At 57.2% G+C, this 57671-nt stretch carries 52 protein-coding genes and 1 tRNA gene (2 of these 53 cut by a window edge); 18 read left to right on the top strand and 35 right to left on the bottom strand.

The window, feature by feature from the left end; genetic code table 11:
* Together NOR51B_RS09825 and NOR51B_RS09820 are read right to left on the bottom strand one after the other, a co-directional pair.
* Positions 1–1134: the 5' portion of an IscS subfamily cysteine desulfurase gene (locus NOR51B_RS09825; RefSeq protein ID WP_009020362.1), read on the bottom strand. Its footprint begins 96 nt before the window's first position; 1134 of the gene's 1230 nt are visible here — the first part of the coding sequence; the start codon lies at positions 1132–1134; the stop codon falls past the left edge of the window.
* A 132-nt stretch (positions 1135–1266) separates the two neighbouring features.
* Entirely contained in the window at positions 1267–2001 is a 735-nt protein-coding gene (locus tag NOR51B_RS09820; RefSeq protein WP_009019733.1) for an RNA methyltransferase, read from the bottom strand.
* A gap of 126 nt (positions 2002–2127) precedes the next feature.
* Here NOR51B_RS09820 and NOR51B_RS09815 point away from each other — a divergent pair, with 126 nt between their 5' ends.
* The gene (locus NOR51B_RS09815; RefSeq protein ID WP_009021495.1) at positions 2128–2922 is read left to right on the top strand and encodes an inositol monophosphatase family protein; all 795 of its coding nucleotides are present in this window, start codon (positions 2128–2130) and stop codon (positions 2920–2922) included.
* 20 nt (positions 2923–2942) lie between these two features.
* Here the strand turns inward: NOR51B_RS09815 and secF are convergent, their stop codons facing one another.
* The 3 genes from secF to purL all read right to left on the bottom strand — a co-directional run bounded on the left by secF (position 2943) and on the right by purL (position 9774).
* Positions 2943–3857, bottom strand: a complete 915-nt coding sequence (secF, locus tag NOR51B_RS09810; protein ID WP_040481998.1) for a protein translocase subunit SecF — start codon at positions 3855–3857, stop codon at positions 2943–2945.
* Complete coding sequence (gene secD, locus NOR51B_RS09805) at positions 3854–5770, bottom strand: protein translocase subunit SecD (protein WP_009019719.1); 1917 nt, start codon at positions 5768–5770, stop codon at positions 3854–3856. The genes secF and secD overlap by 4 nt, the downstream gene beginning before the upstream one ends.
* Before the next feature lie 137 nt (positions 5771–5907).
* Positions 5908–9774 carry a phosphoribosylformylglycinamidine synthase gene (purL, locus tag NOR51B_RS09800; RefSeq protein ID WP_009019445.1) on the bottom strand — a complete coding sequence of 1289 codons (3867 nt, stop codon included), beginning with the start codon at positions 9772–9774 and terminating at the stop codon, positions 5908–5910.
* A gap of 107 nt (positions 9775–9881) precedes the next feature.
* Here purL and mltF point away from each other — a divergent pair, with 107 nt between their 5' ends.
* The gene (gene mltF, locus NOR51B_RS09795) at positions 9882–11306 is read left to right on the top strand and encodes a membrane-bound lytic murein transglycosylase MltF (RefSeq protein ID WP_009020281.1); all 1425 of its coding nucleotides are present in this window, start codon (positions 9882–9884) and stop codon (positions 11304–11306) included.
* Here the strand turns inward: mltF and tadA are convergent.
* Positions 11278–11778: a tRNA adenosine(34) deaminase TadA gene (gene tadA / locus NOR51B_RS09790; protein ID WP_456152264.1), complete on the bottom strand. Its 501-nt coding sequence runs from the start codon at positions 11776–11778 to the stop codon at positions 11278–11280. The genes mltF and tadA overlap by 29 nt on opposite strands.
* A complete protein-coding gene (locus tag NOR51B_RS09785; protein WP_009019989.1) occupies positions 11775–12404 on the bottom strand; it encodes a DNA-3-methyladenine glycosylase family protein in 630 nt (209 codons plus the stop codon). The genes tadA and NOR51B_RS09785 overlap by 4 nt, the downstream gene beginning before the upstream one ends.
* A gap of 165 nt (positions 12405–12569) precedes the next feature.
* On the opposite strand from NOR51B_RS09785, the gene NOR51B_RS09780 reads away from it, so the two are divergent.
* A complete protein-coding gene (locus NOR51B_RS09780; protein ID WP_009019288.1) occupies positions 12570–12818 on the top strand; it encodes a YdcH family protein in 249 nt (82 codons plus the stop codon).
* A 51-nt stretch (positions 12819–12869) separates the two neighbouring features.
* A complete protein-coding gene (locus tag NOR51B_RS09775; protein ID WP_009019186.1) occupies positions 12870–13739 on the top strand; it encodes an MBL fold metallo-hydrolase in 870 nt (289 codons plus the stop codon).
* Positions 13740–13761: 22 nt separating this feature from the next.
* Here the strand turns inward: NOR51B_RS09775 and NOR51B_RS09770 are convergent, their stop codons facing one another.
* The 3 genes from NOR51B_RS09770 to arsC form a co-directional block, all read right to left on the bottom strand.
* Positions 13762–14307 (bottom strand): NnrU family protein, encoded by a 546-nt coding sequence (locus NOR51B_RS09770; protein WP_040481997.1) that lies wholly within the window; start codon positions 14305–14307, stop codon positions 13762–13764.
* Between the two features lie 423 nt (positions 14308–14730).
* Entirely contained in the window at positions 14731–15798 is a 1068-nt protein-coding gene (locus NOR51B_RS09765; protein WP_009021275.1) for a hypothetical protein, read from the bottom strand.
* Positions 15799–15816: 18 nt separating this feature from the next.
* Complete coding sequence (gene arsC, locus NOR51B_RS09760; protein ID WP_009020196.1) at positions 15817–16167, bottom strand: arsenate reductase (glutaredoxin); 351 nt, start codon at positions 16165–16167, stop codon at positions 15817–15819.
* A 272-nt stretch (positions 16168–16439) separates the two neighbouring features.
* Between arsC and NOR51B_RS09755 the strand changes: the two genes are divergently transcribed.
* Together NOR51B_RS09755 and NOR51B_RS09750 are read left to right on the top strand one after the other, a co-directional pair.
* Positions 16440–17789, top strand: a complete 1350-nt coding sequence (locus NOR51B_RS09755; protein ID WP_009018884.1) for an alginate export family protein — start codon at positions 16440–16442, stop codon at positions 17787–17789.
* Positions 17790–17915: 126 nt separating this feature from the next.
* Positions 17916–19223, top strand: a complete 1308-nt coding sequence (locus NOR51B_RS09750) for an amidohydrolase (RefSeq protein WP_040481996.1) — start codon at positions 17916–17918, stop codon at positions 19221–19223.
* 118 nt (positions 19224–19341) lie between these two features.
* On the opposite strand, the gene NOR51B_RS15010 is transcribed toward NOR51B_RS09750, so the two are convergent.
* Both NOR51B_RS15010 and NOR51B_RS09740 read right to left on the bottom strand, forming a co-directional pair.
* Positions 19342–20619: a putative bifunctional diguanylate cyclase/phosphodiesterase gene (locus NOR51B_RS15010; RefSeq protein WP_195891489.1), complete on the bottom strand. Its 1278-nt coding sequence runs from the start codon at positions 20617–20619 to the stop codon at positions 19342–19344.
* Between the two features lie 11 nt (positions 20620–20630).
* The gene (locus NOR51B_RS09740) at positions 20631–21863 is read right to left on the bottom strand and encodes an HD-GYP domain-containing protein (protein ID WP_009021384.1); all 1233 of its coding nucleotides are present in this window, start codon (positions 21861–21863) and stop codon (positions 20631–20633) included.
* Between the two features lie 494 nt (positions 21864–22357).
* Here NOR51B_RS09740 and NOR51B_RS09735 point away from each other — a divergent pair, with 494 nt between their 5' ends.
* Together NOR51B_RS09735 and NOR51B_RS09730 are read left to right on the top strand one after the other, a co-directional pair.
* A complete protein-coding gene (locus tag NOR51B_RS09735) occupies positions 22358–23473 on the top strand; it encodes a hypothetical protein (protein WP_009020986.1) in 1116 nt (371 codons plus the stop codon).
* 2 nt (positions 23474–23475) lie between these two features.
* Entirely contained in the window at positions 23476–24030 is a 555-nt protein-coding gene (locus NOR51B_RS09730; protein WP_009020743.1) for a UGSC family (seleno)protein, read from the top strand.
* 56 nt (positions 24031–24086) lie between these two features.
* On the opposite strand, the gene guaA is transcribed toward NOR51B_RS09730, so the two are convergent.
* Positions 24087–25664 (bottom strand): glutamine-hydrolyzing GMP synthase, encoded by a 1578-nt coding sequence (gene guaA / locus NOR51B_RS09725; protein ID WP_009020592.1) that lies wholly within the window; start codon positions 25662–25664, stop codon positions 24087–24089.
* Positions 25665–25674: 10 nt separating this feature from the next.
* Positions 25675–27144, bottom strand: coding sequence for an IMP dehydrogenase (guaB, locus tag NOR51B_RS09720; protein ID WP_009020605.1), 1470 nt, complete (start codon positions 27142–27144; stop codon positions 25675–25677).
* 100 nt (positions 27145–27244) lie between these two features.
* On the opposite strand from guaB, the gene xseA reads away from it, so the two are divergent.
* Positions 27245–28594: an exodeoxyribonuclease VII large subunit gene (gene xseA, locus NOR51B_RS09715; RefSeq protein WP_009019008.1), complete on the top strand. Its 1350-nt coding sequence runs from the start codon at positions 27245–27247 to the stop codon at positions 28592–28594.
* A gap of 2 nt (positions 28595–28596) precedes the next feature.
* On the opposite strand, the gene NOR51B_RS09710 is transcribed toward xseA, so the two are convergent.
* Positions 28597–29244, bottom strand: a complete 648-nt coding sequence (locus NOR51B_RS09710; RefSeq protein WP_009020722.1) for a Crp/Fnr family transcriptional regulator — start codon at positions 29242–29244, stop codon at positions 28597–28599.
* A 144-nt stretch (positions 29245–29388) separates the two neighbouring features.
* On the opposite strand from NOR51B_RS09710, the gene NOR51B_RS09705 reads away from it, so the two are divergent.
* Genes NOR51B_RS09705 through NOR51B_RS09695 form a run of 3 tightly spaced genes read left to right on the top strand, consistent with a single transcriptional unit; the run spans position 29389 to position 32737 of the window.
* Positions 29389–30828 carry an adenylate/guanylate cyclase domain-containing protein gene (locus NOR51B_RS09705; RefSeq protein ID WP_009020889.1) on the top strand — a complete coding sequence of 480 codons (1440 nt, stop codon included), beginning with the start codon at positions 29389–29391 and terminating at the stop codon, positions 30826–30828.
* Entirely contained in the window at positions 30825–31202 is a 378-nt protein-coding gene (locus tag NOR51B_RS09700; protein ID WP_009020762.1) for a response regulator, read from the top strand. Before NOR51B_RS09705 ends, NOR51B_RS09700 begins: the two co-directional genes overlap by 4 nt.
* Positions 31199–32737, top strand: a complete 1539-nt coding sequence (locus tag NOR51B_RS09695) for a sensor histidine kinase (RefSeq protein WP_009020992.1) — start codon at positions 31199–31201, stop codon at positions 32735–32737. Before NOR51B_RS09700 ends, NOR51B_RS09695 begins: the two co-directional genes overlap by 4 nt.
* Here the strand turns inward: NOR51B_RS09695 and NOR51B_RS09690 are convergent.
* From NOR51B_RS09690 to ffh, 14 genes are all read right to left on the bottom strand, one after another.
* Positions 32694–33266 carry a hypothetical protein gene (locus NOR51B_RS09690; protein ID WP_230198444.1) on the bottom strand — a complete coding sequence of 191 codons (573 nt, stop codon included), beginning with the start codon at positions 33264–33266 and terminating at the stop codon, positions 32694–32696. The two genes, NOR51B_RS09695 and NOR51B_RS09690, sit on opposite strands and share 44 nt — an antisense overlap.
* 67 nt (positions 33267–33333) lie before the next feature.
* Positions 33334–34824 carry a lysine--tRNA ligase gene (lysS, locus tag NOR51B_RS09685; protein ID WP_009021395.1) on the bottom strand — a complete coding sequence of 497 codons (1491 nt, stop codon included), beginning with the start codon at positions 34822–34824 and terminating at the stop codon, positions 33334–33336.
* A gap of 11 nt (positions 34825–34835) precedes the next feature.
* Positions 34836–35934, bottom strand: a protein-coding gene (gene prfB, locus NOR51B_RS09680) for a peptide chain release factor 2 (RefSeq protein WP_154647654.1) whose coding sequence is annotated in 2 segments (ribosomal slippage) — positions 34836–35858 and positions 35860–35934 — 1098 coding nt in all. Because the reading frame shifts where the segments join, the coding sequence is not laid out codon by codon here.
* Positions 35935–36015: 81 nt separating this feature from the next.
* Positions 36016–37743 carry a single-stranded-DNA-specific exonuclease RecJ gene (gene recJ, locus NOR51B_RS09675; RefSeq protein ID WP_009019224.1) on the bottom strand — a complete coding sequence of 576 codons (1728 nt, stop codon included), beginning with the start codon at positions 37741–37743 and terminating at the stop codon, positions 36016–36018.
* Entirely contained in the window at positions 37743–39140 is a 1398-nt protein-coding gene (gene thrC / locus NOR51B_RS09670; protein ID WP_040482513.1) for a threonine synthase, read from the bottom strand. Before thrC ends, recJ begins: the two co-directional genes overlap by 1 nt.
* A gap of 2 nt (positions 39141–39142) precedes the next feature.
* A complete protein-coding gene (locus NOR51B_RS09665) occupies positions 39143–40465 on the bottom strand; it encodes a homoserine dehydrogenase (RefSeq protein WP_050759454.1) in 1323 nt (440 codons plus the stop codon).
* Entirely contained in the window at positions 40462–41667 is a 1206-nt protein-coding gene (gene alaC, locus NOR51B_RS09660; RefSeq protein WP_009021562.1) for an alanine transaminase, read from the bottom strand. Before alaC ends, NOR51B_RS09665 begins: the two co-directional genes overlap by 4 nt.
* Positions 41668–41716: 49 nt before the next feature.
* Positions 41717–42493 (bottom strand): thioredoxin fold domain-containing protein, encoded by a 777-nt coding sequence (locus NOR51B_RS09655; RefSeq protein WP_009019990.1) that lies wholly within the window; start codon positions 42491–42493, stop codon positions 41717–41719.
* Between the two features lie 32 nt (positions 42494–42525).
* Positions 42526–43425 carry a site-specific tyrosine recombinase XerD gene (xerD, locus tag NOR51B_RS09650; protein WP_009021477.1) on the bottom strand — a complete coding sequence of 300 codons (900 nt, stop codon included), beginning with the start codon at positions 43423–43425 and terminating at the stop codon, positions 42526–42528.
* Between the two features lie 146 nt (positions 43426–43571).
* Positions 43572–43922, bottom strand: coding sequence for a 50S ribosomal protein L19 (rplS, locus tag NOR51B_RS09645; protein ID WP_040481995.1), 351 nt, complete (start codon positions 43920–43922; stop codon positions 43572–43574).
* A gap of 123 nt (positions 43923–44045) precedes the next feature.
* Complete coding sequence (trmD, locus tag NOR51B_RS09640; RefSeq protein ID WP_009021322.1) at positions 44046–44792, bottom strand: tRNA (guanosine(37)-N1)-methyltransferase TrmD; 747 nt, start codon at positions 44790–44792, stop codon at positions 44046–44048.
* Positions 44793–44809: 17 nt separating this feature from the next.
* Entirely contained in the window at positions 44810–45361 is a 552-nt protein-coding gene (rimM, locus tag NOR51B_RS09635; protein WP_009021357.1) for a ribosome maturation factor RimM, read from the bottom strand.
* A 23-nt stretch (positions 45362–45384) separates the two neighbouring features.
* Complete coding sequence (gene rpsP / locus NOR51B_RS09630) at positions 45385–45639, bottom strand: 30S ribosomal protein S16 (protein WP_040481994.1); 255 nt, start codon at positions 45637–45639, stop codon at positions 45385–45387.
* A gap of 115 nt (positions 45640–45754) precedes the next feature.
* Positions 45755–47143: a signal recognition particle protein gene (gene ffh / locus NOR51B_RS09625; protein ID WP_009021534.1), complete on the bottom strand. Its 1389-nt coding sequence runs from the start codon at positions 47141–47143 to the stop codon at positions 45755–45757.
* A gap of 95 nt (positions 47144–47238) precedes the next feature.
* Here ffh and NOR51B_RS09620 point away from each other — a divergent pair, with 95 nt between their 5' ends.
* Positions 47239–48057: a cytochrome C assembly family protein gene (locus NOR51B_RS09620; protein WP_009019835.1), complete on the top strand. Its 819-nt coding sequence runs from the start codon at positions 47239–47241 to the stop codon at positions 48055–48057.
* A gap of 76 nt (positions 48058–48133) precedes the next feature.
* The gene (locus tag NOR51B_RS09615) at positions 48134–49423 is read left to right on the top strand and encodes an HlyC/CorC family transporter (RefSeq protein WP_009021363.1); all 1290 of its coding nucleotides are present in this window, start codon (positions 48134–48136) and stop codon (positions 49421–49423) included.
* Here NOR51B_RS09615 and NOR51B_RS09610 read toward each other — a convergent pair.
* The 5 genes from NOR51B_RS09610 to NOR51B_RS09590 all read right to left on the bottom strand — a co-directional run bounded on the left by NOR51B_RS09610 (position 49410) and on the right by NOR51B_RS09590 (position 52646).
* Complete coding sequence (locus tag NOR51B_RS09610; protein ID WP_040481993.1) at positions 49410–49598, bottom strand: DUF1289 domain-containing protein; 189 nt, start codon at positions 49596–49598, stop codon at positions 49410–49412. The genes NOR51B_RS09615 and NOR51B_RS09610 overlap by 14 nt on opposite strands.
* The gene (locus NOR51B_RS09605; RefSeq protein ID WP_009020718.1) at positions 49591–50118 is read right to left on the bottom strand and encodes a gamma carbonic anhydrase family protein; all 528 of its coding nucleotides are present in this window, start codon (positions 50116–50118) and stop codon (positions 49591–49593) included. Before NOR51B_RS09605 ends, NOR51B_RS09610 begins: the two co-directional genes overlap by 8 nt.
* Before the next feature lie 23 nt (positions 50119–50141).
* Positions 50142–51248 carry a tRNA guanosine(34) transglycosylase Tgt gene (gene tgt, locus NOR51B_RS09600; protein WP_040481992.1) on the bottom strand — a complete coding sequence of 369 codons (1107 nt, stop codon included), beginning with the start codon at positions 51246–51248 and terminating at the stop codon, positions 50142–50144.
* A complete protein-coding gene (queA, locus tag NOR51B_RS09595; protein ID WP_009020253.1) occupies positions 51238–52314 on the bottom strand; it encodes a tRNA preQ1(34) S-adenosylmethionine ribosyltransferase-isomerase QueA in 1077 nt (358 codons plus the stop codon). The genes tgt and queA overlap by 11 nt, the downstream gene beginning before the upstream one ends.
* A gap of 80 nt (positions 52315–52394) precedes the next feature.
* Positions 52395–52646 (bottom strand): hypothetical protein, encoded by a 252-nt coding sequence (locus NOR51B_RS09590; RefSeq protein WP_009021492.1) that lies wholly within the window; start codon positions 52644–52646, stop codon positions 52395–52397.
* A gap of 151 nt (positions 52647–52797) precedes the next feature.
* Between NOR51B_RS09590 and NOR51B_RS09585 the strand changes: the two genes are divergently transcribed.
* The 3 genes from NOR51B_RS09585 (at position 52798) to NOR51B_RS15005 (ending at position 57110) form a co-directional block, all read left to right on the top strand.
* Positions 52798–52884: transfer RNA gene (locus tag NOR51B_RS09585), tRNA-Leu, on the top strand.
* Positions 52885–53228: 344 nt separating this feature from the next.
* A complete protein-coding gene (locus tag NOR51B_RS09580) occupies positions 53229–54767 on the top strand; it encodes an FMN-binding glutamate synthase family protein (protein WP_009019216.1) in 1539 nt (512 codons plus the stop codon).
* Between the two features lie 48 nt (positions 54768–54815).
* Positions 54816–57110: an EAL domain-containing protein gene (locus NOR51B_RS15005; RefSeq protein ID WP_009021250.1), complete on the top strand. Its 2295-nt coding sequence runs from the start codon at positions 54816–54818 to the stop codon at positions 57108–57110.
* An 11-nt stretch (positions 57111–57121) separates the two neighbouring features.
* On the opposite strand, the gene NOR51B_RS09570 is transcribed toward NOR51B_RS15005, so the two are convergent.
* On the bottom strand, positions 57122–57406 hold the full coding sequence (locus tag NOR51B_RS09570) for a DUF3144 domain-containing protein (RefSeq protein ID WP_009020475.1): 285 nt from the start codon (positions 57404–57406) through the stop codon (positions 57122–57124).
* A gap of 114 nt (positions 57407–57520) precedes the next feature.
* Between NOR51B_RS09570 and NOR51B_RS09565 the strand changes: the two genes are divergently transcribed.
* On the top strand, positions 57521–57671 hold the 5' portion of the coding sequence (locus NOR51B_RS09565) for a surface lipoprotein assembly modifier (protein ID WP_009021054.1). It continues 770 nt past the right edge of the window; only the first 151 of its 921 coding nucleotides appear in the window; it begins with the start codon at positions 57521–57523; its stop codon lies beyond the right edge, outside the window.

Genomic DNA, 57671 nt, shown 5'->3' with positions numbered 1-57671 from the left:
AGCGACCTGCGCCACCGCGTAATCGATTTCTGCCTCAGTGGTAAAGCGGCCAACGCTGAACCGCAACGAGCTGTGTGCCAGCTCATCACTCAAGCCCAGCGCGCGCAGTACGTAGCTCGGCTCCAGGCTCGCCGACGTGCAGGCTGAGCCACTGGAGACCGCCAAATCACTGAGTGACATAATCAGCGATTCGCCTTCGACAAAGGCAAAGCTGACATTAAGCGCGGCGGGCAAGCGAGGGGCGCGGCCACCATTGACCTGCACCTCCGGGATACGTCGCAGACCCGCCCACAAACGATCTCGCAATTCGCGCAGGCGCTCTGCTTCTTGCGCCATTTGCTCCCTTGCGATTCGGGCAGCCACTCCCAGCCCTACGATTTGATGGGTGGCCAACGTGCCCGAGCGCATGCCGCGCTCGTGGCCTCCTCCATGCATTTGAGGCTCCAGTCGAACCCGTGGGTTGCGTCGCACGTAGAGCGCACCTGCTCCCTTGGGGCCATACAGCTTGTGGGCCGACAGGGACAGCAAGTCCACCTGGAGATCCTGAAGATCAATGGCGACTTTACCCACACTCTGCGCGGCATCAACATGGAGAAGAACACCGGCTTCCCGGGTGACTTCTCCGATTGATGCGATATCGTTAATGGTGCCGATTTCGTTGTTGGCATGCATGACGCTCACCAGCACCGTGTCCTCGCGTAAGGCTTCCCGAACTCCATCCGCCGACACCAGACCATCCGCATCGGGCGCCAGATAGGTGACCTCAAATCCCTCGGCTTCGAGCTGGGCACAGCTGTCGAGCACGGCTTTATGCTCAATCCGGCTGGTGACAATATGCTTACCGCGTTCTCGGTGAAAATGGGCAGCACCCTTGATCGCGAGGTTGTCAGACTCGGTAGCACCCGATGTCCATACGATTTCGCGGGGGTCCGCACCGATCAGCTCCGCCACCTCGCTGCGGGCGTCCTCGACCATCGCCTCAGCCCTCCAGCCAAAGCCGTGGGATCGTGACGCGGGATTGCCAAACACCCCGTCCTGCGTCAGACAGCCCATCATGGCGTCGGCGACCCTGGGGTCAGCCGGCGTCGTGGCGAGATAATCCAGATAAATGGGAGGTTTAGCGGTACTGTTCATGACCTGCTCCGAATCACAAAAAAACCTGCAGTGTTATCTTTCCGAGACACAAACCCGAAACAACCAAACCGTGCACAGTGACAGCCGGCCTACCTGTCTGGAACGTCCGAGGGTCACGCGAAAGGCGCACTCTCAGTGTTTACCGGCTGATTTCTGGGCTTCCGTAAGAATACCCCGAAGAATACCCATCTCCATGTCGTCGATACGGACGCGATTAAACAGGCGCGCCAACCGGGGCATCAGCTGTCGTGGCGCCGCGGGATCAAGAAAGCCAATATCGGTAAGCGTCTCTTCGAGGTGTCGATAAAAACGTGTCATTTCTTCGGTAGTCACGAAGGGCACGTCCCAATCCTCATCGGCAGCCTCTGGAAGGCGCTCCGCCAGGCCCCACATACGCAACTCATAGGCAACAATTTGCACGGCCATCGCCAAATTCAGCGAGGAGTAGTCCTCGTGGGAGGGTATGTGGCAGTGCAAATTGCAGCGCTGCAGCTCCTCGTTGGTAAGCCCGCGATCTTCACGGCCGAAGAGAATCGCAACCCGCTCAGTGCGGCTACTCACGGCGAGGCGTTCTGCACAGCGGCGTGGATCCAGCACAGGCCAGGGTATACGACGCCCCCGAGCACTGGTCCCCACGACGAATTGACTGTCCGCGATAGCCTCGTCCACCGAGTCAACAATTCGCGCTGAGTTGAGAACATCGCTAGCCGATGCCGCGCGCCAGGTTGCCTCCGGCGCTGGAAACTCCCTGGGCGCGACCAGCGTCAAGCGGGACAATCCCATATTCTTCATGGCCCGGGCCGCACCCCCAATATTGCCCGGGCTGCTGGTATGGACCAGTACGATTTCGATGTTGTCGGTGTTCATCGCTTAGGGAAAATACCGCTGACAAGTGGCGCCAGAGTTTAGCAGATGTGGCTTTCTTACACGGAAACCCCACTGCTTATGCTCGGCTCCTGTTATCATCCGCCTCCTCGCAGAAGGACCTTTTTCATGGAACCGATGACCAACATTGCACTTCGAGCGGCTCGAAAAGCCGGCGAGCTGATAGTTCGGGCCTCCGACGAGCTCGACCGCGTCGGGCACGTCGCCAAAGGTGCGGCCGATTTCGTCACCGAAGTGGATATCGCGTCGGAGAAAGAGATTCTCTATCACCTGCAGAAAGCCTATCCCGACCATCAGTTTCTCTGTGAGGAAAGCGGTCTGACCGGCAACGCCGATTCGGAATATACCTGGATCATCGACCCCCTCGACGGCACGTCCAACTTTCTCCGCGGGGTTCCGCACTTCTGCGTATCCATCGCCTGTATGCGTGACGGTAAGCTGGAGCACGGCGTCGTGCTCGACCCGATCCGGCGTGAGGAATTCACCGCATCGCGAGGTCGCGGCGCCCAACTCAATGGGCGGCGACTGCGGGTGAGTAACCGCACCGAAATGAAGTCGGCGCTTCTCGGCACCGGCATTCCCTTTCTCGGACACATGGAGCACAAGCTGCCCGGTTATACCGATGCGCTGGCGCAGCTTACCCGCCAATCGATGGGCGTAAGACGCATGGGCGCCGCCGCACTCGACCTCGCCTATGTCGCGGCTGGGCGCCTCGATGCTTTTTGGGAAGTTGGGCTCAAGCAGTGGGATATGGCCGCCGGCGTATTGCTGATTCGCGAAGCTGGCGGGTTGGTGGCTGATATCGACGGCGCCGAGCGCTACATGGACAGCGGCAACATCGTCTGCGGCACGCCAAAAATCTTCAAGACCGTGCTACAGATTGCGGGACCAGCGCTGCGTTGAGCCCCCGCAATCCGGGACGATCAAGGCAGCCTATCGTCCTGTTCCAGCCCCTCTTTAACGGGGATTGCAACGTCTTCCTTGGTCACGCCCAAGGCCAGTAGCGTGGTCGCCGATACATAAATCGACGAGTACGTACCGACGGCGACACCGACCAGCAGCGCGACGGCAAAGCCATAAATCATTTCGCCGCCAAAAAGCGCCAGCGCCGCCAGCACAAGCAGCGTGGTCAACGACGTTACCACCGTTCTCCCCAGCGTTTCTGAAAGCGAGATATCCAACACCTCTGATGGGGTCGACCGACGTACCTTGCGGAAGTTTTCGCGGATACGGTCGGCGACGACAATGGTGTCGTTTAACGAGTAGCCGACAACCGCGAGTAACGCCGCCAGTACAGTCAAATCAAATTCCAGACCTGTCAGTGAGAAGAATCCCAGCGTAAACAAGACGTCGTGGGCCAACGCCACCACCGCACCGAGGGCAAACTTGAACTGGAAACGAAACCCGACGTAAAGCATGACCAGCCCCAGCGCCAGCAACATGGCCAGCCCCCCCTGCTCGCGCAATTCCTCACCGACCTGAGGACCGACAAACCCCAGATAGGCCAATTCGATGTCCTGATCGGTCTGTGCGCGCAGCGACTGAACAAGGGTCTGGCCATCATCGTTGGTATAGCCCTCGGGCAGTCGCACCAGGACATCGCGATCCGAGCCGAAGCTCACCACTACGGCGCCGAGATAGCCGAGATCGGCGACCTCCTGACGAAGGTCGCTGAGGTTGACTGATTCCTCATACACGAGTTCAACGGAGACGCCGCCCGTAAAATCCAACCCCCAGTTCAATGACCGGGTACTGATTGAGCCGATGGCCACAGTGATGGCGACAACGGAAAATGCCGCAGCAACGAAGCGCCACTTCATGAAAGGTAGGATTCTCATGCCGGCTCTCCCCTGGCGTCGTCACTGGTCTGTCGGCTCTTGGGGAGTGGTCCTATCGACAACTTATCCACCCTGCGCCCGCCGTAAATCAGATTGATGATCGCCCGAGTCCCAAGAATGGCGGTAAACATTGATGTCAGAATACCCACCGAGAGGGTGACGGCGAATCCTTTGATGGGGCCGGTACCCACGGCATAGAGAATGACCGCCACAATCAATGTCGTGATGTTGGCATCAAGAATCGTTGCCACAGCACGCTCAAATCCCGCGTGTATGGCCATTTGTGGCGAGGCCCGATTCGCCAGCTCCTCGCGGATCCGCGCGAAGATAAGCACATTGGCGTCCACCGCCATACCTACTGTCAACACAATACCCGCAATACCCGGCAGGGTGAGCGTGGCTCCCATCAGCGACATTACGGCAACAAGCAGTACCAGGTTGACCGACAGACCGATCACCGCGGCAATTCCGAACACGCGGTAGTAAAGCAGCATGAAAATAACCACCAACGTCAGCCCCATTTGCACAGACTTAACCCCCAGCCGGATGTTTTCGGCACCGAGCGACGGGCCCACCGTACGTTCCTCAACAAAGGTAATCGGCGCGGCCAGTGCACCCGCACGCAGCATCAGCGCCAATTCCGATGCCTCAGCCGTACTGTCCAGACCCGTGATCTGAAACTGCGCGCCCAACGCCGATTGAATCACGGGCGCCGTCAGCAGCTTTTTTTCGTCATAGGGAATCTTGACGATCTTTTCGTCGCCGTTTTCGTCCATCTCGTAGCGGGTGCGGTACTTACGCTCAATGAACAGGACGCCCATGCGGCGCTTGATGTTGTCCCGGGTCGCGCGTGACATAAGCATGCCGCCCTCGCCATCAAGACTGATAGATACATTCGGCTGATTGTTCTGATCAAAACCGGCGTTGGCACCCGAAACGCGCTCCCCGGAGATGATCAGATCGCGCTCCAACCACTCATAGATGCCCGCCCGGTCGGCGCTGCGATACTCAAAACGCTGGCGCTCTGTGATCGGGGCGTTGGTCTCGGCGACCAACCTGAACTCAAGATTGGCGACCTTGCCCAGAATACGCTTGGCCTCAGCGGTGTCCTGAATACCGGGGAGCTCCACCACGATGCGATTGGCACCGCGACGCTGGACCAGCGGTTCCGATACACCGAGTTCATTAACCCGATTACGCAGGGTGGTGAGGTTCTGCGAAACGGCGTAATCGACCACTTCGCTCAGGGTTTGCTCGGTTACCGACGCCGTGAGATTCCAGCTATCCCCCTCCTCGGTGCGATCCAGAAACAACTCGGGGTACAAATCGGCCGTCGCGGCTCGCGCCGCTTCGCGGTCCGCCTCTGACCGAAATTTCATTTCGAGGTCAGTGCCATCGAGGGTAACCAGGCCGCGAATACGCTCCTCGCGCAGCTGACGTTTGACGCCGCTTTCATACATCGCGAGCCGGCGCTCGGTAGCGGCATCGACGTCGACCTCAAGCTGGAAGTGCACACCTCCGCTCAAATCAAGTCCCAGCTTCATGGGCTCGGCACCACCACTCATTAACCATTCGGGAGTGGTGGGTGCCAGGTTGAGTGCCACCACAAAGAAATCACCGAGGGCGCGGCTGAGAATGGCCTGAGCGCGCAGTTGCTGTTCGGCGCTGGCGAGTCGAATCAGCGCTGACTTGCCAGAATTCTGAAGCTCCTCGCCGAAATAGTTGATGCCTGCTTCGTCGAGGGCGTTCTCCGCCTTTGACAGCAGCGCGGCGTCCAATTGCACGGAGCTGCTGCTGGGGGCGATTTGTAACGCCGGATCGGGGGTGTAGAGATTGGGGGCGGCGTAGTAGAAACCCGTCACGACCACCGTGAGAATCAGCAGGTATTTCCAGAGGGAATATTTATTGAGCATGATGGACTCTTGCTATCGCAAACGGCGCAGTGTAATCGCTACCGGCCCGTCGCGTGGATGTATTGGGTATTATCTGTGTGAAATGGTGCCAATCGACGTCAGTTTCAACCCCTCATCGGGCAGTCGTAACCCAGACGTCAGCCAATCCATGTCCTCGCATTGCGGAACACCCGCATCCAGCCCGAATCGTCACCCCAGGTATCGGGGGCCCAGGACAGCTGCGAACTGCGGAAAACCCGCTCAGGATGGGGCATCATAATCGTCACTCGACCGTCGCGGCTGGTCAGGCCGGTAATACCGGCGGGAGAACCATTGGGGTTTGCCGGATAGCGCTCGGTCACCGCCAGCTGGTTGTCGAGGTAGCGCATCGCGATCAGGCCTCCACTTTCGGCTTCGCGCTGGCCATCACCCGCAAATTGCGCGCGCCCCTCACCGTGGGCAACCACAATGGGCAGGTGCGATCCCGCCATTCCGTCGAACAGTACCGAGGGCGACTTCTCCACACGGACCAATGCCAAACGAGCCTCGTATTGCTCGGACGTGTTTCTCGCAAAGCGCGGCCAGTGGTCCGACCCCGGGATAATGGAATGCAACGCTGCAAGCATCTGGCAACCGTTACACACCCCCAGACTAAAGGTGTCGCCGCGCTCAAAATAGCGCTCGAATTCATCGCGCACGCGGGCGTTGAACAAAACACCCTTGGCCCAGCCCTCCCCGGCGCCCAGAACATCGCCGTAAGAGAACCCCCCGCAGGCAGCCAGCCCCTGGAATCCCTGCAGTGAGACTTGGCCACTCACCAAATCGCTCATGTGCACGTCTATCGCCGCGAAACCCGCGCGGTCAAACGCCGCCGCCATCTCGCTCTGACCGTTAACGCCCTGCTCGCGCAGTATCGCGATCTGCGGCCTTACCCCGGTAGCGATAAACGGCGCGGCCACGTCCTGCTCGGGATCAAAGGTCAGCCCGGCGGACAGACCGGGATCGCTTTCTGAAATTTGCGCGAATTCCTCGTCCGCACATTGTGGGTTATCCCTCAATCGCTGAATGGCGTGGCTGGTACTGCTCCACAGGGTCTGAAGGGCCGCGCGATTGCTGTCAATCAGTTCGAACCGCGCGGTGTTGACCACGATTCTTTCATCTCGCCGCGGGTGCCCAACCGGCTGCACGCATTCCGCCAGATCCAGCTCACTGGCCAGGGCACTGACGATTGCAAGATCCCGTTGGTGTACCTGAATGACGACACCGATTTCTTCGCTAAAAAGTACAGGGACCGCCTCTTCAGCACCGCAGCTCAGTTCAATGTCGAGTCCACAGCGGGAAGCGAAGGCCATTTCCAGCAAGGTCACCAGCAGCCCACCGTCGGATCGGTCGTGATAAGCCAATATCACACCTTCACTTTTCAGCGCACTGATAAGCGCAAACAGCTGCTTCAGGTCTTCGGCATTTACATCGGGTACGTCGCTACCTACCTCGCCGAATACCTGAGCCAGGCACGAGCCACCGACACGATTTTTTCCACGTCCCAGGTCAATCAGGACCAGCACCGTCGCCTCGTCCACCCGCAACTCGGGTGTGAGCGTCTCGCGCACATCACCGACGGGCGCAAACGCCGAGACAATCAGGGACACCGGAGAAGTCACCGCCTTCGCCTCGCCCTCGTCAGACCATGCCGTTCGCATCGACATTGAGTCCTTGCCGACGGGAATGGTGATGCCCAGTGCCGGGCAAAACTCCATACCCACGGCTTTCACCGTGTCGTAAAGCACGGCATCGTCCCCCCCGTGACCGGCCGCACACATCCAGTTCGCGGATAAACGGATATCCCGGAGCTTCGCCACCGGCGCCGCAAGCACGTTGGTAATGGCCTCGGCCACCGCCAGCCGACCCGATGCGGGACCGTCCAGCAAGGCAGCCGGCGTGCGCTCGCCCATGCTCATTGCCTCACCCAGGTGCGACGAGAGGCTCACGGTCGTCACCGCACAATCGGCAACCGGCACCTGCCAGGGACCGACCATCTGATCGCGGGCCACCATACCGGTGACCGAACGATCGCCAATGGTGATCAAAAAACCTTTGCCCGCCACGGCGGGAAAGGTCAGCACCCGCTGAAGCGCGTCGGCAATGGGCACATCCCCGGTAAAGCTGTCCGCGGGTGCGGGATGGTGATTGGCGATTCGGTGCATTTTGGGCGGCTTGCCAAACAGCAGCGACATCGTGAGATCCACGGGCATGTTGTCAAACAGGGCATCGGCAACCGATAGATGCGCAGCCTCCGTGGCGTCACCGACCACCGCATAGGGACAGCGCTCACGCCGGCATAGGGCTTCAAAGCGACCGAGATTCTCCGGCTCCACCGCCAGGACATAACGCTCCTGGGACTCATTGCACCAAATTTCCAGCGGCGACATACCGGGCTCGTCATTGGGAATATCGCGCAAGGCGAAGGCCCCTCCCCGACCGCCATCCTTGACCAGTTCCGGGAGCGCATTGCTCAAGCCACCTGCACCCACATCGTGGATGAAAGCGATGGGATTGTCCTCGCCCATGGCCCAGCAACGATCAATCACTTCCTGGCAGCGGCGCTCGATCTCCGGATTCTGGCGCTGAACCGATGCAAAATCCAAATCTTCGGTGCTTTCTCCACTGGCTACTGATGACGCCGCACCGCCGCCGAGCCCGATCAACATGGCCGGGCCACCCAGGACCACCAATTGGGCACCCTCGCGAAACCCGCCCTTGTCAACATGCTCCGCTTTGATGTTGCCGTAACCCCCGGCGATCATGATGGGCTTGTGGTAGCCCCGAACCCCCTGATCTGTGACGAGTTCGCAGGTACGAAAATATCCCGTGAGGTTGGGGCGACCAAACTCGTTATTGAATGCCGCGGCGCCAATGGGGCCATCGATCATAATTTTTAACGGATTGACGATTCGACCGGGCCTGCCGTAGTCGATCTCCCAGGGTTGCAGCAACCCGGGAATGGCAAGGTGGGATACCGTGAACCCAACGAGCCCGGCCTTGGGCCGAGAGCCTCGTCCGACAGCACCCTCATCGCGAATCTCACCACCAGACCCGGTACCCGCGCCGGCAAAAGGCTCTATAGCGGTGGGATGATTGTGCGTTTCGACCTTCATCAGCAAGTGCACTGGCTCTTCGTGATAGCGGTACTCCATTGATTCGGGCGACGGGTAGAACCGGCCCGCGGTGTGGCCTTCGACCACGGCGGCATTATCCGAATAGGCAGACAGAACGCCCTCGCCACCTCGGTGATAGGTATGCCGAATCATCTCGAACAGGCTGTATTCACAGTCCGCTCCGTCGATATTCCAGCTCGCATTAAAAATCTTGTGCCGGCAGTGTTCGGAATTTGCCTGGGCGAACATCATCAACTCGACATCGTTGGGATCGCGCTGCAGGGCGGTAAAGGCCTCGTGCAAATAATCGACCTCGTCCGGGGCAAGCGCCAAGCCCAGTTCCGTATTGGCGTGCTCCAGCGCCTGCTTTCCGTCCGAGAGCAGGGGAACGCGGGAAAACGTTTGCGGCTGGCTCTGCTCGAAAAGCCCGGCCACATCATCGAGGCTATCCAGCACCGTTTGCACCATGCGATCGTGCAGCAGGCCATCGATTTCGCGGCGATTCACCATCGAAGTCGACTCAATTCCCGCGATGCTGAATACCGACCCCCGCTCTATGCGCCTAACCGTGTCAAATCCGCAGTTGTGTGCGATGTCGGTGGCTTTACTTGACCACGGGGAGATTGTGCCTACGCGCGGCACAACCACCCGCAGCCCATCCTCATTTAGGATGCCGTCATCTGCCTGCTCTGCGGTGCCGGGCTGCAACAGCTCTCCAAGCCGGGTCAGCTCGACCTCGCCGCTGGACTCAATCGCATAAAACCAATGCGCTGACAGCAACGTCAGATTCGGATCAATGGCGTTGATTTGCTGAGCGAGTTGGGTAAAGCGCGGGGCACTCAGGGCGGCATGACCGGCGAGCAAATGCATGAAGGCGACGTTCCGTAACAGGGAAGTGGAAATTATACCCTGCAACGGCCCCGGATGGGCCGGTGATTAGGTCAGCGGAGGCAGCAGTTACACGATAATATGGCGCCATGCGGATGATTCACCTGACGGGACTTGTTATGGCATTGCTGCTCCTTGGCGGGTGCGGCGACGAGTCGTTGTTTGCGCAGCTCGAGAAAGGCGGCGATCTGGTCGTCGTAACCCGAAACAGCCCGACCACCTATTATTTTGATAGCGAAACCGCGACCGGCTTCGAATATGACCTGCTCGCTGCATTTGCCGAGGCCAACGGTTATCGCTTGCGGATAAAGCTGGCCTTCTCCCTTGAAGAACTGATAGAAACCGTTGCCAAAGGTGAGGCCCATATTGCCGCCGCCGGTCTAACCCACACCCCTGAACGCGACCAGCGCTTCCTGGCATCCAACCCCTACTTGACGCAGCGGCCGCTGGTCATCTATAAGTCCGGGCGTCTGCGGCCACGCAGCCACGAAGATTTGCTCGGGCGTGATCTGGTTGCGCTGGCGGGCAGTAGCCACGTCGAAGCACTCGAGGCCCTGAAAACCAAACTCCCCGAGCTTGAATGGCGTGAGATCCGGGCCGCCGATACGCTCGAGTTGATGCAGCAGGTCACGGAGGAAAAAGCCGAATTGGCAATCATCGATTCGCTTGAATTCCGGACTCAGCAGGGACTTTTCCCTCGGCTGGTCGCAGCAATGGACCTGGATAAAGAAGAAGATATCGTCTGGTATCTACCGAAAACCGATCTCGCGGCGGGTTTGCTGGCGGAAATCAACCAGTTTATTGGGGACTTCGCTGCGGATGAGCGGCTGGAAAAGCTCAAGCGGAAGCATTTTGGTCGCATCGAAACCGCGACGCGGATAGGCACGCTGACCTTCAAGCGAAAGATCAATTCAGCACTGCCCGAGTGGCAGGAATTGATTGAGACCGTCGCGGCGGAATACCGCCTGGACTGGCGACTGCTGGCGGCCATCGCCTATCAGGAGTCCCATTGGGATCCGCGGGCGGAATCGCCCACCGGCGTCAAGGGCATGATGATGATTACCCAGTCCACCGCCAATGAACTCGGACTGACTGATCGCACAGACCCAACGCAAAGCCTGCGCGGCGGTGCGCGATTCCTCAACAATCTCGTTCGACGCCTGCCTGAAGACATCAAGCAACCCGACCGCACGTGGCTGGCACTGGCCGCTTATAACATCGGCCTCGGTCACCTTGAAGATGCCAGAAAGCTGACGGAAGCCGCCGGTCTCGATCCGCATCGCTGGCAAGATGTGAGGCGTCATTTACCCGAATTGCAAAACCCGGATGTTTATCGCAACGTGCGATACGGCTTTGCCCGGGGCCGGGAGGCTGCGGCGTATGTGGACAATATTCGACACTATTTTTCCGTGCTGAAGCTGCACGACGTTCCCGGAGCGAAAATTCCACCCCCGTTAGACGCGGCAACGCTACTACCCCCGGAGTTCAGTCGCCTGGCGCCCGCCGCGTTGTAAGCCCGCGACGACGCCCGCGAAAAAAGCGACTCAATTGCATGGCGCTCTCATCAGCCAACAGCCCTCCCGCATGGGTTACCCGGTGATTTAGCGCCGGATTATCAAGGGCAGCTCCCGTGCTGACTACGGCCCCCGCTTTGGGCTCCAGAGCTCCGTAAACCAGCCGCCCAATTCTCGCGTGCACCAAGGCACCGCAGCACATGGTGCAGGGCTCCAAAGTGGCATAGAGGGTCGCGCCTGCAAGACGATAGTTGCGGATCGCCCTGGCCGCGTCCCGTAACGCCAGAATCTCCGCGTGGGCGGTGGGATCACAGTCTCCAATCTGACCATTGCCTGCTGTGGCAACGACTTTGCCGTCCATGACCACAACCGCACCCACCGGCACCTCGCCCTGAGCTGCCGCCATCGCCGCCTTCTCGAGCGCGAGGGACATCATTTCACGGTCGAAATCACTGAAGGCGGTCACAGTCACAATGGCGCCTCACTGTAGAATTTCCAGCAGAGCATCGCCAACGCACTGCGATGGGGCGAAAATACCTCGCCCAGACGCGCGGTTTCATGCTCATCGGGACGTTCGTCGAGCGCCATGATTCGCCCGAAACCCGCGCGAACGGCGAGGTCGCCAACCGGCCAGATATCGGTGCGCCCCAGCGAGAACATGAGATACATCTGTGCCGACCAAACGCCGAAACCCTTGATGGCGGTAATGGCCTCGAGCACAGCATCATCTTCCTCCCGAACAAGGCGCTCGGGCGCGAACCCCTCTTCACGGCAATGCCGCGCCAGTTCGCGAAGGTAATTCACCTTCTGTCGCGATAATCCCGCCGACCGAAGCTTCTCATCGCCCACCCGAGACACCTGATCCGCGGAAATTTCGCCGCCCAGAGCAGCCTCAACGCGAGCGGCAATCGAGCTGGCGGCCGCTACCGACACCTGCTGCCCGATAATAATGCGCGCAAGCGCAGCAAACCCGGCCTCACGGCGGCGCTCGGCGGGATAACCAACGACGCTGACCGCCCGCGCAATCGGCATACTTTGGCTTGACAGCGCATCGATGCTTTTTCGCAGATAGGGTGTAGTCAGACGATATCGCGTCATGAAATTCTCTGAAATAAGTCAGGTACTGGATCCGATGTCAGCCCTCTGAGACAGGCTATTCGAAAGAATCGGTTTCTGCGTCACAGACGGGAAGTATGGCAGCATTTAAGCGAAAGGTCGTATAAACTCTCGCTCGGTTTCAACCACTAAAAAGGACAAAATTGCATGACCATCGAAAAGCACGACCTTCACCATGAGTTCCCTGAGCACCACGATACGATTCATGAGCTTAAAATGAATAACGCTCATTTCGCGCGTCTTTTCGATCAGTACCATGAGGTCGATCACGAAGTGCACCGCATCGAGAATGGCAGCGAGAACACCAGCGATGCCTATCTTGAGGACAAGAAAAAGCTGCGTCTGAAGTTAAAGGACGAGCTCTACCAGATGATAAAATCACAAACCGGCAGCTGAAACCGAACGCTGTATAACGTCTCCCTCAACCCAGCAGTCAGGGACATCCCAATGAAGCAACTACTGATTACGGCATTACTCCTGTGCGTTGCTGCCGGCGCCAAAGCGCAGGATTTTTCCGATGTGGAAATTGGGGTCACCCCATTGCGCGGCGGCATTTTCATGCTGTCAGGGGCTGGAGGTAACGTCGGTGTGTCAGCGGGCGATGATGGGCTCCTGATTATTGACGATGATTACGCGCCGGTCATCGACAAAATACGCGCCGCTCTCGATGGAATTGCCCCTGATACCCCGGTGAATTATGTGATCAATACCCATTTCCACGGTGATCACACCGGGGGAAACGGGCACTTCCACGCGGATGACGGTGCCGCCATCGTGGCCCATGAGAATGTCCGTGTGCGGCTGTTATCTGACGAGGCGATCTCCCCAGACGCGCTCCCTACGATTACCTATGAAAATGGCGTGCGCGTGTATTTCAACAATGACACGCTGACGGTTGATCACCTTCCCGGTCACACCGATGGCGATTCCGTGGTGTATTTTACCAAGGCCAATGTACTGCACACCGGAGATCTACTTTTCAACGGTAGATTCCCGTACGTGGATTTCGCTTCTGGGGGCAGCGTTCGCCAGATGATTGCCAGCCTTGATCATCTCGCGACATTGATTGACGATAACACTCAAGTCATCCCCGGACATGGACCCCTTGCCGACAGGGCATCCCTGCTTCGCGCTGCAGCAATGATGCGGGAAACCCTGGGCATCGTTCAGGCTCGGATCAGCGAAGGCGCTTCACTCGACGCTATTATTGCCGCGGGTGTACCCGAAAAATTCGCACAGTGGAGCTGGCGTTTCATCGATAACGACAAATGGTTGCGCACGCTTTACACCGAGCTAACCGACGCAAACCCGAAGTGATGGCGGGTCCGCGTCTGAACCGTCAGCCAAAGACAGGATAACCGAGGTAATTGTGCACCCAGGCAATGCCTCCGAAGACGACCAGAGTAATCACTACCGTCATCACTTCCTTGCCAGCGCCGGATGTCGAAACCAATTCGGGTTTGCCATCCTGTTTGTTAATGATAATGACGCTGGCTACCGCCCAGGCGAGTAAGCCGCCGAACAGGATGAACGAGGCGGCATCACCGTTCACTAACAAGTGACCCACCGCCCAGGCTTTTACAGCCGTGAGCTGAGGATGACGTATCTTGGCCACGATTGCCGGCTTTACGGTCGAAGCCACCATCAGGTACACCGCGAGCAACACCAGCAGGTTATTAATACCCACCAGCATGGGGTTACGGCCCCAGAAGAACGTGCCCATTGCCGGCTGGTAACCCACCGCCATCAGGTAGATAGAGGCAAGAATCAACACCGCCATGACCGCGCGCCCCGCTGACCCCATCGCCGAGCGTGGTCCGGGTGCTACGCGTTTAAAAAGATGTGCAACCGACCACAAAATGACACCTGATGTTAATGCGAGCATGAGCTTCCCCCTAGCCAAAAGAATCGAGGGGCGAGTATAGCGCGGAAGCCCTACCGAACCATCCTGATTTAAACGTCTGGAACGACGTACCCGAACATTGATACCGATCTATCGGATGAAACGCGCTGGCTAGAACAACGAAATCAGCCCTGTAGATACCCTCACGAAAACGAGCGAGGCCGAATAAATCATCCCGAGAATCGTAAACGTCGGTGCCGTCAGAAGGGTCGACTGACCACAGAAGATTTTGAGGCTGCCGACGCACCACACCGACAGGTAAAAGGATATGCCGGACCCCAACCACGACGATGTCGGGGTAAGTAGCACGCGGCAATGCTTGCAAATGGGGGTTGTGATCCGCCCGCTCGCCACCAGACAGCAGTTACAAACACCAATGAATCGAAGCTTACACCGGCCAAAGAACTATGCTTGCAAAACCACAACGCTGCGAAGAGGATCAGGGTGATTTACAAGCTCGGCAAACTCCTCCGCCAATGCACTGCCTGCATCAATGCAGCGACACCAGTATTCTCGGCGTTCATCGTCAATAAGCCTGAGAAAATCCCGTCGATCAGGGATTTTGCCGAAAGGCAGGGATGCTATGAATTCTTCACTCGGACTTAACTGAACCAGGGCATCGGTGTCGGGTGTTAGGCCCCGACGCCACGGGAGGAATTTGTCGAACCAACCGGGTGTCAACGTGGCGCTAAAATGCGGATATAAAATCAAGCCGCGTTCGTAATGCTCAGGCAGTGAAAAGTGATAGTCAATAATGCCCCCGTCCCAGTACTGACCTGCGGGGGCATCGGCAATACTGGATCGACCAGCGATGACGAACGGTATTGCGCCGCTCGCCATTAGCGCGTCAAAGGCGTTCTCCTCGGAAAGCGCTACTGATGTCGTTGTAAAACCCGGCATTGGCGGAAGATCATTTTCTACGCCCCGGGAACAAAACAGGACTCTCTGAAAATGCATTGCCAGTGCGCGCCGGTCCACGGCATTGGTGGCCGCCGCCAACCCCATACCCAACCCCAACGGCACACCGCTCGGCTTTGCAGTCGCGCCCCGACCTCTGGCGGTAACAATGCACGAGCGTATCGTTGGACTGGCCAGTAAATTTTGAACACCGGCTTCGCCAATGGCTTCGCGCAGGATCGCAGCAGATACCTGACTGACTTCATCAACCGACGGCTTTTTGACGCTATACCGTTGATTGAGGTAGGCAGCTTCCAAACGCGCAATCGCGGCGGCAGGGTCGGGCTGAGCAAGACAGGCGTGCCGCCAGGATCCGATCGACGAGCCCAATGCCGTCAATGGTGTACTTCTTCGGGAAAGAAAGTGGTTGCCCAGGAACCGATCCAGTTGGGAAAGAATGAACCACTTGGGACCGCCCGAGGCACCGATTAACAATCGAAATTGGTCGGGATGCCAACCCTGGGTCGCCAGGACCTCGGCAGCCCGTGAACCGACAACCACTCTCAGCGCCCGCATGGACAAAAGCGCCTCCGCTCAATCCAGCAGTTCGAGAACAGCCTCAGGCGGGCGGCCGATTCGTGCTCTCGAGCCACACACAACAATCGGTCGCTCCAGTAACTTGGGAAATTCAGCAATCGCCTTCACGATCGCTGACTCATCGCTATCACCGGTCAAACCGGCCAACTTATATTCGGGCTCTTTTTTCCGAATCATTTCGCTCGCCGATCCCTTTAATTGTTTACAAAGGGTGCTGAGCTGATGCTCTGTCAGGGGTTCTTCCAGATATCGCACTACCCTGGGTTCGATACCCCTCTCCTCGAGTAGCTCAAGGGTTTGCCGCGACTTCGAGCAGCGCGGATTATGGTAGATCGTATAGGTTTTCAACGTTTAAGCTTCCTTTGGTGAGATTGACCCGCTGTAGTTTTGTCCGGATTATACGGGTGCTTCTCGACCTTTATTAGACTCATAAACGGGTTCCCACTCGTGTTGGGGTGAGAGGCTCGCAATTATGAGAGCCCCATGATCATCCGAGATCCACGCACGAGCCCCCCGACTTCTGCAATCCAGAGGCTCAAACCCCAATCCATGGGCGCTGCCAGTGGCCCGCCCAGTCAAACCCGGTACCATCTTGAACGCCATCCCACTATCGTGGGTATATGCTTTATCAATCGATCCTTTTCTTGCTCGACCAGCCGCGCTTTCGGCTGATAGCCGCGGTCCTCACCCTCACCGGTATCGCCTCGAGCACAACTGCTGAAACTATCGATTTCAGTGGCAGCTACCGCCTGCGCTATGAATCTCTCCACAACGGACCGCGGCCTGATTCGCCTGAGAGCGACGAACTACTGGTCTCACGACTTTTTGCCCAGGTGAAATTTGAGCACGAATCATTGATCGGGCTGTTTGAAATACAGGATTCTCGTGCCTGGCTTGCGAGCACAGGGACACCTCTGGGCACCGATGACGTCAACGCGCTGGAACCGCTTCAGGCATGGATAGGCTGGCGTGGGACCGCAGATTTTCCGTTGCAGGTGATTGCCGGAAGAATGACAAAGCAACTGAGTACCCGGCGCCTGGTAGCCCGCAATCGCTTCCGAAATACCTCAAACAGCTTTTCGGGCATTGATGCGGAGTGGTCGGGAGATCGCTGGCGCGTTAACGGTTTCTTCCTGCGTCCCGTTCAACGCGAACCGCAGGACCGGAGGGAATTGGAGAGAAATCGCGCGAGGGTCGATGAAACGAGTTCGGGACAAGTCTTTTGGGGATTCGAATTAGCACCTGCTCAGGAACCCAGCTGGTCGATTCATCTACTTGGCCTGGAGGAGGAAGATCGGGACGGATTCCCAACTCGGGATCGCGACCTGGTGACCTTTGGTGCGCAATACAACACGGTTTTCGCAAGCAACGGCGGCTGGCATCACGCCGGAGAAGTGGCTATTCAAACCGGTCGATCGAGGGCCTCTCTTGATTCCGAAGACCGCAACGACCTGGACCATACGGCGTGGTTCGCCCATGGAGAACTCGGTTTCACCTGGAACACTCCGTGGAATCCGAGAGTAACCCTGTCTATGGACTATGGCACCGGTGATCGCGACCCAACAGACAATAAAACAGAGCGCTTTGACACACTATTTGGTGCACGACGATTTGAATATGGCCCATCGGGCATCTACGCCGTTCAGGCCCGCAGTAATATTGTGTCTCCTGAATTGCGCTGGACAGCGATGAAAGGGCCTTTTGAGCTTATGGCCGCGTGGCGCAGTTTCTGGCTCGAGCAGCCGCTGGATACGCACGCTGGCACGGGCTTTAGACAGAAGGGCGACACCAGAGACCGATGGGTCGGTCATCAGGTCGAAGGACGGGTCCGCTACTCGATCAATCGCCATTGGCAGCTTGAGAGCGGCGCGGTTCATCTGGACAAAGGACCCGTTCTTGGCAGCGATGCCTTTGCTCAAGGGGGTCGGGACGCGGTGTATATCTACCTGCAGACCCACTGGCGCTGGTAGCGCAGCGCAGGCCTTGATCACACTAACCCGCGATGAACCTTTAAAAGCGATCCAGCGCAATGCCTGTCACTACAGCAACAATGTTTATGAGATGATTTGCCACTGGTTGTACAAGAGAGCGTCGCTGTGATCCTATTTCGTGTAGTTGCTGTCAGCTGTTTGAGCTGTCTGCTTGCAACACCTGCAAGCCTGGCCGAGTCCTTTGACCGGCTCGCTTTCTACAAGTACTTGCACCGTCATCCCGAACTGTCCTTTCAGGAGGAGTCCACCGCCACCTACCTCGCTGACACATGGCGCAGCGCCGGTTTTGAAGTGACCGAGTCGGTCGGTGGATTTGGTGTTGTCGGTGTGCTCAGAAATGGCGAGGGACCAACGGTGATGATTCGGATGGATACCGACGCCCTGCCCATCACCGAACAGACCGGACTCGCCTACGCGAGTACACAGCGCGCTATCGAACAAACCGGCCAGGAGGTTGGCGTAATGCACGCCTGCGGCCACGATATACACATGACGGTAGGCACGGAGACCGCACTGAACCTCGCCGGTAATCGAGACGCCTGGCGCGGTACGCTGGTGGTCATCGCCCAACCCGCTGAGGAGCGAGGTGCCGGCGCGAGGGCGATGCTGGAAGATGGCTTGTTCGAGCGATTCCCAATACCCGACTACAACCTGTCGTTGCACACGCTGGCGACCCTTCCCGCGGGCAAGATCGGCTATGTCTCGGGCTGGATGATGGCCAACGTCGATTCGGTGGATATTCATCTGAAGGGCGTGGGGGGCCATGGAGCCTACCCCCATAACGCCAGGGATCCTGTCGTTTTGGCGGCGTCCATTATCATGGACCTGCAAACCCTCGTGTCCCGGGAAATTGCGCCGATTGATCCTGGCGTTGTAACCGTCGGGTCGATTCATGCGGGGACCAAACATAACATCATCCCTGATTCGGCGACGCTGCAACTCACCGTGCGTTCCTACTCCGACGCCACCCGAAAGGCATTACTCGACGGTATCAAGCGTATCGCGTTGAAAAACGCAGAGGCCATGGGCTTTGGCGCGGAGCTTGCACCCGAAGTGATCATGAAGGACGAATACACTCCAGCGCTGTGGAATGACCCGAAGCTGGTCGCGCGAGAGGTTGAGGTGCTCAAGAGCGCTATCGGGACCGGCAATGTCATTGAGGTCAGCAAGGAGATGGGAGGCGAAGATTTTGCCCGCTACGGTCGGACCTCGCACAAGATACCCAGTTTCATGATGCGCGTCGGCGTGGTGCCCGAGGCGCTCTGGCAGCAACATCAGACCGACGGCACACCACTACCCTCGCTGCACTCGCCCTTTTTCGCACCGGATCCCGAAAAATCGATCCAGACCGGGGTGGATGCAATGACGGCGATGGCGCTCGATTTGTTGACGAAGGAGCCATCTCCTAATTAATGGTTTTGATGGAGACTTATCCACGCGGATAAAATACAAAAAAATCGGCGTTATCCCGTAAAAAATACAAAGGCCGGGATGTCCACCTGCTCAGGAACGCCTCGGCAATGGAACGTCTTCAAGGGACTCCCGGCAGCCAACCCGTCCAGTCGCGACGCCATGATTCAAAATCTACCGCTGGCATTGGGTGGCCTATCAAGTAGCCCTGCAGAACGTCACAACCCATTTTTTCCAGCGTGTATCTCGTCTCCAAATTCTCCACGCCTTCAGCTACCACCTGCATGCCAAATAAATGTCCCATATCCACAATAATGCGCACCAGTTCGCGATCTTCGTCAGACAACAGCAAGGTGTTTACGAAGGATCGATCGATCTTGAGCTCAGTGGCGGGCAACTGCCGCAGATAAGAGAGCGATGAATATCCGGTACCAAAATCATCGATCGAAATACCATAGCCGCGATCACGTAAATCCCTGAGCAGGCGCTTGCTCGATTGGATGTCGCTAACCAATGTCTGTTCGGTAATCTCAATCGTCAAATTTTTGTGGGGAACGTCCCAGATACTGGACGCTCGATCGAGGATATCGACGAGATCAACGGTGCCGAGAAGGTCTGCAGATACGTTAATAGCGACTTTGAAATCAGCTTCCTCGCAGCACCAGGCCTTGGCATTTCGAGCAACATTGTTAATGATGGAGCGCGCCAGCTCAAAGGTTTTACCTGATTGAGCGGCTAAATGAATGACACGCTCGGGGCTGACAAAGCCCTGCTCTGCGCGGGACCATCTCAATAATGCCTCAGCACCCAATACGGCGCCTGTCGCTGTGGAAACCTGGGGCTGAAAATAGACCTCAAACTCGCTGCGGTGCAGTGCTTGCTCGAATTGGCGCCCGAGTTGCTCATCAAAACTCGAGACATCATCCGTAATGGCGGTTGACTCGAAGGCCAGGCCGCGATCCTCACGAACCCGTTCAAGATGCATTTCAGCGCGTGCAAGCATGTCAAGCGCGGACGCCGGTTTCCCCGCTGACACGGAGGCGCCAATGTGTACTTTCGCAGGTGTAAAGTCGCTCTCCATTTCAAGCGCATCGGCAAGCGATTCGCTTAGCCGTGCTGCGGCGACCGAAAGGTAACCGGGAAATTCCAAATCGGGAAGCACGACAGCAAACGTATGGCCACCAATGCGAAATACATTTTGACAATCCTTGACCCCAGCACGCAGGGTCTCCAGCACTTCATTAATCATCACATCGCCTAATCGAAAAGAATGCCGATGATTAATCTGCCTCAGGTTGTTCAGATCGATCAGCAATAAACCCGTGCATCTACCACTCTGGAAACCAGACGCAACAATCTCTTCCAGGCGCGCAATACATGCTGACCGCTGAATCTCCATTTCAATAACCATCAGATAGTGAGGTCGGCAATATCAATGCCATAGGCATCCGAGGGTAAGCTGGTCTTGATATCGAGTGGCTTGCCATGCCCATCATTCAGTCTCTCACGCAAATCAATAACATAGGGCTTATCGACAGGAAGTTTGTCCGCATCCAGTAGCACTGTCACGGTGGGTCGTAAACGACGTACACGCCCTTCCGCTACTACCACGGCGATCTCTCCGGAAGATAACTCAACAATGGTTCCCGCGGGATAGACCCCAATAGCCTGAATGAATTCATCAACGATCTCGGCCTGCAACGTTGTGTCACGATATTTATTGAGCTTGTGAATCGCTTCGGAGGGTGAGATTGCCCGCGCGTAAACACGTTGGCTTGTCATGGCATCAAAGGTATCGATAACTGCAGCGATACGACCGAACACCGGGATTTCGTCTCCCTTCAGACGACTGGGGTAACCGCTGCCATCAAACCGCTCATGATGATGCTGGATCATATCAAGAACGTCCCGATTCACACCTGTGCCCTCGAGGGCCGCTATACCCAGGCCCACATGCGTCTGCATGACTACCCATTCTTCAGGAGTCAGTTGATCGGGGCGTAAAAATAGCTCTGGATCCAGGTTCAGTTTGCCAATATCCAGCAACAAGCCGCCCAGAGCGAGGGAATTGAGATCCTCCTGCGGCAGGCTAAGCTGCCTGCCGAGCGCCACCGACCAGACCGAACAAGCGACAGAATGTTGATATGTATAGTCATCCTGCTGACGCAGGCGGCTCAGCCAAATACAGGCATCAGGATTGCGTCGAATACTATTAACCATCGGCTCCACGGCCGCCTTAACCTCTGCCACATTGATGGTTGTGTCGGCACGCCGCACCTGAAAAAGATTGCGAACCGTTTCACCCAATGTCTGCAGTGCCTCTTGAGCAGCAGGCAACTCATTGTAGAGCGTCTTTTGGTCAACATAGCGGGTCGGCGCCCGCCCCCTCAGTAACTCTGTACGCTTGTCGCGACGATTACTACGTCGGGGACTCGAAGACGGCATCTTGGCATAAGGTTTGGCAGGCTGTGTGATATCGATAAAGACGTGGCTGCAGAGGTCTCTTAATTGGCTGATTTCATCTTCGGTAGTGATCTCGAAACCCTGCAACAAAAATGGAGTTCCCAGCCACGGCCTGTCCAATTCGGAAACAAACATGCCGATGCGAAGCTGATCTACGCCTATTTTTTCTAATCGCAGCACACGACACCCATCAGATGATTCGAGGCGAAATACAAGACCCAGAATGTAGCATGATCTGACGGAACCTGGAGTTCTTGCCACGCCGTTGCGAAACTGAGCTTCCCCTCAACTTTGATACCACGTACCGCAGTTTATTCCCTGAGAATGGCAACTTGTTCGCGTAAAGCAAGCCTGTGTATGATGCTGACAATTTTCAAGCATCTGTGAGACCAATGGCTATTCACAGGATGAAGCGACGTGGCATTTGTGAGAGCACTTGGGGAGGCTTTCTCTTGATTGCTTACAGCTGTGGAGCTTTAGGGAGTCACCTAACGCTATTGCCCTAAGACCTGGTCATTTTTCGCACTCGCTCGCCACGGGTCCATGAGAAGCGTGTCACGACATTCGGCACTTGCGACGGCGCAGAAAAAGAAGATCGCCGGGGAGACCCCGGCGGCGGCAAGACCTTGGAGATCGATGGCGCCCGCACTTCAGCCCGGAGGGCATAAGACACCATGAGCCAGATTACCGTTGACGAGGCAGAAGCCATTGAGTTTATGTACGAGCAGAGCTGGACCGACGGTCTGCCCGTTGTCCCACCAACGTCTGCGCGCGTGCAGGCCATGCTCGCGGCCGCGGGATTAAGTGAAGATACGATTCTCGGTTCCGTGCCCTCGCGACGAAAGACCGTGTCGGCGAACATCGCCGCCAGTAACGCCGTGATGGCCGGCTGCCGGCCGGAGTATTTCCCCCTGGTGGTGACGGCAATCGAAGCCGTCTTCGACCCGGCTTTCAACGTCAATACCGTCGCCACCAGCACGGGTGGCGCGGCCATCTGCATTATTGTCAGCGGACCCGAAGCGTCTCGAATCGGCATGAACGCCGAGCACAACCTGCTAGGGTCGGGTAACCGGGCCAATGCCACCATCGGGCGTGCGGTCCGGCTTACGGTAGCCAATGGCCTGGGTGCCAAGACCGGCAAACTCGATGCGTCGTCTATCGGCCATCCCGGCAAAATCACCCTGTGTTTTGCGGAGAAGGATCCCGACGCCCCCTGGCCCGCACTGCGCTTGGAGCACGGCTACCGTCCAGAGGATTCAACGGTCACCATCATGGCCACCGAAGGGCCGCGGCAAATTGCCCAGCAGCTCTCCGAATCACCCGAGGATGTACTGTTGGCTTTTACCGGCGCCATGAAGCAACCCTCGCAGTTTATCACTGGCAAGCGCGGCCAGTGTGTCGTCATTCTCGGCCACGAACACGCGCAGTCCCTGCGCAAGGCGGGCTGGAGCAAGTCCCAGGCTAGGGCCTTTCTTGCGGAGCACAGCCGAATCAGTCCAGCAGAGCTGGCCGCCGGAGGCATTCATGTAGAGAGTGGCGCGCAGCACGACATGTCGATTGGCGCTGACGGCAGGATCGCGACCTTCGCCGACCCGGCTGACATTACACTGGTGACGGCCGGTGGCGCTGGAGCGGGATGGTCGGCTTACCTTCCGGCCTGGGCGCCCAAGCAGCACTCCCTGAGCATCACCAGGCGTTTGCGCCCAGTGGGCGAAGCTCTTCCCGACTGCGGGCCGGATGGCTGCGCTCTACCCGGCTTCGAATACCCGTCAAAGGAGGGTTTATCGTGAGCATGATTGAACTCGTTGTACCGGTTTTGATGGATGAACCGCCTCCCGCCGGGCTTCAGCCTGCGGCGCGGCGAGCTTTTACCAAACCAATCCGGGTAGCGCTGATCGATAACGGCAAACCCAAAGCGCGCGAGTTGCTTGAGGCAATTTGCAAGGCACTCAACACCCATATTCCCGTTGCCAGCTCGCGGTTGATTGCCAAGGGATCTGCATCCCGGGTCATCGATGATGAAGAAGTTGAAGCCATTAGCGCACAGGCCGACGTGGTCATCACCGGACTCGGTGATTGCGGCGCCTGCTCAGCCTGCAGCCTCGGCGACGCCGTGAAAATGGAAGCTGCGGGAATCCCTGCTACGGTGGTCATCACCGACGTATTCACGCGACACATCGCCTCCTTCGCCACGACTCTCGGCATGCCCGGCTATCACGCCGCCGTGGTGCCGCACCCGATCTATGCAAAGGACGCGGAGACACTCAGTCAAATTGCGCAGGAGTTAGCCGCCGTAGTTGCGACCCAGCTTCAGGGCGAGGCTGTGCCGCCGCAACGAGATCGATAGGCTGACCGACATCGTGATTCACCAACCCCTATACATCGATAGGTTAGTGTCGCTCGCTACTCCCACTCTATCGTCGCCGGCGGTTTGCCGCTGATATCGTAGGTGACCCGGGATACACCCGAGATCTCGTTGATGATGCGGTTGGACACGGTTTCCAAAAGCTCATAGGGCAGATGGGCCCAGCGCGCGGTCATGAAGTCGACGGTTTGTACCGCGCGAATGGCAATGACGTACTCGTAACGTCGGCCATCACCAACAACCCCGACAGATTTGACCGGCAGGAACACCGCAAACGCCTGACTGGTCTTGTCGTACCAGCCCGTTCTGCGCAGCTCTTCAATAAAAATGGCGTCGGCGTCCCGCAGCAGGTCAGCGTATTCTTTCTTTACTTCGCCAAGAATCCGCACCCCCAATCCTGGGCCTGGAAACGGATGTCTGAAGACCATATCCCGCGGCAGTCCCAACTCCAGACCAATCTGGCGCACTTCGTCTTTGAACAGCTCCCGCAGGGGCTCGACCAACTCGAGCGCCATATCGTCGGGCAGACCGCCCACATTGTGATGCGACTTGATGACGTGGGCTTTACCGGTTTTTCCACCGGCAGACTCGATGACATCGGGATAAATCGTGCCCTGGGCGAGCCACTTCACATCCTGAATCTTTCCTGCCTCGTCGTCGAAAATTTCAATAAAGGTATTGCCAATAATTTTTCGCTTCGCTTCCGGGTCGGACTCACCACGTAATTTACCGAGAAACAATGCTTCCGCATCGACACGGATCACGCGCACACCCATGTTGCGCGCAAACATGTCCATGACCTGATCACCTTCCTGCTTGCGCAACAGTCCGTTGTCGACAAATACACAGGTCAATTGATCGCCGATCGCGCGGTGCAGCAGCGCCGCCACCACCGAGCTATCCACCCCGCCCGACAGTCCTAGCAGAACCTTGTCACCACCGACCTGCTCTCGAACACGGGCGATCGCATCGTCCACAATATTGGCGGGGGTCCACAGTGCTTCACATGCGCAGATCTCGAGCACAAAGTGCTCGAAAATTCGTTTGCCCTGGAGCGTGTGGGTGACCTCGGGATGAAACTGGATTCCGAACCAGGGCTCGCTCTGGTGCGCCATGCCCGCGATGGGGCAGCTTTCGGTCTCGGCGATGCACTCAAAGCCGTCCGGGAGCGCTATCACCTTGTCGCCATGACTCATCCAGACATCGAGCAGCAGTTGTCCCGATTCATCAATATGGTCAGAGATATCATGCAACAGACCAGCGGAGCCGAGACGGCTTATCTGTGCATAGCCAAACTCGCTGGTTTGCGAACCCTGAACAGCACCCCCCATCTGTACCGCCATGGTCTGCATACCGTAGCAAATCCCCAGCACTGGAACGCCGAGACGAAAGACGACCTCGGGTGCCGAGGGGGCTCCCGGCTCGGTAACTGACTCCGGACCGCCCGAGAGGATAATCCCACTGGGGGCGAAGGCCTGAATATCCGCGTCGGCCATGTCCCAGGGGTGGATTTCGCTGAAAACACCCACCTCCCGGACGCGGCGGGCAATAAGCTGGGTGTATTGAGAGCCAAAATCCAGAATCAGGATTTTGTGAAGATGAATATCGGTGGTCACTCGGCGGCCCTCAGCGGACGGGGTAATTCGGCGCTTCTTTGGTAATCGATACGTCGTGTACGTGAGACTCGGCCGCACCGGCGGCCGTAACACGCACAAACTCGGGACGTGTGCGCATTTCATCGACGGTGGGACATCCCGCATAACCCATGGATGAACGCACCCCGCCCATGAGCTGGTGCACGATCGCGGATACCGGCCCCTTATAGGGAACCCGCCCCTCGATACCCTCGGGTACCAGCTTCTCGGATCCGGCGCTGGCATCCTGGAAATAACGGTCAGACGACCCCTGCTTCTGCGCCATCGCGCCGATAGAGCCCATGCCCCGATAGGCCTTATAGGTGCGGCCCTGGTACAGCTCCACCTCGCCGGGAGCCTCCTCGGTACCGGCAAGCATGCTGCCCATCATCACCGCATGAGCGCCGGCAGCGATGGCTTTTGCCAGATCTCCTGAGAAGCGTATGCCACCGTCGGCAATCAGGGGAATATCGGTTCCGGCGAGGGCTTCAGCAACATTACAAATGGCCGTAATCTGCGGAACCCCCATGCCGGTAATAACGCGGGTGGTACAAATCGAGCCGGGGCCAATGCCCACTTTCACCGCATCTGCTCCGGCGTCCGCAAGGGCTCGAGCCGCCTCAGCGGTGGCGATATTGCCGCCGATAACATCCACCTCGGGATGTTCGGCCTTAATGCTGCGAATGCGTTCCAAGACGTTGCGCGAATGGCCATGGGCGGTATCGACTACCAGCACATCGACCCCCGCGTGAACCAGGGCGGCAACTCGCTCGTCGGTATCGGCGCTGGTACCAATCGACGCGCCCACGCGCAGACGACCAAAACTGTCTTTGCAGGCGTGTGGGAAACTTTCGGCTTTATCGAAATCCTTGACCGTAATCATTCCGGTCAGGTCAAAATCGTCGTTAACCACGAGGATTTTTTCGATCCGATGTTGATGCAGCAGCTGCTGAACCTCCTCGGATGGCGCCCCCTCTCCCACGGTGACCAGCTTTTCTTTAGGCGTCATAATCGCTGACACGGCCTGCGTTGTATCGGTTTCGAAGCGCAGATCGCGACGGGTAACAATGCCGACAAGATCAGTGCCCTTGAGCACCGGCACGCCGGATATCCCATTACTGTTGGTGAGCTCGAGCAACTCGGCGATACTGGCGTCGTGTTGAATGGTGATGGGGTCTTTAACCACACCGCTTTCGAATTTCTTGACACGACGCACTTCAGCGGCCTGCTCGGCAACGGTCATATTTTTATGGATGATACCGATGCCGCCCTCCTGAGCCATGGCAATAGCCAGTCGGGCCTCGGTGACGGTATCCATAGCCGCCGAAATCAGTGGTATGTTCAAGGCGATGTTGCGCGTCAGGCGTGTGACCAGCGATACATCGGTGGCGACGACTTCCGAATACCCCGGCAGTAGAAGAACGTCGTCGAAGGTCAGAGCTTCCTGAGCGATGCGCAACATGTGTACCTCGACTTGACCTTAGGTCAGGTAAACGGGAAATTATAACTCTCTCAGCCAGCTCGGTAAACCAAAGAGGCCCATCATCCGCAACGAAATCGCCATGGATCAGCGCCATACCTTCACCGTCAGCGAGCTCAACGGCGACGTCAAAACGCTGCTGCAAGACCACTACGCGACTGTGTTGGTGGAAGGTGAGATCAGCAACTTTGTAGCGGCGAGCTCCGGCCACTGGTACTTCAGCCTCAAGGACGACCGATCCCAGGTGCGATGCGCGATGTTCCGTCGTGCCAATCTCCGGGTGCGCCCGCGCCCGGAAAATGGCGACCAGGTCACGATACGCGCCGCTGTCTCGCTCTATGAGGCGCGTGGTGAGTTCCAGCTGATCTGCGAGACCATGGACGCGGCGGGAGACGGGGCGCTGCAACTCGCCTTTGAACGGCTCAAAAAACGCCTCGCGGACGAGGGCCTCTTCGACCCGGAGCTCAAGAAAGCCGTACCCGGCGATTGCGCCACTGTCGGCGTCGTCACGTCGCCGACTGGGGCGGCGATTCACGACATTCAGTCGGTACTGGAGCGACGGTCACCGATGACAGCGGTGTATTTGCTTCCGGTAGCGGTCCAGGGCAACGGTGCCGCCGCGGCCATCAGTGCCGCCATTGATCAGGCCAATCGGCTGGTGACAGCGGGGCAATTATCACTCGATGCGCTTATTGTCGGACGAGGTGGCGGCTCGCTGGAAGACTTATGGTCATTCAACGAAGAGTCGGTGGCGCGCGCTATCGCGGCGAGTGCCATACCCGTCGTTTCGGCCGTGGGTCACGAAATCGACTTCAGTATCGCCGACTTTGCGGCCGATATCAGAGCGGCCACACCGTCCGCTGCGGCGGAACTGGTGACTACCGATCAGCGCGAGCGAATGCAGCAGCTCGACGCGATTACCGCCCAGCTCAACCGCTTTATGGTTGGCCGAACCTCGCAGTATCGCGAGAAATTGGGACATCTTCGGGCACGCCTGCGCCACCCGTCGAGCCAGGTGCGCCAGCAGGAGGCTCGACTGACAGACCTGAAGACCCGATTGCGTCGGGCGATCGATGCACAACTGGTGGCTAAAAATGATCATATGCGCTCGCTACGACTGCGCCTGCATCGGGAAAGCCCGGCATATCGGGCCCAGATAAGCAGGAAGCAGGTCGTCGATGCAGGACAGCGAATGTCGCTGCTCATCCACAGGAAACTGACCTCAACGAAAGAGCGACTCAACCAGCAGCGGCGACTTCTGCAATCGCTGGGCCCCGAGGGCACCCTCGCCCGCGGCTACGCGATCGTGCAAACCGAAGACGGCGCGGTGGTCAAACGACAGAATCAGGTGCAGAGCGGCCAATCATTACGTGTCCGACTGGGCAGCGGGAACATCGACGTCGCTGTTCTCAAGACGCGCAAGACGACCTGAACTCAGTATTTGGCGGGCAGACGCGTATTGATGATGATGTGGCGCCCTTCGAAGCGAATATATTCGCCAATCGTCAGATCCTTGAGAATCCGGGCTACCATCTCCCGTGACGCGCCAACACGATCGGCGATATCCTGCTGAGTGAGCTTCTCCGGGATAAACAGAGTCCCATCCCCGCGCTCCTCGGAAAGGTCCATAAGCACGTTGGCCACGCGACCGTACACATCCTGTAAAGCGAGACTCTTAACGTCAGCGGTAAGCTTGCGCACGCGGCTGGCCAGATTGCTGATCATCTGCCGCGCGATATTGGGGTGATCATCGAGTACCTGGTTGAAGTCATCTTTCATAACCACCCGGAATTCACTCTTTTCAACGGTGCGCACCGAGGCAGAGCGCGTTGAGTCATCGAGGAGCGCCAGCTCACCGAAGTAATCACCCGCACCCAGGGTATTCATTATGAATTCCTTGCCATTCTTGTCGCTGCAATACACCTTGACCCGGCCGGATTCGATAACAAACAGCGAGTCCGCCGGATCGTTCTCATGGATCACCACAGTATTCTTCGGAAATGCGCGCGAGGTGCTGCTGGCTTCCATAGCCTTTAACTCCTCTTCCGAAAGTCCGTGAAATATTTCCACTTGATCCAGCATGCGGTTTGTGTCCTAAAGCGCGTCAATTCGATGCGATACTAACGCAAACCTCGCGACTCGCCTATCCCTCGCGCCAAGTTTGCGACGCTGAATTGCATCAATGGGGTAGGTATACTCAATTGAGGTGGCGTGGAGAGACCGGAATTGGAGCAAGTATCAGAAACACCTGTTGTTTGGGCGCAGAAAGTGCTGGATGCCGTGGGCCCGTTACGCCAGGCCGCTGCGCGCCGCTCGATAGCGGTGAGCGATCATACCCGTCAGGACATCGATTCGCTGCTCGATGCCGGCGATCGTCTCAATGAGCTGATGAGCGGCGACTCAAGCTCAAAGAACCATGACCTGCTCAATGTTATAGGCGCCATCCGTGGCTACGCAGAAATGCTCAACGAGGAATCGGCTGATTTACACCCGGGTATCACGACCACCCTACCCGCGATCCTCTCTGTGGTCCGCTCGACGGTAGTCGCCGGAGCCAGCAACACAGCCAAGCCCCCATCAGCCGATCCCACCGATGCCGGGGTAATCCTCGCGGTAGACGATATGCCGGAAAATCGCGAACTAATCTCGCGCTTGCTGCACCGATCAGGCCACACCGTGATCACGGCCGAATCCGGCGAGGAGGCCCTGGAGCTTCTGGGGACTATGGCGGTAGACGTGGTACTGCTGGACCTCATGATGCCCGGGATTGGTGGCGCCGAGGTGCTGCGCAGATTAAAGGATGACCCGGAACTGCGGGCCACCCCGGTAGTGATGATCAGTGGCCGACAAGATATGCAGCAAATTATCGGCTGCATCCAGGCGGGGGCCGATGACTACCTGCTAAAGCCCTTTAACCCGGTGGTCCTTCAGGCCAGAATTTCAGCGGGTATCGAGCGCAAGCGCTGGCATGACCGTGAACAGCAATACCGGCGCCAGCTTGAGCGAAACGAGGCGTTTATTCGCGCGACCTTCGGGCGCTACCTGTCCGACCAGATCGTTGATGAGATCCTCGAGAGTCCGGAGGGGCTCGAGCTCGGTGGTGACCTGCGCGAAGTGACCATTATGATGTCGGATATACGCGGCTTTACCACCCTGAGTGAGCATCTACCCCCGCAGAAGGTCGTTCAGTTGCTCAATCGCTATCTCGGTCGCATGACGGAGATTATTATTGAGCACGACGGCACCATCGACGAATTTCTGGGCGATGCGGTACTGGCGGTTTTTGGAGCGCCGCGCCATGCCGATGACGATGCAGAGCGAGCGGTCAAATGCGCGATCGCCATGCAAGCTGCCATGGAAGAGGTCAACCAGCAAAATAGTGCCGATGGCCTGCCCGAGCTCGATATGGCACTGGCGCTGAATACCGGTACGGTTGTCGCGGGTAACATAGGATCCGAACGACGCGCCAAATATGGCTTTGTCGGGCACGCCATGAATGTGACATCACGAATCGAAGACGCCACCGGCCGCAAAGAGATACTGATCTCTGAGAGTACCCTGGAGAAACTTCCGGATCATTACGAACTCGGAGACCGCCGGTCGTTATCGGTTAAAGGTATCGAGGAGAGCGTGGTGGTTTACCAACTGCTGGGAGCATCACTTTGAGCCAATCCGCGAACAACAGCATTCTTTTGGTTGAAGACAATGAAGTGAACCGCGATATGTTGGTCAGGCGCCTCACCCGTGCTGGGCATACGGTGATCTGCGCTGGTGACGGCGCGCAGGCCCTGGATCGCATGCGCGATGAGCAGCCGGCGCTGGTTTTAATGGATATCAATTTGCCGGTTATGGATGGCTGTACCGCAAGCCGGGAAGCCCGCGCCGATGATGCCATTGCCCACATTCCCATCATCGCGCTGACGGCCCACGCCATGGCGTCGGATCGCGAGCAGGCGCTGGCGGCCGGCTGCAATGACTACGCTACCAAGCCCATCGATTTTCCCCAGCTGCTCGCCAAGATAGCGGAATTGATGCCGTGAGGCGGCTGAGGCCAGCGCTCAGTCTCCGCGCGCGCCTATACCTGTTCTCAGCGGCCATACTGGTACTTTTTGCCACCAACGTCGCCACCTATGTCTGGGGTAGCTCCGCTCGGTCTGAGAGCCTGGTTGCCTATCGCGACGCCGTTACAGCGGCACAATTGACTGCCGATCTTGAGCAGAGCTTTCAGGATCAGCGACAGCGGGTCCTGGTGTTGGCGACGCTGCGGGAAACCACTGAAGCACCATTGGCCAGCAGCGAGCGGAACTCGGCACTGGACGAGCTGGAAAGCATCAATTCGAAGCTTCGTCGGCTGGGAAACCTCGGCGGCCAGGGTACCGAGGACTACTATCTGCGCCTTCAAAACAGCGCTGACGCCCTGTTACAGCAGTGGCGAGATTTTTACGAAAACTACAACAGCGGTAGTGATGCCAATATCAGCGGGGCGAAAAACTATAACGATGCCCAGCAACGGCTCCAGGAACTCGACCAACGGCACGCTTTTCTGGCGGTCCAGCGCTCGAACGCCATCGACAACACCATCACTATCACCGACCGCATCACCGTTATCGGCTTTGTCAGTTCGATTGTGATCACCATGTTGCTGGTGGTGGGGTTGATACGCTCCGCGAATGCCTCACTCACTCGGCTCAAGACAGGCGTGCGCCGCTTTGGCGAGGGAGACCTGACGCATCGCATCAACGAAACGCGGGATGCGGGAGAAATACGGGACCTGGCGCGAACCTTCAATGACATGTCGGCCAAACTACAGCGCGCTATTGAAGAGGTTCACGACGCCAAAGCCGATGCCGATGCCGCAAACGCGGCAAAAAGTATGTTCCTGGCCAACGTCAGCCACGAACTGAGAACCCCACTCAACGCGATCATCGGCTACAGCGAAATGCTGCAGGATGAATTAAGCGATGGACAACAGCTCGATCAGGATCAGTTTCACCATGATCTTGGCACCATCATATTTTCTGGTCGACAACTACTCTCTCTAATCAACGACATCCTCGACCTCTCAAAGATGGAAACCGGGAAGATGACGGTATCTCTGGAGACGGTCGATCCCGCCGCATTGATTTATCAGATCTGCGACGCACTGTCTCCGCTTATCACCCAGAAAAATAACACGCTGACGCTGTCGATTGCAGACGACCTGCCCGAAATGGAGTCCGATCCCGCGAAGCTACAGCAGATTGTCACCAACCTGTTTTCCAACGCCTGCAAATTCACCGAGGACGGTGTTATCGAGGTCATTGCGCGCATTGAGAAAAACAGCTTGCTCATCGCCGTCAAAGACAACGGAATTGGGATTGCCGAAGCGCAACAGGCCAATGTCTTTGAGGCCTTTGAGCAGGCAGAAAGCAGCACCGGTTCAAAGTACGGGGGTACCGGGCTGGGCCTCGCCATTGTGCGTGAATTCTGCCGCATGTTGGGCGGGGATATTACGCTGGAAAGCACCCCCGGAAAGGGATCTACCTTTACGGCTACCCTTCCTCTTGACCAAGAGTCAGTTCGCGCAGCCGGTTGAGCGCCTCTTCACGCTTTTTCAAGTCCTTAGCCAGAACATCGTTGAGCGTGTCGAGCGCCTTGATTTGACCTTCCAGTGTCTGCACCGCCGCCAACGCCAACATCATCACCTCGGCGCGCTGGTCCAAGCCCTCCGCCACCAATGCATCCGAATGGGTTGCGCTTAACAGAGCCACAAAGGCGAGTCCCACGTCCGCCTCACGAACCGTTTGCGAGATGGCCTCGTCGCGGTGTCGGTTAAAGTACTTCTCGGCTTGCAGATAATCACCCGCTGCCAGGGCGCGCACGCCTCGATCAAAATAGTTCTCTGCCGCTTCAAGGCCTTTCTCACGACAGGCACAGGACTCAGGTTGCGCGGATTCGACCTCGGGAACCGGCAAGTTAAGCGTAATTTCGGTCGCTTCGACGGGCTCAGGCGTTGGGTCGGGAGAGCTGGTGGCGCAAGCGGACAATGCAACAAGCGCTGACGATAGAGCTACGGTGCGCAGGGGAGCAAAAGCGAACACGGCACGTCCTTGGTAATTTGTCACAAGAATAGCACCAGTGCCGCTTTGTGCCAACGCGAACCGCGAGGGCTTTGCATGTTTTAAAAAATGGTCACTCGGGACGCATATGGGGAAACAGTAAAACGTCCCTGATGGACGGTGAGTCGGTCAGCAACATCACCAGACGATCAATACCGATACCTTCACCGGCGGTCGGTGGCATACCGTACTCGAGCGCACGAACATAGTCATGATCGTAGTGCATGGCCTCCTCGTCTCCCGCCTCTTTTTCTGCTACTTGTGCGCGGAATCGCTCCGCCTGATCCTCGGCGTCATTGAGCTCACTGAATCCATTGGCAATCTCTCTACCGCCAACAAAAAATTCAAAACGATCGGTTACAAAAGGGTCGTCGTCATTGCGGCGCGCCAGCGGTGACACCTCGGTAGGGTAGGCGGTGATAAAGGTGGGCTGCTGCAAGCGATGCTCGGCCGTTGCTTCAAATATTTCGATCTGTACCTTGCCCAAACCCCAGCTCGGCTTGAGGGCAATACCCAGATCACTGGCGAGGCGCCTCGCAGCATCGGGATCCGCAACTGCCTCGAGGCTGATATCGGGATTGAAATGCAATATCGCCTCCACCACGGTCATGCGGGCAAAGGGTTTACCAAAGTCAAACTGCTCCTCGCCATAGGTGACACATGTGTCACCCAGTACGGATTGGGTCAACTCCCGCAGCAGCTGCTCGGTCATGTCCATGGCATCGCGGTAATCCGCATACGCCCAATAATATTCCAGCATGGTGAATTCGGGGTTATGCCTTGTCGATAGCCCCTCATTGCGGAAGTTACGGTTGACTTCATAGACCTTTTCAAAGCCGCCGACCGTGAGTCGTTTCAGGTAAAGCTCCGGTGCGATACGGAGGTACATATCCATATCGAGGGCATTGTGATGCGTCACAAAGGGCTTCGCCGCGGCTCCACCGGGTATCGGATGCATCATGGGGGTCTCGACCTCCATAAAACCGCGGTCGTTGAGAAACCTCCGGATAAAATTAATGGTCTCTGAGCGCACACGGAAGATATCCCGAACCTCGGGATTGGCAATCAGATCGACGTAGCGCTGGCGATAACGCAGTTCCTGATCAGCAAGACCGTGGTATTTATCGGGCAGCGGACGCAGCGCCTTGGTTAGCAAGCCTGCGGTCTCCATGTTGATGTACAGGTCTCCCTTGCCGCTCTTGTGCAGGGGCCCCTCGGCACAAACAATATCCCCGAGATCCCACGCTTTAATCTCCGCAAGGGTTTCCTCGCTCAGGCCTTTGCGATTCACATAGAGTTGAATCGTATCGCCACCCTCCTCGATCAGGAGAAACGCGCCGCGGTTCCGGATCAGACGCCCCGCAACCTTGAAGGAGCGGTTCGCCGACTCCAGCGCTTCTTTGGTCTCTTCAGAAAACTCAGCCTGCAAATCACCCGCGTGAGCCGTGCGGCGGAAGTCATTGGGAAAGGGGTTTCGCTTTTCACGGATCGCGGCGAGTTTGCTGCGCCGCTCCGCAATCAACTTGTTCTCATCGACTGGCGCCTGTTTTTCCTGGTCGTTCATCTCGTTATTCCTCACAAACCCTGCTTCAGCGAAGCCTCAATAAACTGATCCAGGTCACCATCGAGAACCGCCTGGGTGTTATGCGTTTCCACACCGGTACGCAAGTCCTTGATTCTGGAGTCATCGAGCACATAAGAGCGGATCTGACTACCCCAGCCAATATCGGCTTTACTGTCTTCCATCGCCTGCGCCTCGGCGTTGCGTTTTTGGATCTCGAGCTCATACAGTTTTGCCCGTAATTGTTTCATCGCACGATCCCTGTTCTGGTGCTGAGAGCGCTCGGTTTGGCAACTGGCCACTACATTGGTAGGGACGTGGGTAATACGCACTGCAGAGTCCGTGGTATTCACGTGCTGGCCACCGGCGCCACTGGATCGGTAGGTGTCGACACGCAGATCGGCGGGGTTGATTTCAATATCGATATTGTCATCGACTTCCGGTGATACGAAGACTGACGCAAAGGAGGTATGTCGCCGGTTACCACTATCGAACGGCGACTTGCGCACCAATCGGTGAACACCCGTCTCGGTTCGAATCCAACCAAAGGGGTACTCCCCTTCGAACTGAATAGTCGCACTCTTTATGCCCGCAACATCGCCAGCAGAGACTTCTACCAAGGTCGTTTTAAAGCCGCGACTCTCACCCCATCGCAGATACATACGCAGCAGCATCTCTGCCCAATCCTGCGCCTCGGTTCCACCCGAACCCGCCTGGATGTCAAGAAAGGCATTGGCATCGTCCATTTCGCCCGAGAACATGCGCCTGAACTCCAGAGCCTCCAACGCCTGCATGAGGTTGGCCATATCATCGGTCACCGCCTGAACGGTTTCCTCATCATCCTCGCTGGCCGCCATTTGCAGCAGATCTTCCGCGTCACCGTGGCCGGCGTCGAGAGTTTCTATCGTGGTAACAATATTTTCCAGGGAGGCTCTTTCTCGGCCAAGCGCCTGGGCACGCTCGGCATCTTCCCAAACCGACGGTTCGGCCAGTTCCAGCTCGACTTCAGCTAAGCGATCTTTTTTCTCGGCATAGTCAAAGATACCCCCTAAGAACGTCGGTGCGCTCCCGGATGTCCTTGAGTTGCAGCAGCAATGGGTTAATTTCCAACATCGTGATGGCTATTCCTGTGAATGGGGCGCAGAGTCTACTGGACTGTCAGGGTGGTAGCCAGCCGAGTCGGCAACGCGGCACTCAGTGCAAAGGCCATAGCTCGCTGATCACCAGCTGGGGCGATCGATCGCCGCGATATTGATTAATTCCCAACCGGTACAGGGCTTGTATCGAGTTTGTCGCTGGATTTGGCCAGATACCGAGATCAACGTTAAACGCTATTGCGTCGAGTGCAGCGCCACCGCTCTCAAGACGCAGCTTGAGGTGTTTTTCACCCACCAGCCGTTGCTCTACAACCGTGAATTGACCATCAAAGGTGGGCTCGGGAAACCCCTGCCCCCACGGTCCGGCTGCGGCCAGCATCTCCGCATTTTCGAGGCAAAACTCTGGACTGGATAATGCCCCGTCAGATATGAACTCGGCGGCGGGCGCCTGATGTCCGAGCATCTCCGCGACCACGTGATCGAAGGCCCGCCGGAAATCCTCCAGTCGATTCGTGGCAAGGCTGAGCCCAGCCGCCATGGCATGACCGCCAAAGCGAGTCACCAGACCCGGGTTTTGGGTTGCCACGCGATCCAGCGCATCACGAATGTGCAACGACGGCAGTGAGCGACCGGAGCCCTTTAGCTCACCCTCTCCCGCGTCAGCGAAGACGATCGTGGGGCGGTGATAACGCTCACGTATCCGCGACGCCAGTATGCCCACCACGCCCTGATGCCAGGCGGGATCATAAAGTGAAAGCGCAAAGGGGAGTCCGGTCTCGTTGAGTTCAAAATGAGAGAGTTGATCGAGCGCTTCATCCTGCATGTTCTGCTCGATATCCCTGCGCTCCCGATTCAGGTCATGCAAACGCTGCGCCAGCGGTCGCGCGGACGCCGTGGAGGTCGCCAGCAGGCACTCAATACCCACCGACATATCCTCGAGGCGCCCCGCCGCATTGAGTCTGGGGCCGGCAACGAAGCCCAGATCAACACTCGTGGCTTGTCGGTAATCCCTGCCCGCCACTTCAAATAGTGCCTCGATGCCCGGCCGGCCCCGACCGCCGCGGATGCGTTTGAGTCCGGCATCGACGAGTATGCGGTTGTTGTGGTCGAGTGGCACCACATCCGCTACGGTGCCCAGCGCCACCAGATCGAGCGCATTACCCAGATTTGGAGCATCCCTGCCGATAAGCTCAAACCACCCGCGCTGACGCAATTCGGCACGGAGCGCAGTGAGCACATAAAACATAACACCCACGCCGGCCAGGGATTTACTGGGAAACGTGCATCGGGGCTGGTTCGGATTGACGATCACATCGGCGGGGGGCAAGGTATCACCTGGCAGGTGATGATCCGTAACCAGCACACTGATACCGGCGCTTTGAGCCGCCATGACGCCATCGTGGCTGGCGATGCCATTATCGACCGTGATGATCAGGTCCGGCGCTCGCTCCGCCGCGATGGCGACAATTTCCGGCGTGAGACCGTATCCATATTCAAAGCGATTGGGAACCAGGTAACTGACTTCCTGCAGGCCCATCTCCCTGAGTACGCTGACGGCCAGACAACAGCTGGTGGCGCCATCGGCATCGAAATCACCGACCACCACGACCCGAGCTTCGCCCTCGATGGCATCAGCGAGCAGCATTGCAGCCTCATCTGCCCGATGGAGCTGACCAGGCGGCAAAAGCCGACCCAGCGTCAGATCGAGCGCTTGCGTATCGGAAATACCCCTGGCGGCATAGATTCTTTGCAGCAATGGCGACAGGCCCGATGATGCGAGGGCCGACGTTATCCGGGCGGGGCGCTGCTTGATTTCAGGTGGCATCAGGCGCTGCAGTGTTCCGCCATAAAGGTTTGCACTGTGGACAACTGGTTCTCGAGCACCGTATATCGCTCTTCACGCTCAAACAAATCCGCCAGGTGCGCAGGTAGCTCGGGGGAGCTCAATACGCCGGCCGCGCTGATCGCGTCGGGGAACTTGGCGGGGTGCGCGGTCGCCAGCGTTACCATCGGGTTGCCGTCGCCCAGTGCGCAGGCCCCCGCCGCTGCAACACCGATTGCGCTGTGCGGATCCAGCAGATACCCGCAGTCACTCCAGACCCGGGCAATTGTCTGGCACGTGAGCGCATCAGATACTCGGTGGCTGGCAAAAAGCCCGCGGGCCTCAGCCATGGCGGAGGCGTCCAGTTCGATTTCACCGCTGGCGAAGGTATCCATCAGTTGGGCTATCACCGACCCGTCACGGTGGTACATATCAAACATCAGCCGCTCAAAGTTGGAAGAGACCGTAATATCCATACTCGGCGACAAGGACTTCTCAAGTGGCAGGCGGCGGTAGGTGCCGGTTTCAAGCACCTGGTGGAGTACATCATTCCGGTTGGTGGCAATGACGAGCCGATCAATCGGCAAGCCCATTTGCCGCGCCAGGTAACCGGCAAAAATATCGCCGAAATTCCCCGTGGGTACCGAGAAATTAACCGGGCGGTCAGGACCACCGAGCGCCAGCGCTGAGTAAAAGTAATAGACGATCTGGGCCATGATGCGCGCCCAGTTGATCGAGTTGACCGCCACCAGGGATCGCCCGTCAGGCAAAAAGTCAGGTGCGACAAAACTCGACTTGACCATCGCCTGACAGTCATCAAAGTTACCCTGAAGCGCGATGTTATGGATGTTATCCCCAGCGACCGTGGTCATTTGTCGGCGCTGAACGTCGGACACCGCATCGTGCGGATGGAGGATAAAAATATCAATATTTTTACAGCGCCGACAGCCCTCAATCGCGGCGGAACCGGTATCCCCCGAGGTCGCGCCCATAATGACGATCTTCTGCTGCCGTCGCTCGAGCATGTAATCCAGTAGTCTACCCAGCAGCTGCAGTGCAAAATCTTTAAACGCCAATGTAGGCCCGTGGAAAAGCTCCAGAACCCATTGGTTGGTATCCAGTTGCTGCAGAGGTGCCACCGCACTGTGACGAAAATCACGGTAGGTATCCGCAAGAATGGTCTTCAAGTCCTCTCGCGGAATACTCCCTTCAACAAACGGCTGCAGGATCTCCAGGGCAAGACTGGGGTAATCGAGCTCCCGCCAGGAGCGTATCTGCTCGAGGCTAAACTCTGGCAACTGATCCGGGACGTAAAGCCCGCCGTCTGCCGCCAGCCCGGTGAGGAGCACCTGCTCGAAATCCAGCGAGGGCGCCGCACCACGCGTACTCACATAGCGGATGGTCACGACCCGTGCTCCTCAAAATCCTCGACTCGCAATGCGACAATATCACCCTGAATGGCATCGAGCGCGGTAATGCTCAGCACTGCATTTTGCATGGCGCCGCCCGCCGCTGCATCGGTCAGAATAATAATGGGTACGTGAGTTTCCCCACGCTCCGGAGCTTTCTGTATCAACGACTCGATGCTAATACCCTCCTCGCCCAGCAGTTGGGTAATCTCTGCCATAACCCCTGCCTTGTCGCTGGCAATAATCCGCAGGTACCAGGGCGTAGTGACCGCCTCTCTGGGTAGCAGTTCGCGCGCCTGGAGTTTGGCCAGCGGAACACCCAGCGCAGGAATGGCGCAATTCTGACCCGCACCCAGCGAGCGGGCGAGATCGATAAGATCGGCGCACACAGCGGAAGCGGTAGGTCCGGCACCCGCACCGGCCCCGGTCATCAATACCTCCCCCACCGCGTCACCCTCGAGCTGTACGGCGTTGAGAACGCCATCGATCGAGGCAATCGATTTTTGCTCGGGAATCAGGGTGGGATGCACACGCAAGTCAATTTTCTCACCGGCGATCCGTGCGATACCCAGATGCTTAATGCGATAACCCAGCTCCTGGGCGTACTCAAGATCATCCGCACCCACTCTGTCGATACCCTCTTTAAAGGGAGCGTCAATCGCCAAAGGAATGCCGAAAGCAATCGATGCGAGTATCACCAGTTTTTGTGCGGCATCAGTGCCATCGATATCGAAGGTCGGATCGGCTTCAGCATAGCCGAGCGCCTGTGCCTCCTTCAGGACCTCATCAAAGGACCGACCGGCAGACGCCATTTCGCTGAGAATGTAATTTCCCGTGCCATTAATAATGCCGGTGATGCCCTCAATCTGGTTGCCCGCCAATCCTTCACGCAGCGTTTTCACAATGGGAATACCACCGGCGACCGCCGCTTCGAATCGCAGGGCGAGCCCCTTGCTCTCCGCGAGTGCAAATAGCGCGTTGCCGTGCTCAGCGATAAGCGCCTTGTTGGCCGTGATAACGTGCTTGCCCTGATGCAGCGCGCGCTCCACAAGCTCTTTCGCCGCGGTAGTGCCTCCAATTAGCTCAATAACAATATCCACTTCCGGGTCATCGACGACCTGAAAAATATCGCGGCTCACCCGATACGGTGAGATATCACAAACCGGGTTGTCGCGACGCGCGCCTATATGAACCAGCCGCAGGTCGGCGTCGGCCCGATCGCGCAACAGCGCCGACTGACGATTGATAATATTGACCAGGCCGCTGGCAACAGTACCCAGCCCACAAATCCCCACATTGACTGACCGCGTACTCACTGCTTCTCCCCACTCTTTCCAATGCCATATGACCGCAGCATCCGCTTGATACCCCGAATTGCCTGACGAGTACGATGCTCATTCTCAATCAAACCAAAACGCACAAAACCCTCACCATAATCGCCAAAACCCACACCTGGCGATACCGCGACACCCGCCTCAGACAACAAGCGTTTACTGAATTCTACCGATCCCAGATGACGCAGCGGCTCGGGTATTTCCGCCCAGACAAACATGGTCGCTTTCGGGGGCGTTATCGGCCAACCCGCCTCATTAAGCCCACTGCAGAGCACATCTCTGCGTCGACGGTAGCGCTCACAAATCTCGGTAACGCATTGCTGGTCTCCCTCAAGAGCTGCAATCGCGGCTACCTGCACCGGGGTAAAGACCCCATAATCGAGATAGGATTTTATTCGGGTGAGCGCGGCAATGAGAGCCGGGTTACCACAGCAAAAACCCACCCTCCAACCCGGCATATTGTAACTTTTTGAAAGGGTGTAGAACTCCACGGCAATGTCGCGGGCGCCCTCAACCTGGAGAATACTCGGCGCCTGATAACCGTCGAAGCAGAGGTCCGCATAAGCGAGATCATGCACCACCCAAATACCCTGCTCCCGGGCAACCCTGATGACCTTCTCGAAAAAATCTAACTCCACGCAGTGGCCGGTCGGGTTGGACGGAAAATTCAGAACCAGCATTTTGGGTTTGGGGAACGAGTTCCTGATTGCTGCCTCAAGTTCGTCGAAAAAAGTCGCCTCGTCGGTCATCGGCACATGACGTAGGTCAGCACCGGAAATGACGAAGCCATAGGGGTGTATGGGATACGACGGATTGGGCACCAGTATCGCGTCACCAGGACTGGTAGTTGCCAGCGCCAAATGCGCCAGACCCTCTTTTGACCCCAGCGTAACAATCGCCTCGGCCTCGGGATCCAGCGTTACGTCGTAGCGACGTTGGTACCAATCACAAATCGCCTTGCGAAGACGCGGAATCCCTTTTGACTGTGAATAGCGGTGGGTATCGCCACGGCCCACTGTTTCACACAGCTTGTCGACAATATGCTGTGGCGTAGGCTGATCCGGATTGCCCATACCAAAATCGATAATATCTTCGCCGCGCGCCCGGGCCGCGGTTTTCAGCTCACCAATAATGTTGAACACATACGGCGGCAACCGATCTATACGCTGGAAGTGCTCGTTCACCTGCTGTTGAACTCCTGGGGACGGTGTATTGTGGATGTGTCGAACGGCGCTACAGGCCCAGCATGAGCGCTATATCGGCGGCAGGCTTGTAACCGGGGATCAGCTCGCCATCACTGGTGACTATCGCCGGTGTACCTCGGACGCCCATTTCGACCCCCAGCTGGTATTGCTCTGCAATGGGAGCATCGGCACAGGTTTTCTCAGGCCGCGTTTCCCCGCTCTTGAGGGCGGTTAGCGTCGCGCGACGGTCGGAAGAACACCAGGCAGTCTCCAGCTGTCGTGCACCATCAGAATCCAGTCCGGCTCTGGGGTAAGCCAGGTAACGCACTTCGATACCGTTATCGTTCAATGCCGAAACCTCCTGATGCAGTTTTTGACAGTAGAAGCAGGTGGTATCCGTAAACACCGTAATATAGGCGCGGCGCTCACCCTTGGCAGGGAACACAATCATATCCTCAGGACTGATGGCGTCGACGAGTCGCTTCCGATCCTCCGAGCGGGATTTCTCCGAGAGGTTAACCAGGCCGTTGCCGCCCAGTGACCAGAGATCACCTACCACGAAATGATCACCGTCCTCGGTGGCATAGAGCACGGGGCCATTCTCCAGAGTTACCTTCACCAGACCAGAAGCCGGGGTTTCCTCAATCGCCGTGACCTTCATCTCCACACCGGAGTCACGAGTCAGCGCCTGTTCGATCTGGTCTTTGAGAGCAGACAGGTCCGCGGCGTGTGCCACGCTGCCAAAAACCAGGAACATAAACGCCATCGCGGCTCGATGGCTTGGTGAAAACAACCGTTTAGCGAGGCGTATCGTTGTGCAAATCATAGTGAATTCCGTTGTCGCGAAAACAAAGCGGCTTAGCCGCGCGGATGGTGCTGGGCATGCAACTGTTGCATGCGGTGCCGCGCAACATGCGTGTAAATCTGAGTGGTAGTCAAATCACTGTGTCCAAGAAGCATTTGCACAACTCGCAAGTCAGCGCCATGGTTGATCAAATGCGTGGCAAAGGCGTGTCGTAATGTGTGCGGCGAAAGGTGGGCTTCAATACCCGCCCTCTTGGCGTGCAGTTTAATACGATACCAGAAGGTCTGGCGAGTCATCTGCCCCCCTCGATTGGATGGAAAAAGGACCTCGCTCATTCGCTCCTTCAACAAAACCTGCCGGGGCCCCGCCAGAAATTGCTGAACCCAACTCAATGCCTCCTCACCAATCGGTATAAGCCGCTCCTTATCGCCTTTCCCCACTACCCTGACAACACCCTGATTAAGACTGAGTTGGCTGACCTGAAGTCCCGTGAGTTCAGTCACTCGCAAGCCACAGGCATACAATAATTCCAGCATCGTCCGATCACGAAAATCGATGGGGTCCTCCACGTTTGGCGCCGCCAGTAAACGTTCGACATCAGCCTCCGAAATCGATTTCGGCAGCGACCGGCCCAAACGCGGACTGTCAATGAACTGTGTGGGATCACGATCGATCCGGTTTTCGCGGAGGTGGTAACGATAAAATCCACGAAGCGTCGATAGAAACCGGGCCGCCGATCGATTGGAATGCCCGCTTTTCAGGCGGCTCGCCAAAAATCCCTGCAGCGCACCGGCATCGGCCGCTTTGAGCGAGGCTATTCCCCGCTCGTCAAGAAAGTCGGCAAACTGGCGCAAATCGCGACGATACGCCGCCAGTGTATTGGCGCTCAGACCACGCTCGATCCACAGCGCGTCAATGAATTGATCAATCTCCATGCTGTAACCGTCACTCATGGGGACTCAACACGGCCCGAAAAGACCATCGCTCTGACGCGGCTATAAATGCAAAAACCGCCATTGCATCGACAACGGCGGTTTTCGCTATTACAGCGCATGGAGAGGTATCCGGCGGGCGCGACCACCTCCCGGCAGATTCAGCGCTACAGCTTTTCCTTGATGCGGGCGGCCTTACCGCTGAGCTCGCGAAGATAGTAGAGCTTGGCCTGACGCACATCGCCGCGACGCTTGACCTGGATTTCCTCCAACAGGGGACTGTAGGTCTGGAAGGTTCGCTCAACACCCACCCCGTGAGAGATCTTACGCAGCGTAAACGCCGAGTTAAGGCCTCGGTTTCGTTTGCCAATGCACACGCCCTCAAACGCCTGAAGTCGCTCCCGGTTGCCTTCCTTGACGCGAACCTGGCAAACCACAGTATCGCCAGGGGCAAACTCCGGGATCTCTTTTGTCATCTGCTCGGCGTTGATCTCAGAAATAATCTTGTTGGTGCTCATGACACTCTCCATAAACCTGCGCTTTCAACGCAATGGCGACTCGCGTCGCGGTTAACCCTGCAGCTTTCACCCTACGGCGTCGGCTTGCCTACTATTCTCAATTCACTGACCGGTCGCCTTCGCCTACCAGTCCCTGTTGCCACTGTCCCATTGTCTCAGGATTTCCAGATCCTCGTCACTGTGAGAATGCCTCACAAACAGGTCTGGACGGCGCTCTCTCGTCCGCAACAGCGCCTGAAGACGTCGCCACCGTGCAATGCGACGGTGATCGCCGCTCAGCAGCACTGCGGGCACCGCATGCCCGTCATACATCTCTGGACGGGTATAATGCGGGAAATCCAGCAGTCCCTCGGCAAACGAATCTTCCGCCGCCGAGTCCGCATGACCCAACACACCCGGCAGAAGCCGCACAACGGCGTCCATTAACACCATTGCCGGAAGTTCGCCACCACTGACGACAAAGTCGCCAATGGACACCTCCCGATCGACCGAGCGTTCTATAAACCGCTCGTCCATGCCTTCGTAGCGACCGGCCACCAGCACCAGTCCCGGACCGCCGGCTAACTCCCTCGCGAGGGCATCACTCAACACCTCTCCCTGGGGAGACAACGCCACCACCGGCGCTGCTTCGCCAACCAAATGCTTCGCCTGCTCCAGCGCCGCATCCAGCACCGGCGCCTGCATCACCATCCCAGGACCGCCGCCATAAGGTCGGTCGTCGATAGTGGCGTGGCGATCCAACGCAAACTGTCGGGGATTGTGCACCGTCAGCTCGCAGCGCTTGTCAGCAAATGCCCGCCCAACCACTCCCCAGTTCGTCAGCGCCGTAAACATCTCTGGAAAAACAGAGATAACGCTCATGCGAAACATCTTAACGAGCGTCCGGTCTACGCATCGAGAAACCAGTCGACCCAAATTTCACGGCGCTCAAGGTCGACCTCTTTTACAACCTCATCGAACAGCAACGGTATCAGACGCTCGCTATCGTCAATACTTCCCGCGGTAGGCGCCACAACCAACACATCGTTGGCACCGGTTTCCAGCAAATAGGCTACGCGCCCAACACAAACAGCGTCACCGCTACCCTCGCGGCACCACACCGCAAGACCTTGCAACTGATGCCAGTAATATTCTCCGTCCGCCGGATCGGGTAATCCTTCCCGCGGGACGGTAATCTCATAACGCCGAAGCGCCTCAGCACTGTCCCGATCGTCGATCCCGACGATGTGAGCGACCGTGCCTCTACCCTGTTTGCGGACGCTGTCGATGACGACGGGTCGCGACGTTCCCTGACCGCCCGGCTCCTTCGCCGGGGGGCTAATTTCCAACTGCTCAAGCTGCGCCAGGGTGTCCGGGTCTTCAACAAAGAGCCGAAGTTTTACCCAGCCCTTGATACCATAAACGCCAGCAATGCTGGCAACGGTGAGCCGATCTAGCATACGCCCACCTCAGATGAGCTACCTCAAGCGGCAGCAACGGCCTCGGGCTCTTTGAGCAACGCCTGTACGCGCGGCGACACTTTCGCGCCCTTGGCTACCCAGCTTTCGATGGCCTCGCGATCCAATCGAAGGCGCTCTTCCTGACCACGAGCAATGGGGTTAAAAAAGCCCACACGCTCGATAAAGCGGCCATCGCGGGATTTCCGACGGTCAGACACGGTAACGTGGTAAAAAGGCCGTTTCTTGGCGCCGCTTCGTGATAGACGAATAACTACCATGTTATTGATTCCTCAGTAATTTTTTGTCCGATCGTTGGGCAGCTGCCCACCAGCCGGAATTGCAAGGGGGCGGATGGTACAGCAAAGATGCGGCTATGAAAAGGTGGCAAAACCGTTACATTTTCGGGGGAAATCCACCCGGAGGAAGCCCACCGCCCCCCGGCGGCATCATCCCCCCCAGGCCGCGCATCATCTTCTTCATCCCGCCGCCCTTCATCTTTTTCATCATCTTCTGCATTTGCTTGTGCTGCTTGAGCAAGCGGTTGAGGTCCTGAACCTGGGTTCCCGATCCGTTGGTGATCCGACGTTTGCGGGAACCGACGATGAGGTCCGGCTTGCGGCGCTCTACCGGCGTCATGGAGTTGATCATGGCTTCCATACGGTCGAACTGCTTGGTATCGAGCTTCTGCTCGGCCATCTGGGCCATACCACCCATACCCGGCATTTTGTCCAGCATGCTGCCGATGCCACCCATATTGCGCATCTGATGAAGCTGGTCGCGGAAATCCTCGAGGTCAAAACGACCCCCTTTTTGCACCTTGTTCGCCAGCCGCTGCGCTTTCTTCTTGTCAACCGTGCGCTCCGCTTCCTCGATCAGGGAGAGCATGTCTCCCATACCGAGAATCCGCGATGCGAGTCGGTCCGGGTGGAAGGGGTCCAGCGCTTCCGTCTTCTCGCCGACACCCAGAAATTTAATAGGCTTTCCGGTAATCGCACGCACTGAAAGCGCCGCTCCGCCTCGAGTATCCGCGTCCACCTTGGTCAGGATGACCCCGGTCAGCGGCAATGCGGCGCCGAAGGCGTTTGCGGTATTGGCGGCGTCCTGCCCGGTCATGGCATCGACCACAAATAAGGTTTCGATGGGATTAATCGCACTATGCAACGCCTTGATCTCGCTCATCATGGCTTCGTCGATGGCCAGACGGCCCGCCGTGTCCACGAGAAGTACGTCGCTGAACTGGATTTTCGCCTGCGCCAGCGCGCGCTGAACGATCGCCACCGGTTGCTCGTGCTCCTCGGACGGCTCAAATCGGGCGCCGACCTCGTTCGCCAGGGTTTCGAGCTGTTTTATCGCGGCGGGTCGATACACGTCAGCACTGACCACCGTCACTTTTTTCTTTTCGCGCTCAATGAGATGCCGGGCCAGCTTGGCGACCGAGGTGGTCTTACCCGCACCCTGGAGCCCGGCCACCATGACCACAGCCGGAGGCTGGGTATTGAGATTGAGGCTCTCATTGGTTGACCCCATGGTCGCCTCAAGCTCGCTCTGCACCACTTTCAGGAACGCCTGCCCCGGCGTCAGGCTCTGCGCAACTTCAGCCCCGACGGCTCGCTGCTTCACCGCTTCGGTAAATTCTTTCACCACCGATAGCGCGACGTCTGCCTCAAGCAGTGCCATACGCACTTCCCGGAGCGTATCCCGGATATTATCTTCCGTAAGGCGCGATTTTCCCGCCATCGCCTTCAAGCTGGCAGAAAGCCGCTGACTCAATCCTTCAAACATGAAACCTCTACCTGTCAGAGAAGTGATCACAAAGTGGTCGTGAGCGCGTAGTATACGATGCTCAGACTTTTGACCCAATGACCGGATACCGCTAAGTGAACGACGCCAACAGCCTGCTGATTTCGGCCCTAGCCATTCTGGCGGCGGTGCTTTACCTCGCCGCCGGCGCTCGACAATTGCTGCAAGTGGAGCGCGCCTCGGACAAACCCAACCAGGGCGTCGTGGTGCTCGGACTTTTGGCACTCACAATACACCTGGGTGTAGAGATAATCGCAGGCCAGGCGGGAACCGTCACCTTTGGGTTTTATCAGGTCGCGTCATTGGCCTTCGTCACGATGTCATTGGTCAATCTGATCATATTGCTGTTCCGGCCACTACACATGCTGGTCATTGTCATCTTCCCATTTTCTGCGTTGGCCGTCATGGTGAGCACGTTTTCTCCGGCCAGTGGGACACCTCTCGCCGGACTCAGCCACGGCGTTTTGATACATGTATCGCTATCGTTGATTGCCTACGCCGTGATCTCACTGGCCACCGTCCAGGCGGTAATCGTCAGGGTCCAGTCCAATCGATTGCGTCAGCATCGAACAAAAGACCTAATTCGAATTCTGCCACCGCTCCAGCGAATGGAGTCGATGCTCTACGAACTGATTACCCTGGGCTTTATTCTGCTGACACTCGCCATTGCGTCGGGGGCGTTTTTCGTCGATGACCTGCTCGGGCAAAAGCTGGTCCACAAAACGGTACTCACCACCATCGGTTGGCTGATTCTTCTGGTGACTGTCGCCGTGCACGTGCGCCAGGGCTGGCGGATCAATACCGCGATAAACCTGGTGCTGCTGGCGTTTGGCCTACTGGCGCTGGGATTTTTTGGCTCGAAGCTGGTTTCCGAGCTACTTCTGGGCGCCGCCTGACAGAACATATCGACTTGTATCCACGGGCGTTTTTCTCCACCATCGGTGGATCCTCCAAAGCAGGCTATAGCCACTCTTGAACGACACCCCCATCGGACTTCTGTTCGCCGCGCTCGCGGTCCTGATTCTAATGTCGGGCTTCTTCTCCAGCTCGGAAACCAGCATGATGGCCTTGAATCGCTATCGGCTGAAGCATTTGCGTGGTCAGGGACACCGTGGTGCACGTCGCGCCAGCAAGTTGCTTGATCGACCGGACCGACTGATCGGGCTGATCCTCATCGGAAACAATCTTGTCAATATCATGGCGTCCGCCATCGCAACCGTTATCGCCATACGCCTATATGGCGACGCCGGGATTGCCATTGCGACCGTCTTGCTCACGATCGTCATATTGATCTTTGCTGAAATTACGCCCAAGACCATCGCAGCGCTTCACCCTGAGCGCGTCGCCTTCCCCTTCAGTTTGGTACTGCTTCCACTGCTGCAACTATTCCTTCCCCTCGTCGCTGCAATCAATAGCATCACCAATGGAATTCTTCGGTTAATGGGCTTCAAGCCCGACGCAACCGACAGCGAGGCGCTGTCACAAGAGGAACTGCGCACGATTGTGACCGAATCTGGATCAATGATACCGAGGCGTCACCAACGCATGCTCGTCAATATTCTCGACCTTGAGGAGGTAACGGTCGACGATATTATGGTGCCGCGCAATGAAGTCTTTGGCATCGACCTCAATGATGACGATGCCACCATCCTCGATCAACTGCAGCACAGCACCCATACCCTGGTCCCGGTCTGGAATGAAGACATTAATGACATCAAGGGCGTGCTACACCTGCGCAAGCTCAGCCGGGTCCTCGACGGCGACGGGCTGAATCGCGACGCGCTAATGGTGGAAATTCAGGCCCCTTATTTCATTCCGGAAAACACTCCACTGCACACGCAATTGCTCCAGTTTCAACAGAAGAAGCTGCGCCTGGGAATCGTGGTTGACGAGTATGGTGACGTCATGGGACTGGCCACCCTGGAAGATATTCTCGAAGAAATCGTGGGCGAGTTCACCTCCAACCTGATCGAAGAGCAGGAGGAGGTCATCGCCCTCAAGGGCGGCGGCACGGTGTGCACCGGGACTATCAGTATCCGCGAACTGAATCGACAACAGGAGTGGGACCTACCGACGGATGGACCCAAAACCCTGAGCGGACTGGCGCTTGAAGCCCTCGAAACATTTCCCTGTGGCCCGGTGGCGGTACAAATACCCGGTTATGTCATCGAGGTAGTGGCCATCGATGGCAACCTGATTTCAAGGCTGCGCATCACCCCCAATGACGAGGATATCCGCTCAGTGCGGCCTACAGCAGCTTGATAGGATTGGCGAGGTCACGCCGCTCGGCGCAGGCTTTTATTATTTCATGCTTCCGGGTGTCGTCCGCCATGAACCAGTCCACGATTTCATCACTGGTTCGATAACAACCGGTGCACACATCGTCTTCGTTGAGCAGACATACCGAGATACACGGCGATTGTACTGACTCAGTCATCCATCTCCTCCAGCGTTTCAGAGAATGCAGCCGCATTAATCACGTAGTGCTTTGCGCCTTCAAGCAGCATGGCCTGCTGCTTTTCGCTGAGCGACCGGGTGACCTTCGCGGGGGAACCCATCACCATCGATCCATCCGGAATTTCGGTACCCGAGGTGACCAGCGCATTGGCGGCGATGAGACAACCCCTGCCGAGCCTGGCGCCATCGAGCACAACGGCATTGATACCGATCAGGCTACCGGCGCCGATATCACAACCGTGTAGCATGGCGTTGTGGCCGACCACGACATTGTCACCGACGATACAGGGCTGGCCGGCATCAGCATGAACCACGGCACCGTCCTGAATATTGGAGCCCTCGCCAATTTCGATGTATTCATCGTCGCCCCGTATCACAGCAGAAAACCAAACACTCGACTGTGGCTTCAGGCACACATCCCCAATGACTGCGGCATTCGGGGCAATGAAATGACCACTGCCCTCACACACCACCCGCTTGTTACCCAATGCATATTTCACTTGCTGGCCTCCCCTGGGTCGCCCTAAGGCAACTCGTTGTCCTGGCTTTTATAGAAGTTATCGGCGAATGCATCGAACTGCCCGGCATCAATCGCTGCTCGAATTGCCGCCATGTGATTCTGATAAAACCGCAAATTATGGAGGGTGCACAACTGCGAACCCAGAATTTCATTGCAGCGGTCCAGATGATGCAAATAGGCGCGGCTGAAGTTGTTGCAGGTATAGCAATCACAGGCGGGATCAAGCGGTTCCGGATCCGTTTTGTGACGCGCATTGCGCAACTTTATCACTCCCCGGCTGGTGAACAGGTGTCCGTTACGCGCGTTTCGCGTCGGCATCACGCAGTCGAACATATCAATACCGCGCCGCACACTTTCCAGCAGGTCCGCCGGCGTCCCGACGCCCATCAGGTATCTGGGCTTGTCGACAGGTAAATCGTCTGCGATCCCGTCGAGCACGCCCATCATGGCCTCCTTCGGCTCACCCACCGAAAGACCGCCGATGGCATAACCGTCAAATCCAATATCGACCAAGCCCGCCAGCGACTCTCGGCGCAAGTCGTCGTACATACCACCCTGGACAATACCGAAGAGCGCCGCCGGGTTATCGCCGTGCCCGATTCGGCTGCGCTCCGCCCATCGCAGGGACAGGGCCATTGACTCGCGGGCTTGCTCAAAGGTGGCGGGATACGGCGTGCACTCGTCGAAAATCATGACGATGTCACTGCCCAGCTTCGCCTGGATCTGCATGGATGTCTCGGGGTCGAGAAAGACCGTATCGCCATTCACCGGCGATTTGAAAGTAACTCCCGCCTCTGCGACCTTGCGCATAGCGCCCAGGCTGAACACCTGGAAGCCGCCGGAATCGGTGAGAATCGGCCCCTGCCAGGCCATAAAGTCATGTAGGTCCCCGTGCTGAGCAATGATATCGGTACCCGGGCGCAGCCAGAGATGAAACGTGTTCCCCAGAATAATCTGGGCACCAATCGCGGTAATATCCCGCGGTAGCATACCTTTGACCGTACCGTAGGTGCCCACCGGCATAAATGCCGGGGTGTCGACAACGCCCCTGTCAAAAAGGAGTCTACCCCGGCGCGCCAGGCCGTCCCGGGATGTGGTCTCAAATTTCAAGCAAACCCTCCCGGCGCGCCTCAGGGTGGGCGGTGATAAACATGGCATCGCCGTAACTGAAAAATCGGTAACGCTGGCTAACCGCGGCGCGATACGCCGCCAACACATGCTCCCGCCCGGCAAAAGCGCTGACCAGCATAATCAGGGTCGACTCCGGCAAATGGAAATTGGTTATCATGGCGTCGACCACTCGAAAGGGCCTGCCAGGATAAAGAAAGATGTCCGTGTCGCCATGAAAGGGCACCAGAGAACCAGCCGCAGCGGCGGCTTCAAGCGAGCGCACGGCCGTAGTACCCACCGCGACGACGCGGCCGCCTCCGTCGCGACAGGCATCGACGGCCTCGCAGACTGTAAGGCCCACGTCGATGGTTTCCGCATGCATGTGATGGTCTTCTATACGTTCGGCGCGAACCGGCTGAAACGTGCCTGCACCCACGTGGAGCGTAACCTCGACAGAAGCAACACCTTTGGCTGACAAGTCTCGCAGCAGATTGCGATCGAAGTGCAGACCCGCGGTGGGCGCAGCAACAGCCCCCTCCTTGCTGGCATAGACCGTCTGATAGCGATCCTGGTCCGATTCATTATCGGGCCGATCGATATACGGCGGCAACGGCATGTGGCCGAATCGACGCATAATCTCGCGCCAGTCTCCGACTTCGGGCTCGAGCAGATACATCGACCCTTCTCGACCAACGACCCGCACGTAGAATTCCGATTTATCGGACTCCTCATCGGAAGTAATGTAGATAGCGGCGCCGTCGCGGGGTGTCTTACTCGCTCTCACCTGGGCCACGGCTGAGCCATCTGCGCGCAAGCGCTCGATTAGAATCTCAACTCTGCCGCCCGTCTGCTTCACCCCAAACAGCCGCGCAGGAAGCACCTTGGTATTGTTGAATACCAACAAGTCCTCGGGGTTGATCAGATCAACGATATCGGTGAACTGCTTATGAAAGAGGTCACCGCTGGCACCCTCCAACACCAACAACCGAGAGCTACTGCGCTCGGCGAGTGGTTCTTGCGCTATCAGCTCACCGGGCAGATCGAACTGAAAGTCCTGTCGTAACATCGGCGGACGGCCTCAGCCTGAATGGAAGCTAAAAAAAAGCCGGCACAATCGCCGGCTTCACGATGCTGCTCAAGGGCGCATCAGGCCTGGGCAGCTTCCTCGGGCGCCGCTTCTTCCTCGGGCGCCACTTCTTCCGCGGGCTCCTCGGCTTCAGCCTCTTCAGCCACGGACTCGCCCGGCAGAGAGACCTTGATCAGCTCCTCCGAGAGCAGAATTTTGACCTTCTCCTCGCCGTTAACGGGCTTTCCGGCCGCGTCCTGAACCGCGTATCGCTCATCGCCGCGCTTGAAAACCTTGTAATCGGCCGTCTTCTTGATCAGCTTCATCGCCATGTCTTTTCTCCCTTGAGATACTCAGAGCGTCGCGTCGGGCCAATCCCGGCGCGTGTGAGTCGCGACGTAGTATACCCACAACCTTTTTTCAGTGCACTAACAATTGCCGGCGCGCTCAATATTGGTATACTCCCGCCCGCTGCAGATTTGTGCCGGAGTGGTGGAATTGGTAGACACAGGGGATTCAAAATCCCCCGGCAGCAATGCCTTGCCGGTTCAAGTCCGGCCTTCGGTACCACAACGTTTTAGCCAGCAATCAACTCATTGCCCGACCTCAAGCCACCGGTCGTAACGCTATAGAGCGGTCTTACCAACCAGGGCCGACTAACGCTTCAGGCGCGCCCGGACTCTACACCAATTGGTGAATGACTAATGAGCATGCACTGGCCAACGCCCCATATTGGATAAAACGCGCTGGTATGCATTGAGGGGCTGGTCCTTCTGGTGTCGTTAAACTAAGTAGCCCGAGGTGTTAAAACTGCCCGAATTCGTCGCCTGCCACAGCACTCTTCCACCGCTCTATGGTGTATTGTATTTAGGGAAAGCAGGCAAACGAGCCGGGCGTCAGAGGACGAAGGGTCTATGGGGACGGTGCACGATTTTCTGATCTGGGTGAGCGATATCGCACTGGTGTTTCTCGCCCTGTTGCTCGTTGGTGGCGGCGTCGTGCTCGCCGTTATTTACGTGGTTGATGTCACCCAGACCGAGCAGGCGATTCGCAGAAATTACCCCGTTATTGGCCGTCTGCGTTATTTCTTCGAGCATATCGGCGTTTTCTTCCGCCAGTACTTTTTTGCGATGGATCGCGAGGAGTTGCCTTTTAATCGGGCGCAGCGATCCTGGGTCGCCCGCTCCGCCAAAAATATTGATTCGACGCTGGCATTTGGCTCGACCATGCCCATAAACCGTCCCGGTGATTTTCTTTTTTTAAACGGTGCCTTCCCCCTACTGGAAAGTGAAGCCCTTGAGCAGGAACGAACACCCATCGTTTTTGGTGGCCAATACGTGGGGCAGCCCTACCAGACTTACTCGTTTTTCAATATATCAGCGATGAGCTTTGGTGCCCTTTCTGCGCCTGCTATCACGGCCCTGTCCCATGGCGCCAAGAAGGCCGGTATCTATCTGAACACCGGCGAGGGGGCAATTTCCCCCTATCACCTGAAAGGTGGCTGTGACATTGTCTTTCAAATTGGCACAGCCAAGTATGGCGTCCGGGATGAGAACGGCGCCTTATCCGATGAAAAGCTGAAAGAAATCGCCGCGATCGAACAGGTGCGCATGTTCGAGATCAAGCTTTCCCAGGGGGCAAAACCTGGCAAGGGCGGTATTTTGCCCGGCAATAAGGTTACCGATGTCATTGCCAGTACCCGGGGCATTCCTGTTGGGCACGATTCGATCAGCCCAAACCGCCACGAAGATGTCGGCAACGTCAGTGACTTACTGGATATGATTGAGCGGGTGCGAAAACTTACCGGCAAACCGACCGGCATCAAGTTCGTGCTCGGGCAGCCAGCCTGGTTGGACGAACTATTCTCCATGATCCACCAACGCGGTGTCGCTTCGGCGCCAGACTTTATTACTCTCGACAGCGCCGACGGAGGTACCGGTGCTGCACCCCAGAGCCTGATGGACACAATGGGGCAGCCGATATGGTCGAGCCTGCCGGTCCTGGTGGATAAGCGCAACGAGTACGGACTGCGCAAACGGATTCGGATTATCGCGTCCGGGAAACTCGTAACGCCCTCAAACGTCGCCGCAGCGCTCTGCCTTGGGGCCGATGCCGTCAATTCGGCACGAGGTTTCATGTTTGCACTGGGCTGCATTCAAGCCATGCAATGTAACCAGAATACCTGTCCCACCGGCATTACCACTCATGATAAAAAGCTGCAAAAGGGGCTGAACCCGCAACTGAAATCAGAACGGGTGGCCAACTATGCGAAAAACATGCTTCACGAGGTGGGGGTGATGGCGCATAGTTGCGGTGTACTGGATCCGCATCGTCTGGAGCGCCAGCATGCGGCTATTGTCTCTGACGCTGGGGTACCCGAGCCCCTGAACCATCGGTATCCCGATATCATGACATTACCTCAGTTCCGCGGTGACACTGATACTGCCGCCTAAAACTCACCGATAAAAGAGCCACTCGACGATGATGTTACTGCCAGTACAATGAAGGTCAGCGATAGGTTTACCGTTTTTTCACTGCTCGTCGCCCTACTTGCGGGTGCGGTCGTGCTTGCGACACTCTTGCAATGGGAATTTTCGGCGCGAAAAAAACTACTTCTGGCCCAGGTCGAGATCAACATTGCCAGCACCAGCTATTGGCCGGACATTGTTCACTTTCGCAAACAATCTGCGGCAGCTAAGGAGTTAAAGTGGCTACTCCACTATATCGAAGAAACCACCTCTGCCGCGGTATTTCATGTCGATGGCGGTCTCATTGCCAAGACATCTCGCAATCTGTTGGCGCCCTTTGATAACGCAACCCTGTCACGACCGGAGCAGAACGACCCCACTGACACCCTAGTGCTATCCATCGAGGGGACCCAAAATAGTAATGAACTCTCAACCTGGATCTCTCTACTACCCGGTGCAAAGCAGATACTCGCCATCAGTGTTCCGATCAGCACCACCATCAACCCACTCGATGAGCGCATCACCGAAAAAGACTACCGCGAGCAGTTGGCCGTTGACGGCGGAGATGGTGCACGCTTCGTTGCCGGGTATGTTGAAGCTGCCATTCCGGTTTCAGCCATTTATGCGGGTATGCAGCAGACGGCCTCGCTGCTGACTGGTGGCGTCGCTGTATCGATTCTGATTCTTTTTCTGCTGGTCAAGATTTTGTCTCGATCGATCAGCAAACCCCTTGAACTACTCGCCGAGACCGCCGATCGAATATCAACCGGGCAGCTGCCGGAGCAAATCAAGATCCGCAGGGGAAGGCACGATGAAATCGCCCATATCGCAACGGTACTCAACGGCGTTATCGATGGCGTGCATAAGTTTAAAACTCAACTCAACGCCGACAAAAATCTACTTACCTTGAGAATGGATTCGCAAAGTAAACAGCTCGACCAGGCGCAGGAAGAGGTCAACGAAACACAACAGAAGCTCCAGCGAGCGGCCAATTACGATGCACTAACCGACCTTCCCAATCGCCAACTGATGACCGAACAGCTCAACACCCTGATGCGTATCGCTGAGCGGGAAAGAAAGCATGTGGGCCTGGTGTTTGTCGATCTTGATAATCTCAGGCGGATCAACGAAACCCTGGGCAGGGAGATAGGCGATCAAGTGCTTCGACAATTCTCGAAGCGTTTGGTTACCGCGACGCGCAACAGTGATGTTGTCGGTAGAAACGGTGATAACCGCGATGTGTCCCGCGTCGGGACCGATGAATTCTCAATCGTACTGCACGGGATCGAAAATTCAGAGGATGTGCACACAACCGCACGGCGCATTCTCGATGAACTCAACCACCCCCTGGATGTCGATGGACAAATCCTGCCCATGCAGTGCGTGATGGGGTTTGCGGTCGCTCCGCAGCATGGTAGGAAGCCTCAAGACCTGATGCGTGCCGCCGATATTGCGTTAACCCATGCCAAAAACGAGCGGAGCCGGACCCCGGAAATCTATAACCTGAAAATTGACCAGGCGGGCAGCATTCGCTTTCAGCTTGAAGGCGAACTTAGAGCGGCTGATTTTGACGCTGAACTGCAGCTCCACTACCAACCGCAAATTGATACTGAAAAAGGCACAGTCGTGGGTGCCGAAGCGTTACTGCGTTGGGACAACCCAAATCGGGGGATGGTCCCACCTTTCCAGTTCATCCCTATTGCCGAAGATTCGGGAATCATTATAGAAATCGGCGATTGGATAATCCGTAAGGCCTGCGAGGACTTTCAGACGTTTGAACGCGCAGGCGTTGCCCCGCCCAAAATCTCCGTCAACGTTTCTGCGCTGCAGCTGAGCGACCGGTTCATCGACCTGGTAGCTGAGACGCTGCGGCAAACCGCGATGGATCCTGCCCGCTTCGAGCTGGAACTCACGGAGAGCTCACTGGTCGCAGATGTTGACGGTACACTCGCCAAGCTGCAGCGACTGCATAGTGAAGTTGGCGTCAGACTATCCGTAGATGATTTTGGGACCGGCTACAGCTCACTGGCTTACCTGGCCAAATTCCCACTCAACGAACTCAAGGTCGATCGCAGTTTCGTCGTCGCTATGGAGAACGATGCCAACTCAGCAAAGGTAACCGGGGCAATTATCGCCATGGCCAGAGAACTGGAATTGGAGATCGTCGCCGAGGGCGTGGACAATCCAAACCAGTTCAAGATGCTGCAGGACTTCGGAGCGCACGTCATACAGGGCTTTATATTCAGTAAGCCTCTCGACCCGGAGTATTTTCAGGAATTTAGTCGGGAGCGACCTTTTCTAGCCCTATTGCAGGACCTCACCAAATAACGGCGGCAACTTCAGTTCTCGTTTCGTATCTCAGCGCCCTGGTTTTCCAGCTCCTTTTTTCGAGCCTCCTGAACCTGATCAAGGCACTGGCGATAGGTCTCAACGACCTTGTCGACTCCGGAGGCATTGAGACCCCCGGTATTACCCGCCACTGAGAAGGTCGCGTAAACCGCAGACGCCGTCATCATTCCCCAGGATACGATATGGGTCGGTGTACCATTATTCTTAAGCTCGTTGGCCAGATTGATAAATTGGTTCATTGCATCCAGGTGCTGATCGGGTTCTTCTGTCATCATCTAAGCTCCATAAATAAAAAGCAGGATAACAGAGGCCGAGCTTTGGCTCACGCGTATTGAGCTCGCCGTGGCAATCCGTTAGCCTCTGCTATCGCTACTCCAACCCACCCCATCATGAATCAGTGCCCCGCCCCTTACTTTCAGCGATTGCTTGGCATCAGCGTCTGCTGCGCGCTTTCTTTTGGTGAGGTGCATGCCGAAACAACGCTGTCCGGCGGCGTTAACGTAGGCCGGGAATACGATAGCAACGTCTCTATAGACGAGG

The sequence above is a fragment of the Luminiphilus syltensis NOR5-1B genome (assembly GCF_000158175.1).
GTDB classification, from domain to species: Bacteria; Pseudomonadota; Gammaproteobacteria; order Pseudomonadales; family Halieaceae; genus Luminiphilus; species Luminiphilus syltensis.
This window is presented reverse-complemented; position numbering and strand designations above follow the sequence as displayed.

What these genes read in the sequence shown, in the direction of transcription:
- NOR51B_RS15005 (WP_009021250.1), top strand. Translation starts at nt 54,816, where the DNA reads ATGAAGGTCAGCGATAGGTTTACCGTTTTTTCACTGCTCGTCGCCCTA.
- NOR51B_RS09610 (WP_040481993.1), bottom strand. Translation starts at nt 49,598, where the DNA reads ATGACTGAGTCAGTACAATCGCCGTGTATCTCGGTATGTCTGCTCAAC.
- NOR51B_RS09730 (WP_009020743.1), top strand. Translation starts at nt 23,476, where the DNA reads ATGATTGAACTCGTTGTACCGGTTTTGATGGATGAACCGCCTCCCGCC.
- NOR51B_RS09820 (WP_009019733.1), bottom strand. Translation starts at nt 2,001, where the DNA reads ATGAACACCGACAACATCGAAATCGTACTGGTCCATACCAGCAGCCCG.
- queA (WP_009020253.1), bottom strand. Translation starts at nt 52,314, where the DNA reads ATGTTACGACAGGACTTTCAGTTCGATCTGCCCGGTGAGCTGATAGCG.
- trmD (WP_009021322.1), bottom strand. Translation starts at nt 44,792, where the DNA reads ATGTTTCGCATGAGCGTTATCTCTGTTTTTCCAGAGATGTTTACGGCG.
- NOR51B_RS15010 (WP_195891489.1), bottom strand. Translation starts at nt 20,619, where the DNA reads ATGGAGATTCAGCGGTCAGCATGTATTGCGCGCCTGGAAGAGATTGTT.
- NOR51B_RS09570 (WP_009020475.1), bottom strand. Translation starts at nt 57,406, where the DNA reads ATGATGACAGAAGAACCCGATCAGCACCTGGATGCAATGAACCAATTT.
- purL (WP_009019445.1), bottom strand. Translation starts at nt 9,774, where the DNA reads ATGCATTTGCTCGCCGGTCATGCCGCCCTGAGTGCCCCGCGCTTTACC.
- NOR51B_RS09785 (WP_009019989.1), bottom strand. Translation starts at nt 12,404, where the DNA reads ATGACGCGATATCGTCTGACTACACCCTATCTGCGAAAAAGCATCGAT.
- guaB (WP_009020605.1), bottom strand. Translation starts at nt 27,144, where the DNA reads ATGTTGCGCATCGCTCAGGAAGCTCTGACCTTCGACGACGTTCTTCTA.
- secF (WP_040481998.1), bottom strand. Translation starts at nt 3,857, where the DNA reads ATGAGAATCCTACCTTTCATGAAGTGGCGCTTCGTTGCTGCGGCATTT.
- xerD (WP_009021477.1), bottom strand. Translation starts at nt 43,425, where the DNA reads ATGAGTGACGGTTACAGCATGGAGATTGATCAATTCATTGACGCGCTG.
- rimM (WP_009021357.1), bottom strand. Translation starts at nt 45,361, where the DNA reads ATGCTAGATCGGCTCACCGTTGCCAGCATTGCTGGCGTTTATGGTATC.
- NOR51B_RS09735 (WP_009020986.1), top strand. Translation starts at nt 22,358, where the DNA reads ATGAGCCAGATTACCGTTGACGAGGCAGAAGCCATTGAGTTTATGTAC.
- NOR51B_RS09590 (WP_009021492.1), bottom strand. Translation starts at nt 52,646, where the DNA reads ATGGCGATGAAGCTGATCAAGAAGACGGCCGATTACAAGGTTTTCAAG.
- secD (WP_009019719.1), bottom strand. Translation starts at nt 5,770, where the DNA reads ATGCTCAATAAATATTCCCTCTGGAAATACCTGCTGATTCTCACGGTG.
- rpsP (WP_040481994.1), bottom strand. Translation starts at nt 45,639, where the DNA reads ATGGTAGTTATTCGTCTATCACGAAGCGGCGCCAAGAAACGGCCTTTT.
- NOR51B_RS09755 (WP_009018884.1), top strand. Translation starts at nt 16,440, where the DNA reads ATGCTTTATCAATCGATCCTTTTCTTGCTCGACCAGCCGCGCTTTCGG.
- NOR51B_RS09655 (WP_009019990.1), bottom strand. Translation starts at nt 42,493, where the DNA reads ATGATTTGCACAACGATACGCCTCGCTAAACGGTTGTTTTCACCAAGC.
- recJ (WP_009019224.1), bottom strand. Translation starts at nt 37,743, where the DNA reads ATGCCACCTGAAATCAAGCAGCGCCCCGCCCGGATAACGTCGGCCCTC.
- NOR51B_RS09765 (WP_009021275.1), bottom strand. Translation starts at nt 15,798, where the DNA reads ATGCGGGCGCTGAGAGTGGTTGTCGGTTCACGGGCTGCCGAGGTCCTG.
- NOR51B_RS09780 (WP_009019288.1), top strand. Translation starts at nt 12,570, where the DNA reads ATGACCATCGAAAAGCACGACCTTCACCATGAGTTCCCTGAGCACCAC.
- NOR51B_RS09710 (WP_009020722.1), bottom strand. Translation starts at nt 29,244, where the DNA reads ATGCTGGATCAAGTGGAAATATTTCACGGACTTTCGGAAGAGGAGTTA.
- rplS (WP_040481995.1), bottom strand. Translation starts at nt 43,922, where the DNA reads ATGAGCACCAACAAGATTATTTCTGAGATCAACGCCGAGCAGATGACA.
- xseA (WP_009019008.1), top strand. Translation starts at nt 27,245, where the DNA reads ATGGATCAGCGCCATACCTTCACCGTCAGCGAGCTCAACGGCGACGTC.
- ffh (WP_009021534.1), bottom strand. Translation starts at nt 47,143, where the DNA reads ATGTTTGAAGGATTGAGTCAGCGGCTTTCTGCCAGCTTGAAGGCGATG.
- mltF (WP_009020281.1), top strand. Translation starts at nt 9,882, where the DNA reads ATGCGGATGATTCACCTGACGGGACTTGTTATGGCATTGCTGCTCCTT.
- lysS (WP_009021395.1), bottom strand. Translation starts at nt 34,824, where the DNA reads ATGAACGACCAGGAAAAACAGGCGCCAGTCGATGAGAACAAGTTGATT.
- NOR51B_RS09580 (WP_009019216.1), top strand. Translation starts at nt 53,229, where the DNA reads ATGGGGACGGTGCACGATTTTCTGATCTGGGTGAGCGATATCGCACTG.
- NOR51B_RS09815 (WP_009021495.1), top strand. Translation starts at nt 2,128, where the DNA reads ATGGAACCGATGACCAACATTGCACTTCGAGCGGCTCGAAAAGCCGGC.
- NOR51B_RS09775 (WP_009019186.1), top strand. Translation starts at nt 12,870, where the DNA reads ATGAAGCAACTACTGATTACGGCATTACTCCTGTGCGTTGCTGCCGGC.
- NOR51B_RS09770 (WP_040481997.1), bottom strand. Translation starts at nt 14,307, where the DNA reads ATGCTCGCATTAACATCAGGTGTCATTTTGTGGTCGGTTGCACATCTT.